Source organism: Frankia sp. BMG5.23 (assembly GCF_000685765.2).
Classification (GTDB): Bacteria; Actinomycetota; Actinomycetes; order Frankiales; family Frankiaceae; genus Frankia; species Frankia casuarinae.
The window spans coordinates 57672-114183 of the sequence record NZ_JDWE01000005.1 but is presented as its reverse complement, the minus strand read 5'-3'; the positions used below and the strand labels follow the sequence as shown (position 1 = coordinate 114183).

The following is a 56512-nucleotide window of genomic DNA, read 5'->3' as shown; positions in this document are numbered from 1 at the left end:
CCGCCAGCGCGATCAGGCCGACGGCCGCGGGAAGCCGCGCCGGCCCAACCAGCCTGGCTGTCTGGGCCGTGCGGGCCAGGTCGGCGACGCCGACCGCGACGATGATGGCGAGCAACGGAACCAGAAACAGGTTGGTCCGACAGGCCCCGAAGGGCCAGTAGCGTCCGGCGCTGGCCGCGAGTTGGAGCAGTTCGGCGCCGACCAAGGCGACGATAAGGATCATCCCGTCGGGGCGCCGGCGCAGTACCCGGACTCCGAGCGCCAGCGCAACCGCCGTGGCCGTCCCGACGAGCAGCGTCGGGAGGCGATGCCCCTCGAGGAGGGAGTGCACCAGATTGGGGTCATAACGGTCGATCCCGGGCGGGACGCCACCGAGAATCGCGCCGGTCTGTTCGAGCGTGAACCGCAGGCCGCCAAGGATCCCTCGACCGGCGAGGAAGTGATCGTCCCAGAAATGGCTCGCCCGTTGGCTGGACTGGTGCGCCACAAAGATCATCATGTGGGTGCCGGTCAGGAGGAGGGCGGGGCCCACCCGTCCGGCGGTGCGCACCACGGTGCGTCGGGGCACCGCGCGGACCAGGTCGTAGCCAGCGAGGGGAACCAGCAGAAACACCGCTGGCAGCGACAGCAGCGCCAGCGCCCCGGCCGCGGTCCGGCGTGGGAGCGTGGCCTGTCCCGTCCACAGCGCGACCACCGCGAGGGTGACCACCGCATCGAGGACGTAGGGCTTGAGCTGCGTGCCGGTGTCGACGACGGTGCCGGCGAGGGCGGTCGTCACCGTGGCGGCCACGGCCGGTACCCGGCCGGTGAACCGCCGCGCGAGCAGGAAGCCGCCCGTAGCGAGAAGCGGTAGCCAGATTCCCGCTCCGACGAGCCGGAGCGACCAGCTGTGCCAGCCGAGGATGGTCCCGGTCAGCCGGGTCAGTGCCAGTGAGCCGACCGAGGACGGGGTGTTGGCCGCCGTCAGCTCCGACCAGAACGTCGGCCACGGTTCCCCCGCGAAGTGCGGGCGCCACAGCTCGTCGTACCAGAGCGGACGATCGATCCGGGCTCGCAGCGCGATCTGCACCCCGATCGTGGCGGCGACCAGTAGACCCACGAGCAGGACGTCGCCATGCCGTTTTTCCACAGGTTGTCCACAGGACACTGGCGTCCTGTGGACAACCTCCCCGATGGTGTCGATTGCTCCGTCAGTTCCGTCGTTGGGAGGGGCACTGTTGTTGGGAGGGGCGTTTGTAGGAGGCCAGGAAGCGATCGATCCGGCCGATGGCGTCCGTGAGATCGTCCACCGCGGGCAGGGTCACGATCCGGACATGGTCGGGATGCGGCCAGTTGAAGCCGCTGCCCTGGACGAGCAGGATCTTCTCGGCCAACAGCAGATCGAGGACGAAGCGCTCGTCGTCCCGGATCGGGTAGACGGCGGGGTCCAGCCGGGGGAAGGCGTACAGCGCCCCCCGCGGCGGGACGCACGACACCCCGGGGATGTCGTTGAGGAGCTTCACGACCGTGTCTCGTTGTTCGCGCAGCCGGCCGCCGGGCAGGACGAGGTCCCCTGCGCCGCCGTCCTCCGTGAGGGCGGCGACCGTGGCGAACTGCCCGGGCGCGTTGGCGCACAGGCGCATGTTCGCGAGGATGTTCACTCCCTCGATGTAGCTCGAGGCGTGGCCGCGCGGACCGGACATCACCATCCACCCGGCCCGGAACCCGGCCAGCCGATAGGACTTCGACAGCCCGTTGAAGGTCATGCAGACCAGGTCCGGCGCGAGCGCTGCGGTCGCGATGTGCTCGGCGTCCTCGTAGAGGATCCGGTCGTAGATCTCATCGGACAGCAGCATCAGGTGGTGGCGGCGGGCGACCTCGACGATGTTCTCCAGCACCTGCCGGTCGTAGACGGCACCAGTCGGGTTGTTCGGGTTGATGACGACGATCGCTCGTGTCCGGGGGGTGACCTTGGCGGCGATGTCGTCGAGGTCGGGCGCCCAGCCGGCGGACTCGTCGCAGAGGTAGTGCACGGGCCGGCCACCGCACAGGCTGACCACGGCCGTCCACAGTGGATAGTCGGGCGCGGGGAGCAGCACCTCGTCGCCGTTGTTGAGCAACGCCTGCAACGACATCATGATCAGTTCGGAGACGCCGTTGCCGAGGTAGACCCCGCCGGGGTCGATGCCGGTGACCCCCTTGCGGAGGTGATAGCGCACGACCGCTTCCCGGGCGGCGAGTAGTCCCTTGGAGTCGCTGTAACCCTGTGCATCCGCAAGGTTTGCCACGACGGCCTCGAGTACCTCCGGCGGTGCGGAGAAGCCGAACGGCGCGGGATTGCCGATGTTCAGCTTGAGGATGCGCGACCCCGCAGCTTCCAGCCGGGTCGCTTCGTCGAGGACAGGCCCACGGACGTCGTAGCAGACGTCGGCGAGCTTGTCGGACTGGGTGAACTCCATCTGCCCAGGGTAGGTGGGCTGTCCAGCGGATTTTCGACCGGTCGGCGGCGTGCCGGCGAGTTCACCCCGAGGGAGTGACTCCGAACTCGACGGTTGCGTGCTCGTCCGGCCTGATCGGCTGATCCCTGTCCGGTCACCGAGAGCCGTGCCGCTCCTTGGCACGAAGATTGACGATATTCGCCTTGAGATCGATCGTATCGATGAGACCGATCTTGACCTGTGATGGAGCTGGAGTCACCTGCACTCCGGTCACCTGCACTCCGGCAATCTTGTCACCGGTCGCCGCAGGTTTCCCGTGCCGGGCAAGCTGCGGCATCTGGTGAGATCAGGTGAATACGCACTGATCAGATCCGGTTCGGCAAGCGCACACGTGGAGAGGTCGATGCGTCGACCGGCGTCTGGAGGCGGGCAGAGCACGACGTCGTCCATGGAATCTCCTTGGCATCAGGTTAAGCTTACTTAAGTCATGCCTGGCTGTGAGATCGGGAGAAGGGGTGCCAGCTGGGGGCATCTGACCTGCAGCCGTGGTCCGGGTGTCCACGCGGCTCGATGCTGCGGGGCCACCGGGGTCTTATAGGAGGGGCGGGGATTCTAGGCTGTCGTGGTCGGAGAATGTCTCGCCCTCGAGGAGGAGGTGCCGGTGATCTTCAGATTGGTCGGAGACGGTCGCCCGTACCCCGAGCACGGCCTTGGCCAGCGGGACTGGGCGGCCATTCCCCCTCGCCAGGTTCGGCTTGACCAGCTCGTCACCACCAAGCGAGTGCTCGCACTCGATGTTCTCCTCGATGAGGACTCGACCTTCTACGGTGACCTCTTCCCTCACGTCGTCGAGTGGGACGGAGCCCTCTACCTGGAGGATGGCCTGCACCGTGCTGTACGGGCCGCGCTGCAGCAGCGCACGTCCATACACGCCCGCGTCTACGTTCTGACCGGCCCGGCCCTGACCGGTCCGGCTCAGTCGTCGGCGGCGCGGTAGATGACGAAGACGTCCTTGCCGACCCTGGCGAAGAGGTAGCGCGGACAGTCTGATGTCGGACGGTACGCCATGATCGGGCGGAACACCGGTGACCGCCTGACCTCCTTGAGGCTGCCACCTGCCATCTGGCGTGCACGGCTTCCTGCGATGTCCAGCTCGTCTGAACGCTTGTACCATCCGCCGCAGTAGCGGATCTCGTCCGGTCGTGATGTCCACGCGGGGGTGCGGAAGAACCACATCAGATACACCGTCCGCATCAGCAGCACAAGCAGCAGGATGATGAACAGGGCTCGGATGAAGTTCCCAGCTCGTCCGGGCGCGAGGATGGGGCTCACAAGGTTGGGAGCCTACGGGCATCCCGTTCGTAGCTGAGCATCGGCTCTCGTGTCCCCCCCCCATCGGGTCGCGGTACGCCGAGGCAGACATTTGGATCATGTCCATACCCCCTGGGGGTAATTCAGGCTACTCGTCTTGTCGGGACGGTCTCAGCTGGCGCGGCTGAGGTGTTATCGCTGAGGAGCTCCAACAGATCCGGACCCAGATGCAGCCGTGGCGCCTGCTGCATCAGCGTTCCGTCACGATGGCGGGCGACAATCGAACCGTCGCGTCCGCGCTGCAGAACAATCCGCCTTTCATGAATAGTCCGATGATGAAGGGAGCAGATCAGAACGAGATTATCAAGATCTGTATTTCCGCCTCCGGATGCCCATTCCTTCATATGATGTACCTGGAGCCAGCGGGTATGATGGCAGCCCGGATACTGGCATACCCCTCGGTCGCGTGCATAAATTGCTAGCCGCAATCTCGTGGTTGGGTTTCGGCGGGTGCGACCCAGCATGAGAGGGTTTCCCTTGGAGTCTATAATAAGTGTCCGAAGGAGGCTGTCGCAGGACAGTCTTCGAACGACGTTCGGTAGAACGGGGATATGGTCCTTCATATCACACCTTCGGGTATTCAGTCCATTCCCTTCATGTCGCTGGAGGGGGGATCCATGGTTCTCTCGGCTTGAACCGATAAGTGTATCAATATCTATGTGTACATTTATCGTGTGAGATGTGGAGCTCATCAGCGTGGGAGCGCCGGTGGAGAGGAAAGATTCGGACATAGCCGTCAAGGCATCGGCTTTCATCTCAGGACCTGCGTGTGTTATCGAGGTGTCATTGATCGAGCCCTCGGCATCGGATGTCGTGGAAGAATCTTCCCGGTTAGAGTCTCGGGAGTCGTGCAGGCTTGACATGGCCATGACGAGAGCGCTCTCAATGATCGCACCACGGGCTGGATCGAGGCGGACGGACAGTGAAAATGTTCCATCTTCGTTCCACCGCCAAGAGCACCGCGTATTGTTCGGGCCATCTTCGTCGCGCCCCCCGTTCTCATCTTTTTGATCATGATTGATTTTGGCATGCAAGGACACGAGTCTCTCGAGCTTCTGCGCTGTGCACTGTGCGGCCTGCTCAACCCACCTTGCTTCCGTCTCCGGCTCGGCGACACGTGTTATAGCCCGAACCTTTGAATAGGAGATCTCTCCTTTGGAGAAGGACTCGCGAATGAGGGGAAGGAGTTCTAGTGCTCGGGCGACTCGAAGGTAGTCGTAGCTGGCGCGAAGTCCGAGTCCGCACCGCCAGGACAACCAGTGCGCGCAGGTCGGCATGCCGCTGGCGGACCAACCTTTGCGGCGATCGAAGGCAGCGAGCAGAATCAGCCAACGGCAGGTGGCGGCAGCCAGTCGACCCGCCCAGCTGCAGAGTTCCGTCTCGAGGGCAGGGAGGGGAACCGTCTCCAGATCTTTACCGAACATGTGTTCGATTATGGCGCGCGATGGGACCATCGTCAACCGCGTCTGGTGGGCGAACCATCTCAGCGTAGATCGCGTTATAGATCGTCAGCGGGGGCGACATCGAGAATTCTGTTTGCTTGAGGATGCGGTCGCCACAGCCGCAAGTCATGCGCTGTTCCGCGGTGCGGTCTTCCTCGACGGGCGTAGGGGTTGACGCCGTGGCGAGTGTGACGCAGAATCGACCATGTGTTCGGTTGGCTCCTGTCATCCTTTCAAGTGCGCGGGATTTCAAGTACGCGAGCACAGCCAGAACACGGTGATGATCTTCCGTGAGAGGTAGCCAATTATGCCAGCTCATCGGCGAGAAACTCTGCGGCATATTTCTTTTCGACATACTGGCGGAGAACGGGGCCGGGGACCCTGCGTGGGCAATGCGTGATTATGGCGCCGACGGGTCCGGGACCGAACCGCAGTCCCTTCTAGGCCGAGTATCGGCACTCGGCGGATCTCGGGCCTTTTAACGTCTCTCGACCTGGCAGCTTTTGAGTATGCCCGTACCCACATTGTTGTGCAATGTGTACTAGAGAGAGAAGACTAGATGAAAATGGGCAGCGGTATTGTGATCGTACTGGTGATCCAGCCGCCCGTGCTGGGTGAACTTGTCCCTCCGGTGGAGAAACTGCTGGGGGCAGGTCCGGTACTTGGGCTCCCGGGGTTGCCACTCGGCGGGGACGTCGGCGTCGGAGCGTCCACCCCGGTCGGTGTCGTCGAGGGTGGGGTGCTGGTGGGTGCCGTCGTGGGTCTGCTGGCTGGCGATGGAGCCGTGGTTGGCGGCTGTGTAGGAGTCGTGGTCGGTGGCTCCGTCGTCGGCGTGCGTGGCGCCGGGGCGGTGGATGGCGAGGACGGAGGCGATGTCGCAGGCGTCTTGACAAAAGCAGGGTCGGGACGGTGGGTGGCGGAGGGCGAGGGCTTGCTGACCTGTCGCGCGATGGGCTCCATGAGGTGTGGTTCCAAGCCTCCGGGCGATGCAGCCCGGCTGGTAAACGCTCCGGCAACCGTCGGGACGACTGTCGAGGACGTCGCGGCCGCATTGCTGGGTGCGGCCGCAGGCATGGGCGGACGTATCGCGTCCGGGGTCGGTGCCTGCGTCACCTGCCCCTGCGTCACCTGCGTGATATTCGGCTCGTCCTCCGACAGCAGCTGGGCATCGGAGGTGGGCCAGTTCATGGCCGCCGTGAGGCCGGCGACGGCGATGGCCGTCACCGCGGCGACTGCCACCGCCGACCGCCTGCGCCATCCCGCGCTGCCGCGGCCAGCATGAGTCTGCGGTGCGTCGGTGAGGTCGTTGTCGGAGTCCATGCGCATGAGCGGGAGTACACGCACGGAGTGCGTGGTGGCGGCGATGATGGTTTTCTCGGCGTCGGCGTACCTGTCACCGCTGGGTGGAGCCGTCGGTACCTTGACGAGATTGACCTTCGGTGTCTCCTTGGTGGTCTCGCCGACTTCGCTCTCAGTATCGGCTGCCGCTGCCGCTGCCGCTGCCGCTGCCCGCCGACTGGCGGCTGAGGCTGCGGCTACAGCCGCGACAGCGGCGCGATCGAAGGTGCGCGCGAGGCCGACCCGCAGACTCGCTGGCGCCGGAACCACGGCACCGGCGAGGAGCTCTTCGGGCGAGACTCCATGGGGTACCGGGATGCTGCGCGCCTGGGGCGATCCAGACCAGGCCAGAGCGCTTCCTCGAGCAAGCTCGAGTAGCCAGGACCGCAGCCGGGTGGGATCGCTCAGAGGATTTAGACGAGTGCGGGCGACGAGGGCGAACGCCGTCCCGGCCGCTGCGCGGGCCACGGTGGGATCGCCCAGAATCAGCAGGCACATCGAGAAGACATCATCGGCGTACAGATCGTAGAGATCGTCGAACGCCTGTCGGTCACCACGTCGGACACGGGCCACCAGGTCCGCGTCGTCGTCCATACTCAGCTTCTCCCCGGGGACTAGCGGCGGCCCCGGAACGGGCCGGCATCGCCCCATCGGTAGCCCGGTGAGGCAGTCCCAATGCTAGAAGTTCGTCCCCCGCAGCGGGTGAACGTCGTGAAGATTTTGTTGTCGCCGATTCGACAGTCGATAACGCTTGACTACTGATGCCGTCGCACTTTGATCCTCATCGACTACGGCTGGTTACTTTGCCTGGTAGGTCCCACGGCAGGGTGGCCATGTCCCGTCGGAGACGGGACCAATCCGCCATGGACGAATCTGCCTTCAATGAGTATAAGTCGAAATCTGTCACCAATTCGGCGGAACCGGCGTTCGGAACCGGACCGGCCATTCGCGGCCTTCCGCCGGATGGCACCATGCTTCTTGCGGGTCGGGACATAGCTCAGGATGCCGGTGGTTGTTGGGCGAGCCGGGCCTTGACGGTGCCGCTCTGTCCATCACGGGTATAGGTCACTTCCACCTCGTCGCCGATGGCGTGGGACCGGACCGCCGCGATGAGGGAGTCGACGTCGTTGACGGCACGGTTGCCGACCTTCGTGATGACGTCGCCGGTGCGAAGGCCGGCCCTTTCGGCGGGTCCACCCGGAACCATGGAGCGGATCTGTGCACCGTTGCCGCTGGAGGCGGTGGAGCGGGTGTTCTCCTCCGCGGTGGAGGCGCTGACGCCCAGGTACGGGTGCCGGGCGCTTCCCGTGGAGATCAACTGGGTGGCCACCGACTCGGCATAGTTGCCCGGAATAGCGAAACCGACGCCGATGTTGCCGGACTGCTGGCCACCACCGAAGGGACTTCCACCACCCACGGTCGCGATCGCGCTGTTCACGCCGATGATCTCGCCGCGACTGTTGACCAGCGGACCACCGGAGTTACCGGGGTTGATCGATGCGTCGGTCTGGATTGCGTCGAGCACGGTGTTCTGCTGATCCCGCACGGTTGAATCCCCGGTGCGCACCGGGCGATGCACGGCACTGACGATGCCGGACGTGACCGTACCGTTCAGCCCGAGCGGACTGCCGACCGCTACCACCAGTTCCCCGATGTTCAGCGTGTCGGAATTGCCGAACGTGGCCGCAGTGAGACCGGTGGCATTGATTTTGATCATCGCGAGGTCCGAGCTCGGATCCGTGCCTACGACCTGCGCATCGAAGGTACGACCGTCCTGCAGGGTGACCGTCAGCGAACCGCCGTTCGCGGCACCCGAGACCACATGGTTGTTCGTCAGGATATGCCCGTCCGAACGGATGATGGTGCCGGAGCCGGTGCCCGACTCGCTGCTCGATTCCTCGGAGATTGTCACGACACTCGGCAGGATCTTCTGCGCCGCGGCCGACACGGTGTTCGCGGCTGCCGGCGACGTTCCACCGGAACTGTCCACGGTGTTGTGCAGACCGGCGGATGTGACGATGGTCTGCCCCCCGTTGTTATCGGCGACCAGCGCTCCGACACCGCCACCTACACCAGCTGAGACCAGGGCAATGGCGAGTCCGGCGGCGACGAGCCGCCGTCGGCGCCAAGGCGGCGAGGCGGCCATGGTTGTCCCGTTGCCGTAGAGGTCCTGGGCGGGTGGCGAGCCGGCGTCGCTCGGGGAACTCCACGGCGGTCCCCAGGAATGCCCTCCGGTCGGGGGTCCCGCGGGGGGGCCCGCGGGGCCGGCCGCGCCGTTCAGAGCTCTCGGGGCAGCGGGACCACTGGGTGGCGGGCCTGAAGGTGGTCCCCACGGGCCGCCGGGCGGCGCCGCCGGAGGTGGGCTTCCCGCGGAGAACGCGGCCTGCTGCTGGCTGGCCTGGGACGGCCCGGCCGGGTACGGAGAATCCGGATACGGACGAGGATCCCCATGCGGGGGATGGGGATTCGGATACTGAGGATGCTGGCCGGAGGATGGCCCCAGCGCCGGCGGTTGGCTGTACGGCGAGCCGGGCGGACGGGAAGGCGGGCCCGCCGGGAGGTCGGGTTCGGAGCTGGCGGGACCAGCCGGGTGAGCTTGGCCGGCTGGTGTCCCGGCCGCGCTGCCGATGGGCGGAGCCCAGGGGGAGGGGGAGTCATGCCCGGCGCCGGACCCCTCCCTGCCGCCGCCCCCGGGGGCGGCCTCGGCGCTACTGCTGAAGGGGAGACGCGGTGTCATGGTAGGCACTTTCCCTTGAAAGCCTGAGCGATTCCTGAATGCCGACCAACGTTCGGGTAAGCGATCCGGCGTGGAGCCGCGCCGCGCCGGGTCGGCCCGACCCGGGCCGACCCGGCCCGGGTCGGCTGGGTCAGCTGGGTCAGCCGGTGGGACGGTGTTCCGCCAGTAGATCACGAATTTCCGTGAGCAGGCGTGCCTCGTCGGTGAGTGCCGGGTCCTCCTCCGGCGGGACCTGCCCCCGCGTCCGCCGCTCGTTGATGGTGTTCAGGGGGAGTACTACCACGAAGTAGATCACTGTAGCGACTGAGAGGAATGCGATGACGCTGTTGATGAACTCGCCGTACCGAAACACGCTGCCGTTGATGGTGAAGGTGAGGGCCGAGAAGTCGGGTTTGCCGAAGATCGCGGCGATCAGCGGGGTGAAGATGGTCTTCACCAGCGACGTCACCACTGCGGTGAAGGCGGTGCCGACCATGACCGCGACCGCCAGGTCGACGACGTTCCCTCGCATCAGGAACTGCCTGAAGCCCTTCATGTGGCGTCCCCCCTGAAATATGTGCCTGATGACATGGGAGGATATCGACGCAGATCAGTGGGTGACCGGCGAGGTGCCTGGCCGATCCCTTTACGCCTTCGGGGGGCTACTGTCAACTAAGCTCGCGCAACGTCGACGCAACGCCGTGGTACACCGGTGGCACGGGTGGACGCAAGCGGAGCTCGGGATCGGAGGTCGTCTGGTGACGGACGGTGTGCGACGGACCGAGTGGGACGACGACGACCGGCAGTCTCCCTACTATCAGGGGAGCGGCAGGGGTCCCTCGATGGAGCCGTACCAACCAGCGGGGCCGGATCCGCGGCCTAGCGGCTACGGCCCTCCGACCGGGCCATATGACGCCGCGGGCCCGGTGACCGGGCCCTACCACCCGGTACCGGCGAGCCATGGCGATCCCGGCCATGGCGATCCCGGCCATGGCAGTCCACGTCAGGGCAGTTCGATACAGCCCGAGGATATCGATTCCCCGTCCACCGGCACCTCGATGCGCCGGGCGCTCGTCCCGCCCGCTCGGACCGCTCGGACCGCTCGGGCTGAGAGCCCGCGGTCCCGAGCCGTTCCTGGTTCCACTCCCACTCCCGCACCCGCACCCGGTTCCACTCCCGGGCGTCGACCACCCGGATGGGCTACCGATGGAAGGTCGGCTCCACGAGGTGGACCGGATCGGCAGAATGAGGTCGGTCTGCCGCGGGCCAGAACGGCGATGCCGACACGTCGGGCCGACGGTGCCTCCACAGGCGGTCCGCCGACCGGCGGCGCCGGGATGAGAGACGGTGGAACAGGCCCGCGGATGCCCTACGGCAGGGATGCCGGCGACGACCTCGGACTCGACCGACGCCATGCCGACCGCACCGATCCTGATCGGCCCGGTCGGCCCGGTCGGCCCGGTCGGCCCGGTCGGCCCGGTCGGCCCGAGGCTTACCCGCCGGGCGCGGGGCGGAGCCGGCCGAGTCCGGCGCGGTTCGGAGCCGATCAGCGGGTCGCGGCGCGTCGCTCGGGGAGCCTGGCCTCCGCCGCGGGCACAGCCGATTTCCCCGACGATGACGACGCTCGCGATTCCCGACAGGGAGATCGTGATTCCGACACCATGCCTTTCCTGCATCGGGTCGGGGTGGCCCTGGTGGTGCTGGCCGTGGCACTCGGGGTGGGCGTCGGGGCCGGTGCCGTCTGGGAAAAGGTCCGGCCCAGCGGCCGGACCGCCAATGCGGCCCCGGCGCCGACGGCAGCATCGTCCGGCGGCCCCGCAGCGGCCGCGCCCAGCCCAAGCACAGGGGCGGCTGGCGGTCAGGCAGCTGGCGGTCAGGCGGCTGCGGGCCAGATCGCGGTGCCGGCGGACTGGACCTCGTTCACCGACACTGTGCAGAAGGCCACCTTCTCCCACCCGCCCGTGTGGAAGCAGCGGCGCGACAACACCGGCATCTTCTACGGCGAGCCCGGCACCGTCTCGGAGTACGGACCGCAGATGATCGGGGTGGCCCGGGTCGCGGTGCAGGATCCGGTGGCAGCGCTCACGCAGGTCCAGTCCGCCGAGTTCAACACGGTCCCCGGTCTGACCAGGGACCATTCCGGTCCGGCGACGGACACCAGCGATCAGCCCACCCAGGAACTTGCCGGCTCGTACGACCGGGAGGGGCAGCGGGTCTCCTACCTCATGCGCACGGTGTCGGTGGCCGGTGCCGTGTACGTGCTCATCGCGCGAGTGTCGACCAACGTCCTGGCGTCGCTCAACACGCTGATGGGCGCACTGCGGTCGTCGTTCGCGCCGGCCTGATCCGTCCCCGCCGGCTGGCCGTCATGGGTCACATCCGTGGGCCGGGCCGCGCGGAACGGGCCGGAGCCAGCAGATTCCAGATCACCCTGCCCGTGGCGAAGGCGGCCGGTCCGGAGACGGCCGGCCAGCCGTGGGCCAAGGCGGGCAGCAGGAACTGCACGACCCGGGCCGAGGAGGCACAGGGGGTCTCCTTGCGCAGGGCGACGGCCGGTGACGTCACTGCGGTCGAATTCGCGGGCACACCCGGGACGGCACTCGGCATCAGGACCCGCGGGGCGGCGTTCACCGGCGCGCTTGCCGGGTTCACCGGCGCGCTTGCCGGGTGCACTGGGGGCACGGCGACGGGCGCGGCCACGTCCGCATCCGTTCCAACGCTCAGCGCGGACGGTGATGCCACCGGAGCGTGCCATGGCACGCCGGCCGAATCCGTGAGGACAGTGTCCGTAGGCCGGCTCGGGACGGGGCAGCGATCCACCGACCGGAACGGGATCATGCTCTCCTCGACCGACGTGATCGCGGTCCGTAGCACCGGCGACCAGGGGGTCCCCTGGTAGGGGATATGGCCGTCCGCCCCGCCGTGGACGTCCACGACGGTCAATGGGGCGCCCGGATGGCAGTCCGACACCTGACGGCTGGCCGCCACGACGGCGATGCCCGCGAGTTCGTCTCCGTGTTCGCAGGCGTACCGGTAGGCCAGCATGCCACCGTTGGACAGACCGATCAGGCTGACCCTGTTCCGGTCGATCGGGTAGTGCTCGCTGAGATGCGCGATCAACGCGCGTAGCCAGCCGACGTCATCGGTATGGTTGGTCACGGCGGGTTCGCAGCAGGTTCCAGCGTTCCATGCCCTGTTGAGGCCGTCCGGGTACACGACGGCGAGGCCGGCGGTACGGGCGAGGCCGTCCAGGTCCCAGTGCTGCTCGGGATCCGTGCCGTCGTAGTACAGGCTGTGCAGCGCCACGAGCAGGGGATAGGGCTTCGGGGCGTCGGACGGGGGCAGGGTCACCCGGATGTGGGCGCCCCGTCCGGAGCGTTCGAATGCATCGGGACCCGTGGTCGGCGCGGGGGTGGCGGCCAGGACCACATGACCACGTCGGGGACCCTCCAGCACGCCGCAGCCGGACGTCGTCAGCAGAAGGGGAACCAGGAGGGCGAGGAGCCAGGCCGCGGCGACGCGGCGGCGACGGACGGCTGGCACGAGGGCCATTCTGACGCGCGTCCAGCGCCCCGGGCGTCACCGGTGTCGGTGATTGCTCTTCGTGTTCGATCTACTACGAGCGAGATCGCCTTCGGGGGCGCGGACCACATTGAGTCTGGGACGATCCGCGTCGGAAGGTACCCAGCGGCCCGATGACCGTGCCTCCGTGTTCTCCGCGGCCGTGCGGTAACGGTCGAACGCCTCCTGGGCGCGGCTTTCCAGATCGTCCACGAGAGCGAGTGACTCGCGTACCCGCCGCTCCCCGGCGGGACCGGCGGCGAGCAGGTCCGACAGACAGTTGTCCACGGCACGCCGCGCCGCCAGCCAGCCGAGGAGCAGTCGGGAGCGCTCCATATCCGAGAGCTCGTCCACCGAGATGTCCCTCCGCTCGCCACTCGTGACGTTGATGAGGTTTCCGCCGTGAGGATCGGCCACATGCGGACCGATCCGGCGGGGTCCCCTGGCTGGGTCAGGTGTCCGGGTCAGGGCGATATGCGTGGTCGAGGTCAGTGACCGACTTTTACCGTCCGTCCTCTTCCAGAGTGCCCCACCTGGGGCCCGAACGCGCCGCAGTTCGCCGAACGCACATCCACCGGTCGACGCGACCGGGACGTGGGGGACGGACCACACGTTACGTGGGTCCCCCCGGAAGCGGTCGGTCGGCGGTCGGCGGGGGCTCGTCCACCGCGGACGGTGGAGGTCGTTCGGAGGAGCCGGTTTTGGACAGTGGTCCCTCACCCGGTGGCGGGATCGGGGGTCGGGGCGAGGCGACGGCCGGCGGTGGCAGCGGCTGTTTCGGCGCGTGTGCCGAGGAGTCTGTGTGTCCCGGGGAGTCTGCGTGCCTCGGGGAGTCTGTGTGCCTCGGGGAGTCTGTGTGTCCCGGGGAGTCTGCGTGTCCCCGGGAGGTGTGTGGGCTCGGGGGACCGGTGGGACCGGCGGGACCCGGGAAGCCGTGGGGTGTGGACGGGCGGTGAGAGACCGACGATACCTGGGGCACCGTGGTGGGGCGGCGATCGTGCCACTTCGCCCGAGCCTCGGCGGCGGTGTCCTCGACATGATCGAGGATCTCCTCCCATCGGATCTGCATGGGTCGAATGAGGCCGCCTCCCACGCCGACGACGATCACACCGGTGAGGGAGGCCAGGATCGCCCAGAGGAGCGGTGTGGTGACCGACGTCGCGAGTCCCACCTCGTCCAACGCCGCCTTGCCGAAGGCGACTACGAGCACGGTGGCCACGATGTTGCCGGCCGCCCGTCCGTACGCGAGGTCGCGTAGTGCCTCCGTGACGAAGGTCCGGACGACCCGGCCGAGGCCGACCCCGATCATGATGACCAGCGTCGCGAGCAGGGTGTGGAGCAGCAGAGCGAGTAGATCGGTCACGGTGTCCTCGGCCGCGTTCGGTCCGAAGACCCCCAGCGCGATCCGCAGCACGCCGAGCAGGCCGATGCCCATGAGCACCCGCAGCCCGCCCGCACGCACGCTCGGGGCCGGCTGGTGCAGTAGCCGCGGCAGGCCGGCGCGATCGATGATCCGATCCAGGCCGGCGCGTTCGGTCAACCGGGTGACGAGGCGCGTACCCGCCCGAACCAACAGCCAACCGAGCAGACAGATCGCGAGGAAAAGGCCAATTTTCGGGGCTGTCGCGGCGATTTGCGACCAGGCGTCGGAGAAGCCCCGATCCCACTCCACGGCAAGCGTCACCCGTACAGCACAACAGCAAACGCTGTGTAGTTGAATGATGACACGCCGCTATTTTGTGGGGGTGGTCCCGTGGTTTGCCCCGACCGCCGGGGGCCAGATATCCGGCCCCGGCACCCCCGGCACCCCCGGCACCGGGTTCCCGGCACACCGGGTCTCCCAGGGCTCGTGCGGACGGGCGAGGGCCCGTCCGGTTGAATCGGTGGATGAGCATGCAGCCCGTACACATACCACCACGGGCGGACCTGCCGACCCTGGCGGCGGCCGCCGCCGACTGCCAGGGATGCGACCTCGCACAACTGCCCGGCACCCGCACGGTCTTCGGGGTCGGCCCCGCGCATAGCTGGCTCGCCCTCGTCGGCGAGCAGCCGGGCGACATCGAGGACCGGCGGGGTGTGCCGTTCGTGGGCCCCGCCGGCAAGCTGCTCGACCGGGCCCTCGGCGAGGTGGGACTCGACCGTGCCGAGGTGTACACGACGAACGCCGTCAAGCACTTCCGGTATCGCACCGGCAACGGTCCGCGGCGGATCCATCAGACCCCGGACCTGCGGCATGTCACCGCGTGTCGTCCCTGGCTATCCGCGGAGCTCAACCTCGTTCGGCCGGCGATCGTCGTGATCCTGGGGGCTACGGCCGGCATGTCGCTGCTCGGACCGTCGTTCCGGGTGACGAAGATGCGTGGCCGGCTGCTCCCCGGGCCGGCAGGCTCCGGGGCTCAGCTGCTCGCCACGCTGCATCCCAGTGCGGTGCTACGGGCGGATCCCGCCCGCCGTGACGAGGTCTACGCCGGCTTCGTCAACGATCTGCGGATCGCCGTGGCGGCCCGTCCCACCATGGACCCGTCCGCCTCGGTGGACGCATAGTCCGTCCGGGCCCCGGCGATCCTCCACCGGGAAGGGCCTCGTTACCGATCTTCGTCTAGGTGACGATCTTCGTCTAGGCGACGATGTCGATCGGCGTGCCGAGGGGAACGGTCTGGGCGAGTCTGGTGATCGCGTCGTTGCTCAGGCGGATGCATCCGTGGCTGACGTCCTTGCCGATGAGCTTTGGTTCGTTCGTCCCGTGCACGCCGATGACCGGCTTGTGGCCGCCGAACGAGCTGAGTGATGTCGAGAAGCCGTTGAGCCCGAAGGCATACGGCCCGTACGGACCGTTCGGATCACGCGGCTTGAGCAGCTCCATGAGATAGAAACGCCCGCCCGGCGTCGGGGTGTCGGCGGTGCCGATCCCCACCGGCTCCTCGGCGATCTGCGTCCCGTTGCTGAACACCTGGAGTCGGTGCCTGCTGCGGGAGACAACCAGCCGGTACGGCGTCTCGGACGCGGTGACCTGGTCCGCCTTCAACCATCCGGTGCTGCCGTTCGGCTGCACCGGCAGCAGTACCTGCCACCATCCCGACAGCTTGGCCTGGACGAGGAAGACCCGCTTGACGCCGTTCTCATTCGGACTGGCCAGAGTGGAGGAGGGTTGGGTGTCGGTCGGGGCGCTGTAGACGTCGACGCTGGCACCCACGGCCGTGACCACGGTGCTCTTTCCCTGGCCGAGTCCGGCGGCGGCGGCGAGCTGGTTGCGCACCTGCGGGGAGAGATCGGTGGATGCGTTCCTGGCGCCGTCGCCGCAGCCGGTCAGCACGACGCCACCCAGGATGGCCGCGAGGGCGCCCGCGGCCATCCTGGGACCAGGTCCGGAGCTCATCGCGTGTAGTGCGGATCGGCCGGGACGGCGCTCGTGGCGGCGGGCACCGCGACGGGTAGCGGAGCGGGCGGTGCGAGCGGCGGCGGGGCCGATCCGCCCGTGCAGTTGGAGACACCGACCGTCGGCACGGTCACGAGCAGAACCTTGGTCTTGGCGTCCCAGGGGGAGCCGATTACCGCGAGTGCCTTCGAGGGGAGGTCAACGGTCTGCTTCGGCCCGATGTCCAGAATCCCGCCGTGCAGGCTGGTGTCGAACCAGCCGAATCCAAAGGCCTTGTCCGCGGTGTTCTTCAGTTTCCAGGAGGGGACGGAGCCGTCGCAGGTGAAGGTGAGGAACAACGGGTTGACGTCCATGTCGTCGATGCTGTTGATCTGCTTGTCCAGCGGGACCTTGAAGGGCAGCAGGTCGAGGAAACCATCGAGTGTCGGCTTGCCGGTGCCGTTGGTCGGGGTCGCGGAGGACGCCGCGCTCGCCGTCGCGTCCAGAATCAGAGCCGCGGCGTCGGTGGGCGTGGCGCTCGGCGTGGCGCTCGGATCGAGGCTCGCAGTGGCGGTCGGGCCGGCCGACCCGGTCGGCTTGCCCGCCGAGTCCAGGCCGGCCAACGGCCCTGTCTTCGGGGTCGCCGTCGGGGTGTCGGAGACGAGGGGGGACGGACTCGACTGGGTGACGGCGGCCGTGGCCGTCGCGATGGCGGTGGGCGACGGTTCCGGAGTTTCGGCGAGCGCCGGGGAGGCCAGTGCGATGGTCGCCATGCCGAGAACGCCGGCCACCGCGGCACGCATTCTGGTGATACGCATAAATCCGTCTCCTCGACGTGTGCCGAGCACGTTGATTGCGGGCAGGAGCGATTGCAGCCAAGAAGGTAGCAACGCGCCGTTCGTCCCCGGCGGGCCGGGTCCGGCGTAGCGGAACTGTTGGGTCGAAGAGGGACGGAGGACGGGCGCGACCCCTTTGTCGATCATGGAGTTCTCGACACTTCATGTTCGACAGGGAAGGGGAATGGGCCCGGGACGCCCGCACCGGGCGGCGTTGGAAAGAGCTGCCGAAGCCTGGATCCAGGCTCACTGGCGGCCCTCGACGCCGCCCCACACCGCCCGACATGGCGGGCGGGCCGGGTACGGCGCGTGCTCACGGTAGATGGAACGACGATGCGCCCCCAGCACGGCAGCCGCCACGTGCACCTGCCCGAAGGCCTCGCCCACGCCTGCGGCGTGCTCCTGACACAGGTCGACGTCGACGAGAAGACCAACGAAAATCCCTTTGTTCTCCGCGGTTTAGGCCAGATTCCTGACCTGACCGGCGTCCTGATCACTGCTTTCCCGGCCCCGCCCTCACACGCCCAGGCGGCAGGATCAAACGGCCACCAGCTCAACACACTGGAGCCCGGGGAACCGTGCCCGCAGAGCCTGGCAGATCTGCTCCGGCCTCCACCGTATGGCGAGGTGGTCCTGGATGAGGTCCCGCAGCTACGAGTTACGGATGATCTTGCTGGTGTCCGAGAAACGGGCCGCACCTCAGTTCACTCGCGTCAGCATTTCGTTGTCCGGTGCCGTGGACCAGTAGCACGGGAACGAGAACAGTAGTCACAGCTACAACGGAGAGCGCCCAGAAGGCAGGGTCTTCTCGATGCGAGGACGGGGCCCAGCCAGAGCCACCGGAGCCGGCACCTGTGGATTTGTGTACGCGCCCTCAGCCAAAGTTCTCCCAAGATCGGCGAGACTTCAAGGGGCGAGGCGTTCGACGACCCAGAGATCTTCGGCCGCGGTCGGGACGCCGCCGCCCGCATCGCCGCCGCCCGCATCGCCGACCCGGACACCGGTGGCGTCCGGGTCGGCGACGGCGAGGGAGTCCGTGCCGCCGCCGTCGGCCGGTACCGACACCCGCCGGTACCGCAGCCGGTCGTGCAGCCGGTCCGCGCGGCCCTGCCAGAACTCCACGGTGTCCGGCACGATGCGTAGCCCACCCCAGAACTCCGGTGTCGGCACCCGGGTGCCCTCAGGCCAACGGGCCGCGAGCTCGGCGGCGCGGTCGTCGAGCACCGTACGGGACTCGATGATCGTCGACTGGTGGCTGGCCCAGGCGCCGAGCTGCGAACCATGCGGACGCGACTGGAAGTAGCGTTCCGTCTCGGCCCGGCTCACGCGCTCGATCGATCCGATGACGACGACTTGGCGCTCGAGGGCGTACCAGGGGAAGACCAGCGAGCCGAAGGGGTTCTCGGTGGCCTCACGGCCCTTGCGCGAGGCGTAGTTCGTGTAGATCACGAAGCCCCGCTGGTCGAACCCCTTGAGCAGCACGGTCCTGGCACTGGGCCGCCCAGCGGCGGATGCCGTCGCGAACACGGCCGCGTTGGCCTCCGGAACGCCTACCCCGGGGGTGGCCGCGTCGATGAACCAGGCGGCGAACTGTTCGACCCAGGTCGGCGCGAGATGCTCCGGCTCCAGACGACCGGCGCGGTAGCCCTGGCGGAGCAGGGCGGGATCGGGGACGTCCAGATCGGGGACGTCCGGGTCCGGACCGCCCACCGGCGGCTCGTCGGCAGCGGAGGCTGGGGCCACGCCCCGATCCTGCCAGGCAGGCCGCGCACCCCAGCGGGACGGCCCCGAGAGTGATCCCGCCGGGCCAGGGTCCGTCGTCCCGGTCAGGAGAGCTCGGCCAGGATCTCGCGGACGCCGAGGTCCCAGCGAACCGTGAGGTCGGTGCACCGTCGGCCGGCCAGCCGATATGGCGCGTCGCCGCCCGACGACCCCGACAACAATGCTGGTAGCAGGGTGATACCGCGAGCGGCGAGATCATCGGCCAGCGCGGGCAGCCATTCCTGGACGATCCACGGCGTGTGGATTCCCAACGTTGAGTATCCGAGCACGAGAAAGTCGGCGACGGCGAGCGTCTCATTCATGAACATGGACACGGTGTCGCCGATGCGTATCTCCCAACGGTCCAGGTGCACCGCGTGCCCCGCCGCGCCGATCGCCCGGCCCAACCGTTCGGCGGGTGCGATGTCCGCTGCGCGATGACTGATGAAGACGAACGCCATGATCCTCCCGTCGTGTTCGCGCTGCGTGACTGCCGCCGGTCAGGCGTTCCAGGCACGAGGCCCGACCGTAGCGCGGAATGATCTCAGTTGACCAAACTTTCCATTCACGACTTTCGGCATATTCGTATAAATAGTAATATGATAGATAAAACTGCTGTGACTTACGTCATATTTTATGGGTTTCGCGTTGCCCGGTGCGTCGGTCTGTGCGCGGTCGGCCCCAGATAAGGGTTGGATGGAGCATCGCGGGGCACCTGCGCCCTGGCGCGCTGGGAGGCCTCACGGCAGGATCGGACGGAGCAGCACCGACGAAGCAGGCAGCACCGACGAAGCAGCACCGACGAAGCAGGACGCGGACGGGCCGCCGGCGGGACCATAGAGACAGAACCGGTGGGACCAAGAGACAGAAGCGGAGATCCGGACTCGATGGCCGAGAAAACAAGCGATTTCAAGCCCGGTCTGGAAGGTGTGATCGCCTTCGAGACGGAGATCGCCGAGCCGGACAGGGAAGGTAGCGCGCTGCGTTACCGCGGCGTCGACATCGAAGACCTTGTTGGCAAGGTCGACTACGGCCACGTCTGGGGGCTGCTGGTCGACGGGGCGTTCGAGCCCGGACTGCCGCCGGCCGAGCCCTTTCCGGTCCCGGTGCACTCCGGTGACATCCGGGTGGACGTGCAGAGCGCGCTCGCGATGCTCGCGCCCTACTGGGGCCTGGGCCAGCTGATCGACATCACCCCGGAGCAGGCACGGGACGATCTTGCCCGGGCATCGGTCGTGGCGTTGTCGTTCGTCGCCCAGTCCGCGCGGGGCCTTGGTCAGCCGGCGGTGCCGCAGAAGGAGGTTGACCGGGCCCGGACGATAACCGAGCGGTTCATGATCCGTTGGCGTGGTGAACCGGATCCCAGGCACGTCCAGGCCGTGGACGCCTACTGGGTCTCGGCCGCCGAGCACGGCATGAACGCCTCGACGTTCACCGCCCGGGTGGTCGCCTCGACCGGCGCGGACGCCTCGGCGGCGCTGTCGGCTGCCGTCGGTGCGCTGTCCGGTCCGCTGCACGGCGGTGCTCCGTCCCGGGTGCTCGCGATGCTCGACGAGGTCGAGCGCACCGGCGACCCCCTCGGCTACGTCCGCCGCGCCCTGGACCGCAAGGAGCGCCTGATGGGCTTCGGGCACCGGGTGTACCGCGCCGAGGACCCGCGGGCCCGGGTGCTGCGCCGGACCGCTCGTGACCTGGGCTCGACCCGCTACGAGGTGGCGGAGGCGCTGGAGGCCGCCGCGATCGAGGAGCTGACCAATCGGTTCCCGGATCGCCCGCTGCGGACCAACGTCGAGTTCTGGTCGGCGGTGGTGCTGGACTTCGCCGAGGTGCCGGCCCATATGTTCACGTCCATGTTCACCTGTGCCCGCACCGCCGGCTGGAGTGCCCACATCCTGGAACAACAACGCACCGGGCGGCTGATCCGCCCGTCCGCGCGGTACGTGGGCCCCGCTCCGCGCCCGCTCGGTGACGTTCTGCCGGGGGTCAGCCGTGGCTGACGCTCCCGCGATCGTGCTGCCCGACCGGCTGCGTCCCCGGGACGGCCGGTTCGGCTGTGGCCCGTCGAAGATCCGTCCCGAGGCGGTCGAGGCCCTCGCCACGAGCGGGGCGACCTACCTCGGCACCTCACACCGGCAGAAGCCGGTCAAGAGCCTGGTCGGCCGGGTGCGGGCAGGCCTGTCCGAGCTGTTCTCCCTGCCCGAGGGCTACGAGGTCGTGCTCGGGATCGGCGGCGCCACCGCCTTCTGGGACGCGGCAGCCTTCAACCTCGTCCGGACCCGCTCCCAGCACCTCGTCTTCGGCGAGTTCGGGGGCAAGTTCGCCGACACGACGAAGGGCGCGCCGTTCCTGGCCGCGCCGTCGGTGATCTCCTCGCCGCCCGGTACGCATCCGGACTGGGCGCCGGAGGCGGGCATCGACGTCTACGCCACTCCGCACAACGAGACCTCGACCGGTGTCGCCCGTCCGGTCCGCCGGCCGGTGGGTGCGGACGACGGCGCCCTGCACCTGGTCGACGCCACCTCGGGGGCCGGCGGGCTGCCGGTCGACGTGCGCGAGGTGGACGTCTACTACTTCGCGCCGCAGAAGAGCTTTGCCTCCGACGGCGGCCTGTGGACGGCGCTCGTGTCCCCGGTGGCGATCGACCGGCTCGCCGAGATCGCCGCGACGGACCGGTGGATCCCGCCGTTCCTCGATCTCACCACAGCCCGGGACAACAGCTCCAAGGACCAGACCTACAACACCCCGGCGGTCGCGACTCTGTTCCTGTTCGCCGACCAGATCGAGTGGATGCTCGCCCAGGGCGGGCTGGACTGGTGCGTGCGGAGGACCGCGGAATCGTCGTCCATCCTCTACACCTGGGCCGAGAAGACCTCCTACGCGACACCGTTCGTCGCCGACCCGGCCGCGCGTTCGCAGGTCGTCGTGACGGTCGACTTCGAGGGGGTGGACGCCGCCGCCGTGGCCAAGGTGCTGCGCGCGAACGGTGTCGTCGACGTCGAGCCCTACCGCAAGCTCGGCCGCAACCAGCTGCGGGTGGCCTGCTTCCCGGCGGTCGAGCCGGCCGACGTCGAGGCGCTCACCACGAGCATCGACTACGTGGTCGAGCACCTGTAGGCGGTTGAGCACCTGTAGGCGCCGGGAACCGGCGGGAGCCGCCAGCCAACCACAAGGGCCGGGGCCGCGGGAGGCGCCGCGGCCCCGGTGGGGCGCATCCGGTCAGCGCAGCGGGCGCTCCGGTGCCGCCTGGGCCGCCTGGGCCGCGATCGGGTCGATCCCGCTGTCCCCGACCCCGCTACGGTCGTCGATCGGGACATACGACCGCTGATCGTAGCCGATGTACAGCTGGCGCGGTCGGGCGATCTTCTGCTCGGGGTCGAGTAGACCCTCCTCCCACTGCGCCAGCCATCCCGGCATCCGGCCGATGGCGAACAGCACCGGGAACATCTCTACCGGGAAGCCCATCGCCTGGTAGATGATGCCGGTGTAGAAGTCGACGTTTGGGTAGAGCTTGCGCGCGACGAAGTACTCGTCCTCCAGCGCGATCCGCTCCAGCTCCATGGCCAGGTCGAGGAACGGGTTCGTGCCGGTGACCTTGAAGACCTCGTCGGCGACCTGCCGGATCACCCGGGCCCGCGGGTCGTAGTTCTTGTAGACCCGGTGGCCGAAGCCCATCAGCTTCTTCTTGCCGTCCTTCACCTGGGCGATGAAGGCGGGGATGTTCTCGACCGACCCGATCTCCGAGAGCATCCGCAGCACCTGCTCGTTGGCGCCACCGTGCAGCGGACCGTAGAGCGCGGAGATCGCGGCGGCGGCCGCCGAGAACGGGTCCGCCTGCGAGCTGCCGACCGCGCGCATCGCGTTGGCCGAGCAGTTCTGCTCGTGGTCGGCGTGCAGGATGAACAGCACGTCGAGGGCGTGCTCCAGGTTGGGGTCCGGCTCGTACTTGAGCTCGGTGGCCTTCCACATCATGTTGAGGAAGTTGCCGGCGTAGGACAGGTCGTTGTCCGGGTAGACGTACGGGAAACCGACCGAGTGTCGGTAGGAGAACGCCGCCAATGTCGTGATCTTGGCGATCAGGCGGACGATCTGCAGCCGGCGCAGCCCCGGGTCGTCGATCGTCTTGGCGTCCGGGTAGAAGGTCGACAGCGCACCCACCGTGGAGACCAGCATGCCCATCGGGTGCGCGTCGTGGTGGAAGCCGTCGATGAACTTCTTGATTGATTCATGGACCAGGGTGTGATGGGTGATCTCGTCTTCCCAGGTCGACAGCTCCTCGGCGGAGGGAAGCTCGCCGGCGAGGAGCAGGTAGGCGACCTCGAGGAAGCTGCTCTTCTCCGCCAGCTCCTGGATCGGATAACCGCGGTAGCGCAGGATGCCGGCGTCACCGTCGATGTAGGTGATCGCACTCCTACAGCTCGCCGTGTTCGTGAAGGCGGGGTCGTACGTCATCAGCCCGAAGTCGTCGTCGCTCGTTTTGATCGAGCGAAACGCACTCGCACGTACCGCGCCGTCCGTAACCGGTATCTCATACGTTTTTCCGGTGCGGTTGTCGGTGACGGTCAGTGTGCTGACCTGCTCGGACACGCCGGGCTCCTCTCGCTGTGGCGGTGCCGCAATGACGGCACTAGCCCAAGTCGGGGCGCGCGTCCGGGTACGGAGCGCTCACGCCGGTTCGCTGGCTCACATGGTTGTTCCCAAGTTTGGCCGTTCGTGCCTGCACATGCCCGTGATCGGTGAGCTCCGTCCCACGTGTGCTACACCACCCCCGGTGGGACAGAGTCTCCCGTGGCTGCGCTCGGGGTTGGAATCACGCTTCGATGGTCACCGCGGCTCGCCCAACCGGGTGGACCGCTCCTCGCAGAGCGAGGAGCGGTCCTCGCCGCCGGCCTCGCCGCCGGTGGCTCGGAGCCAGGCGAGCACGGCCAGCACCCGACGGTTGTCGTCCGCGGAGGCCGGCATCCGCAGCTTTGTGAAGACGTTGGCTACGTGGTTCTCGACGGTCTTCGGCGCCAGATGGAGTTTGGCGCCGATGCCCTGGTTCGATCGTCCCTCGGCCATGTGCCGGAGCACGGCCCGCTCCCTGGCGGTGAGGAGTTCCAGTTCGTCGGCCCGTCGGCGATGGGCCAACAGGCCGGCGATGACCTCCTCGTCGACGACGAGCCGGCCGCTGACCACCCTGCGTAACGCGTCGTGCAGCGCGGTGATGTCGTCCACCCGGTCCTTGAGTAGATATCCGATGCCGCCGCCCCCGTCGCCCAGCAGCCGCAGCGCGTACGGCGTCTCGGCGTACGTGGACAGCACCAGGACGCCCATCGCGGGATGAGCCGCACGTATCGTCTCGGCCGCTATCAGCCCCTCGTCGGTGAACGTCGGAGGCATCCGGATGTCCAGGATGACGGCGTCGGGCCGGCTGCCGGCGAGCTGGTCGATGATCTCGTCCGCAGTCCCGGCCTGCGCGACGACCTCGACTCCCGCGGCGGCCAGCAGCATGGCCAGCCCCTCGCGGAACAGGGCCGAGTCGTCCGCGACGGCTACCCGCACGGGATGCTCGCAGTCAGCCGGGTGCCGCCGCCGGACGGGCTGACGATGCTCAGGTCGCCGCCGAGCGCACGTACCCGATCCGCGAGACCCGCGAGCCCGCCACCCTCGACCACGACGGCACCGCCCTTACCGTCATCGGTGACTTCGATCAGGATGCCGCCGTCCACACACCGGACCGTCACCCGGACCTGGGCCGCCCCGGCGTGTTTGACCGTGTTCGTCAGCGCCTCGCAGATCGTGTAGTAGGCGCAGGCCTCCAGGATCGGCTCGAACCGGACGGTCGGGATGTCGAACTCGACCTTGACGGGGAGGGGCTCGATCACCACCTCCAGGGCTGGGCGCAGCCCACCCTGACTCAGCATGGCCGGGTGGATTCCCCGGGCCAGACTGCGCAGGTCCTGGAGAGCATGATGCAGATCCTCGCGAGCGGCTTCGATGGCAGAGATCGTATCGGGGTCGGAGGTCTTTGTCCGGGCGAGTCCCAGTCTGGTGGCGAGGGCCAGCAGCCGTTGCTGGACGCCGTCGTGCAGATCGCGCTCGAGGCGGCGCCGTTCGATCAGGCCGGCCTCCACGATGCGGGCCCGGGAGGCGCGTACGGCGTCCAGCTGCGCGGCCACGGCGGCGTGCAGCCGGGCGTTCTCCAGCGCCATGGCGCTGGCCTGCAGGGCGACCGTGACCAGGTCGCGGTTGCGCTCCTGGGCGGCGGTGGCGGAGATCAGCGCCAGTGGCGCGCCCGACGAGGTCGTCACCGGCACGAGCAGCCGGCCGGCTCCGGGGCGGGGCGGGGTGGCCGTGGCGCCGTCGGCGTCGACGTGCCGCCGCTCCTGCGGCATCCATAGGAAGAGCTCGGCGGAGTCGTCGTGCAGAGCCGTACGCAGGATGTCCCGTACGGCCGGGACCGTCGGCGGCATCGGCAGCGTCGCCAGGATCTGTGCGATGCGGGCGCGGGCGAGCTGGCGGCGTACGCCCGCTGCGGCGAAGGCCAAGGGGATGGTCAGCAGCGCGAGCGCGATGAGGATGAAGGCCGGCGGGACGTAGGCTCCGCTGGGCTTGCAGACGAAGATGTTGACCGTGGCGGCGAGGGTGAACGCGATCAGCAGCGCGATGGCGACCGGTCCGAAGATCCGGCGGTCGAGCGCGGAGTAGCGGCGCAGCCGCACGCGGACGACCCAAAAAAAGGCCGCGGCCAGCACGAGGGTCAGGCTGTCGAGGACCCAGATGATCTCCTCGAAGGCATCCCGGTCGATCGGCGAGCCATACCACCAGACATTTCGGGAATATCCGAACCAGGTCGGGTCGGAAATGCCGACCAGTCCCAGGTTCGCCACCGGGATGAGGAGGACGGCGCCCGCCAGCAGGGCGCGCTCGCGGTTGCTCTGCAGTCGCCCGACCGGATATCGCAGCGCGCCCCAGCCGAGACAGACCCAGAAATGCGTGTAGGCGAACGTGGAGATGAAAGCCGACGGACCCTCGTCCCACGCCACGGTCCAGGTCAGTGCCCACAGCAGACCACTGAAGATCATGGCTCCGGTGGCGCTGCCCAACGCGTCCTCGCCGTTCAGCAGCACTCCGGTGAGGACGAAGGCGAGCGCCACCGAGACGTTGATGCCCGCCGTCACCGGGTTGTCGGAGAATGCCGGCCACTGGCAGGCGACCGTTCCGGCCGTGGTGGCCACGCCCCCGATGCCGAAGCACCATGAGCGGTGGCGGGCGGCGCAGGCGGCCAGCCTGCGGGGTACACGCGGATGAGGCACCTCAATCCACCGTATGTAGCCGGAATCTCACCGAACAAGCGTCGCACATGGCGACCACGGGTTTTGAGGGTTCCCCCCTAATCTCCCGGCGGCAACCCCCCGAAGAACTCTGGAGCTGCCCCCGAAGCCAGCGGTGGCATCGAAGGTGGAGGCTGGAGAAACGGGTCGGTGTCCCTCGGCGACCGGGCCTTCGGGGTCGGGCCTTCGGGGGCCGGAGCTCGCGAGAGGCCGCCTGTGGTGGTGGGTCGGCTGCCGCTGGGGGGTGGCCGACCCGCCTCCTGCTGTTTTCGGCGGTTCACCAGAATGTCATTCGTTTCTGAGTGTCGCTAACGAGTACCGTCGTGAGATGGAGACCGAGACGGCACGTGAGGCCGAACTCGCGTCCGCGCTGCGCCTGTCGGTGATGCGGCTTTCCCGGCGCATGCGCCAGGAGCGGTCGAGCCGGCTCACCCCCACGCAGACCTCCGCGCTTGCCACGCTGGAGCGGCACGGCCCCATGACGCTCGGGGAGATCGCCGCCCACGAGCGCGTCCAGCCGCCGTCGATGACCCGGGTGATCGCGCATCTGGCCGTCACCGGGCTCGTCGAGCGCCGGCCGCATCCCACCGACGGCCGTCAGGTGATCGCCGAGGTGACCGAGGCGGGTCGAGCCCTGCTCGAGGACGACCGTCGGCGCCGGGACGAATGGCTGACCGATCGGCTGGCCGAGCTCTCACTCGAGGAGATCGCCGCGCTGAACCGCGCCGCACCGATCCTGGACGCGCTTGCCGGCTCGTAGGCTGCCCGCCGATCCGAGCATCGTTCCGACCGCCGTTCAGAGCTCCACCCAACCGCCCTGCTGATGGGAGGTCTGCGCGGCGGCCATCAGGTGGTTCGCGGTGAGCAGGTCGTGGAAGGTGGCGCCGCGGACCAGCCGGGCGTCGTCGAGTTCGGTGGCACGCACCACGTCGTAGGTGGCCTCCATCAGCCCCGGCCGGGAGGTCGGCACGGTCGGCATCATCAGATCCCGGATGCCGCTGCCGTCCTGGCGGCGGACCAGACGGCCCCGGACGACGATGCGTCCGGAGTCGCCGCATACCGTGAGGGTGGCTGTGCCGAGGTTCCCGCCCATCTGCTCGTTGATCAGGACCGTCGCGCCGCTCGCCGCCAGCAGGGCCAGCGTCACCGGTGCGTCCGGGGTGAGCGCCGGGGCGGGCATCGCGGCCGGATCGGCGCAGACCGCGAGGATCTCGCCGCACCAGCGCATCGCCAGATCGATGATCTCGACTCGCCCGGCGGGCCCGTTCGGCGCGCCCACCACGGTCATCTGGGTGAGCCGGCCCAGGGAGGGAACGGTCGCCGCGACGTGGGTGGCAGCCGGCCAGGCCCGCCCGTCGAGCGCGACCACGTGGGCGAGATCACCCTCCTCGGCGAGGTCGGCGACCGCGCGCAGGGCCTCGGCCTCGACGGTCGCCGGCCCGGCCAGGAGCACGTGCAGGCCGATCTCGGCCGCTTGCCGGGCGACGATGTCGGAGGCGGGCGGCGGCATCTCCACGCAGACCGCCTCGATGTCGTCCGAGAGCAAGGTGAGCAGATCGGCGTACGCCCGTCGGACACCCGCCTCGGCGGCCCAGGCCAGGGACTCCAGCGGCTCCGGGGCGAGGAGACCGACGACGTCGACCCCGGCATCGCGCAGCACCTCGGCGGTAGTGCTGTCCGAGCCGTCGGTGACCAGGGCCATCGCGAGGGGCAGGTCCGGCTGCCGCCGACGCACGACGCGCCGCAGCTCCCGCCAGGCCTGAGAAAGGGCGGGATCGCGCGGCGGCACCAGATCGGGGAGCGTCGTCACAGCATTGATAGTGCTCCCCGTCCGGTGGCGAGGGTCGCCGGTCAACCCGATTGTCGCCGAGAACCGATCGGAGGCCGAGCGCTCGCCATCCGAGCCCGGAGCAGGTCCGTGCCGCACTGTTCGTCTCGTCCCAGGGAGACTGTCGTCTCGTCCCAGGGAGAGGGAGCCTGTCGTTCCAGGGAGGTTGAGCTGGCAACCAGACTGTTCGTGGCGGCCGTCCCACCCCCCGAGGTCGCCGAGGCGCTGCTCGCGGCCGTGCGCAGGACGCGCGCCGCGGCGGCGGATCTGCGCTGGACCACGCCGGACCAGTGGCACGTCACGTTCGCCTTCCTCGGGCCGGTGCCGGACGACCGGCGCGCCGAGCTCGGCGTGAGACTGGCGCGGGTGGCACGCCGGCACGGCCCGTTCGCCGTCGAGACGGTCGGCGGCGGACGGTTCGGCGATCGGGTGCTGTGGACCGCGGTGCGGCAGCCACCGCCGGTGACCGCGGACGCATCCGTCGACGGCATTGCCGCGGCCGCCGCCGCGGCCGCCGGTGACGTGGCAGGCTCGCGAGCCAGCCCACGCCTGACGGCGCTGGCGGTCGGGGTCCGGCGGGCCGCCGAGCGTGCCGGGGCGGCCCGCCGGAACACCCGTCCGTTGCGCGCACATCTGACACTCGCCCGGGTGCCGAACGGACGCGGGCGAGCACTGGAACCGCTCGTCGAGCTGTTGCGTGCCGATGTCCCACCGCTGCCCTGGAGCGTCGAGCGGCTCATCCTGATGAGCAGCTCGGGCGGCGGCGAGTCCGGATCATCCCCCACCTACCGGGCGGAGACGGTCTGGGACCTCGTCGGCGGTCAACCGTCGGTCGAGGGATCCGCCGGGCGGTAGCGGTAGCCCACGCGGCGGATGGTCTCGATGCGGTCCCGGTGCTCCGGGCCGAGCTTGCGCCGCAGCCGCGTCACCAGGACATCCACCGTGCGGATGTCGGGAGCCGACTCGTCGTCGACCTGATGGCCCCAGACCGAGCAGAGCAGTGCCTCCCGGCTGTACGCCTGCCCGGGATGGCGGACGAAGAAGTCCAGTACCTCGAACTCCAGGTAGGTCAGCTGCAGGGTCCGGCCGTCAACGGTGGCGAGCCAGGCGGTGCGGTCGACCCACACCCCGCGCTGGGGCGGCGGCGCGATCTCCCACTGGCCGGTCCGGAGGCCGGCGTCGGGCGTGTGCGTGGGCGCCGTCGCGGGCAGGGACGGTCTCGGCAGGGACGGTCTCGGCCGGGACGGTCGTGGAAGGGACGCCGCCGGAACGGACGCCGCACGGGAGGGCGCGGTGTGGGGCGTCCGGTACGGGAGGACGGTCGTCTGCGGGGGCATTGCTGGCCTTTCGGTCAGGTTTCTCTCGGTCACCGAAGATCGGGTGGGCGGCGAGATGCCGTCGACGTGTCAGCGTTCTGGCCGGTGGGTCCGCCGGGTACGCGGCGCGGTGGCGCGAAGATGGTGGCGGTGTCTCTCACCGGCGGCGGCGGGGGAGGGCGGGGCCGATGTTGTTCGGGGGAGGTCGGCATGTGCAGCTACCAGCGATGACGCTGCCCGGTGGGGCTTTCCTGGCGATGCTTGCCGGTTCGCGCGAGACGAGGCAACGTCGGTTGACAGACGGTGGCGTGCCCTGGTGCGGCGTCCGGACCGACTGACGCTTCGTGAAGCGCCGTGCGGGAGGTAGGCGGCTGCCCGTCAGGCCGCCGGACAGGCGGCCGAGGCAACGCGGAGCAGATCAATGTGGCCCCGGGTGACCAGGATCAGCCGCTTCAACACAAGAGCAACGGAAGCACACTGCTCCGGTGGTCGCCAAGCATTGAAAAGTATGACTTATCTCACCTCTTGGTCTTTCGGTGGAATCCGTGGTGCATGACGCCGGCCGTGGAGGTCCCGGGATATCCATCTTCCCGATGGAGAAGCGTGAATATACTCACGGACTGTTCCAGGAACCGCGGCCGGGGACGTCAGGAACAGGAGATGCCGTGGCTCTGCCTGATTTCTTCGTGATCGGTGCTCCCGACGCGGGTACGGAGGTCCTGCACGAGGAACTCGGCCGCCATCGATCCGTCTTCATGTCCGAGATCCCGCAACCGGGGTACTTCCTGGCCGGGCGCATCCTGGAAAGCGGGCTCGACGTCACCACGGCAGGCCGGGCCGGCGTCGTCTGTTCCGTTTGGGACAAAGCCGGCGGGAGTGCCGGTCGTCCGGGCTGTGTGGCTCGCGCCGGGCCGGGCGAGCGATCACCTGTCCGTCGGCGATCCGACTACGAGGCGCTGTTCGACGCGGCTCCGGCGGGTGCGGTGCGCGGCGAGAGCACCCCGTACTATCTCGCCGACTTCACGGCGCTGCGGCATATTCACGAACTGCTTCCCTACGCGAAGCTCATCGTCGTTCTTCGTGATCCGGTGGAGCGGGCCTATGCGAACTGGGTCCGGATGCGGCTGGCCGGTCTTGAGGACCTCGACGATTTCGAACGTGCCGTGGCCGCCGAGGCCGCCCGGACGGCCGCGTGCTGGCCATGGCCGTGGCGCTACCTGGCCCTGGGCAGGTACGGCACGCAGCTGCAGCGGCTGTTCACGCTGTTCCCCCGCGAGCAGGTACTCCTGACGGCGCACCGCGATCTGATCGGGGATCCCGCCGCCGTCATTCGACGGGCCCACGGTTTCCTGGGGGTCAAGCTGGGGGTCAAGCTGGGGGTCGAGCGCCGAGGCCGTCCCGGGCCACCCGGGACGTCCGTGCCGGCCTTCCCGGCCCCCCGGCTGGATCCGGCGATCGGGGCCCGGCTGCGGGACGGGTTCCGTTCCGATATCGCCCTGCTGAGCGACGTGACGAGACGCCGGTTCGACGAGTGGCTCGTCGAACCGGCGGACGACTCCTGACTATCATCCCGGCCGCGAGCAGCCCGGCCGCGAGCCGAGAGGGTAGCGTCGAGCGGGATGAGCGTCTCAGCAAGCAGCGATTCCACGGGTGGTGCGCACGCCCCCGAGGTACCGCCCGTCCCGGAGGGCGGCGAGCCCGCCGCGACAACCCGCCCGTCCGCGCCCGAACCGTTGCCCTACGACGGGGTCGCCTCCGTCGCGGTGGGAACCGTGCTGTGGGCCATCGCCGCGCTGGTCATGGTGTTCTTCCTCGACGACCTGCGGGGCGATGGCCGGCTCTGGTGGTTCGCGACGGCGATCTGCGGCTTCGTCCTCGGGCTCGCCGGCCTGTGGATCGTGATCCGCCGCCGCAACCGGCTGCGGGCGCGGGGAAACCCTGACCACGCGGATCGATAGTCCGGCGACCGGAACCCACCGGCGCGGCTCAGGTCTCGTCGAGGTCGTCCTCCGCGGCTCGGAAGGCGGCACCGTCGGGGTCGCGCAGCGCCGCGGCCAGCGCATGCCGCCGGTCCCACTGCCCGCCGCGCCAGGCCAGGGCCCGCGCGAGCGCGTCCGAGCCGGCCTCGGCATCCACGTGGATCTCGCCGCCGATCCCGCCGAGTACCCGCCAGGGCACCCGGGTTGGCCGGCCGGCGAGATCCTCGACCAGCAGCGGGTCGTGAACCCGGTACGGTGTGCCGTCCGGTGCCTGCCGGGCCTCGCCGGGGCCCGCCGAGGCGATCTCGCAGGTGCCCGCCTCGGCGGTGAGGCGCACGCCGAGGACGTGGGCCACCTCGGCCGCCCGGTCCAGCGGGAGACGCAGCCCGAAGCGGTCCGCGCCGAGCAGCCCCAGCATGTCCGGTGCGTCCACCACGACGACGTCGGCGCAGGCCCGGACGCCGTCCGGGGTGCGGACGGTCAGCGGCGGGTCGAACCGCCCGTCGTGGGCGGAACCGTCCGGCGCCGTCAGGACCCGGGCCACCGCGTCGACCGCGGCGATGTACAGCGTGCGAGCCGCGGGCCACGGCACGTCCCGGTCAACGTCGCCCAGCCGGTCGAGCAGGTCCATCACCGCGCCCAGGTCGCCGAGGACGTCCTCCAGCGTCAGCCGGCAGCCGAGGTGGCGCAGGAACTCGTCGTCGACCCCCGGGAGCGGTGCCGCCGGCGCGAACAGCCCGGTGAGCAGGGGGTCCGCGTCGGATAGGACGAGCTCGCCCGGAGGCAGAACCCTGCTGTCCCGGTGCGCCGGGTGTTCCGCGGAGCGCTCCGCCGGGTGTTCCGCGGAGCGGGGCACCCGGCCGTCGCCACCGACGGGCAGCACCGCGTGCCGCGCCAGCCACCAGCGCGTATAGGACGGCTCGGGGGCGAACACGATGTCCCGCAACGGTGGTCGGGCGAGCTCGGCGAGCGCCTCGGGCCAGGCGGCCCGGTCGACGAGTTCGAGATCGCGTACCGCCGCGAACACCCCGATCATGGCGGGTGCCGGTGGCCCGCCGGGAGGCGGCCGACGCAGGTTCGCCGAGCCGCCCGGCGCGCCGTGGTCGTCCGCCGCGACGTCGTCAACCCAGGTGTCGCTGTCGTCGAGGTCAAGCAGGATCTGCTCGTCGGGATCCAACGGCAGGTCGTGGGCGTGCAACACCCCGAAGGTGCGCAGCACACCGACCTTCGCCAGTACCTCGGCGGGCCAGGCCCGCGCGACCTCGGCGCTCAGGGTGCCGAAGGGCGCGTCCTCGGCGAGCACCCGATCCAGGGGGCCTCCCTGGATCAGCAGCTCGCCGGCCGGGGTGAAGTCACCGTCGCCGTCCGGCAGCAGCAGCTCGTCGAGCCAGCTCAGGTCGGCCGCGGACTCCTCGCCCGCGTCCCGGACCAGCGCCAGCACCGCGTTCGCCAGGGCGGTGAGATCATCGGGATCGTCCTCCGGATCGGCGTCCAGGACCGCCTCGCGTACCGCCGCATCCCTTAGGACACCCGCTGGAGTGCCCTCAAGCGCGCCGAGGGTGCGCAGGGCATCCCGCGCCGCGTCCTGGGCGCAGGCGTCGGGATGCACGACCCGCAGCGGCAGCCCCGATCGGGCCAGCGCGACGATGTCGAGGTCGGCGGTGGGCAGCAGGGTCCCACGCGGACCGGTGACCATCCGCGTCCGCAAGGCGCCGGACCCGGCTGCCCCGCGCGGCTCGGTGTCCTCCCAGGGCGCGGGAACCTCCGTGACCGGTACCGGAAGCGCGCCGAGCGCATCCCGGTCCGGCGCCCCGACCAGGAGCGGATAGAGACGTCCCCACCAGTGTGGCGGGCGGGGCACCCCGGAGAGCAGCTCGACTAGGGCGGCGCTGTCCACCCGTCGAACGCCCAGGGCGGAGAGTGCGGTACGCCACCGGCGGGCCGCATAGGCCGCCGGGAGCAGGCCGGGAACCTGCCCATCGACCTTCGCCGCGACGGTGTCGTCGCCATCCGGACCCGCCCCGTCCGTGCCGGCGATCTCGGCCGGGTCGGCCTCGGTCCAGGTCTCGGCCGGGTCGGCCCCGCAGGAGCGCAGCAGCTCGGTGACCGCATCGGTCGCGGGGCCGAGATCGCAGACGGAACAGTCCCGGCCACGCAGACCGCCGGGCAGCATCGCCGCGTCCGGGAGAAGTCGGATCAGCACGTCCCGTAGCCTGCCGTCGACCTCGCCCACCGGCAGCCCCGTCGGCACGAGGGCCAGCGCGGCCAGCGGGTCGCCGGGTGTCTCGTCTGGGTTCCTGCCGGCGTCTGGGTTCCTGCCGGCGTCTGGGTTCCTGCCGGCGCCCAGGTATTCGGCCAGCGCCACGGTGGCCGCGCTCAGCTGATCGGTGAGCCAGTCTCGTAACGGACCCGATACCGTGTGTCGACGCGAGGGATCCAGTGGCAGCTCGACGCTCGCCAGGATCGGCAGCGAGATCGGTTCGTCCGTCGGCTGAGGTGCCCGCACGACCCGGGCGACGCCCTCGGGCCATCCGCCGTCGCGGACCATGACCCGGGCGGTGAAGCGGTTCCGGCCGCGCTCCTCTACCGGGCGGTCGGCCAGCAGGTTGGCCGGGATCACGCCGCTACGGGCGATGCCGCGCCAGCGCTCGCCGTCGAGATCGGCGATCTCCACGCGGGTCGGCGTCGCGCCCGGCGCGGGCTGGGATGAGCCGCCCCCGCGGATCCATCGACAGGTGATCGTCCGAACGGCCCCGTCGACGTCAACCACGATCTCGCTGGGACCGCCGAGGACGAGCGGCAGGGTCGGATCGAGCCCCGCCAGCAGATCCCGGGCTGCCGTGGCCGCCGCGACGTCCCGCAGCGGGAGGCGGATCACGGTGTCGTACCCGTCCGGCGGTGCGGGCGGCGCGGGAAGATCGAATGGCAGCCGGAGGATGGGTACCGCCCCGTCGCGCCGGGCCAGTTCTTCGGTCAGGCCCGGCGCCGGCGCCGTGGTGCCGGCGCCGCCCACCCCCGCGGCCGTCACGGCCTTGATCACCCTGCTCTTCGACCAGGTGACTCCGGACGCCCCCCCGCCCGGGCGGGACCGGGAGACGATCGAGGGATCGTCGCTCACCGCGAGCACTGCGGCGAATCCGGCGCCGAACCGCCCTACCGACGTGGTGTCCCGTTTCGCCGAGGCACGCAGGGTCGACAGCGCCTCCACCCCCGCCGGGCTCAGCGGTGCCCCCGTATTGGCGATCTCCAACAGGCCCCCGGGACCGGCGCCGGTCTTCGAAGCATCCGGTGCATCCGGTGCATCCGGTGCATCCGGAGTGTCCGGAGTGTCCGACTCCGAAGCGGAGGTGCGCAGCCGCAGGTACACCCGGGCCGGGACGCCGGCCTCACGCGCGGCGTCGACCGCGTTCTGCACAAGTTCGACGACGAGGCGGTCGCGGTAGGCGCCGAGAGCCGCGTCCTCCTCGGCATTGGCGTCTTCCCGGAAGCGGGCCGGGGAGGCGGCCCAGGCGTCAAGAACCCGCTGCCGGATCGCGGCGGTTGCGTACTCGTCGGCGGGAGCGCGCGGGATCGTCACTGGCACCCGTCCATACTCGTCTTCCTGCCCGGCAGGGCGGGGGATCGGGTCCGGCACACCGGCGCGCGCGGACAGCCGGATATAACCGCGTACCGGTTTGTACCGGTTTGTACCGGTTTGTACTAGATGTTATCGGGTGGTGCCTGGTGGTATCTGGCAGGTAGGCTATCCGGCCGGGACGCGGCGCCGGGCAGGATGGAGGGGTGCCACCCCGCGGACGCCGCCAGGATCCCAGGGCGACCGGTACCGAGCTGGCCGCGACGTTGGCGGACCAGTGGCAGCGGATCGTCGATGCGGTGAGTGTCCTGCCCGACGGGGCCCTCGGGGTGCCGAGTCCGCTGCCCGGCTGGACGGTCGGCGACCTCGTCCTGCACGTCTCCCGCTCCGCGTCCGCGCTCACCGAGGCCCTGGCCCCCGCGGTCCCGGCGTCCCGGCGCACGACGGATCTCGTCACGGCGAGGGATCTCGTCACCGCGAGCGGCTACCTGACGGGCGCCGGAACCCGGACGGAGGCCGTCGCGGACACCGCCCGCTCGCTGGCGGCGAACCGTGGGCCGGCCGAGATCAGAGGCCGGCTGGCCGGCGAGGTGTCGGCCGCGGTGGCCGCCATGGCCGCGGTGACTCAGGAAGCGGTGGTCCCGACGCCGGGCGGCCCAATGCGACTGGCGGAGTTCCTGCGCACCCGAGCGGTCGAGGCGGTGGTGCACGGCCTCGATCTAGGCGTCACGCCGGTCCGGGATGCGCTCAGGGCGGCGACGAAGGTGTTCGCGGAGATGTTCGCCGAGCGGGCACCCGGACGCTCGGTGGAACTGCGGGTGCCGCCGTTCACAGCCGTGCAGATCGTCGAGGGTCCACGCCATACCCGGGGCACACCGCCGAATGTCGTCGAGGCCGAACCCGTCGCCTTCGTCCTGCTGTGCGCGGGCCGCCTGCCGTGGGCCGAGGCGGTGGCCGACGGCCGGGTCGCGGCCAGCGGCGAGCGCGCCGACCTCAGTTCCTACCTGCCCCTCCTGTAGATGCGGGTTGGCTGGTCCGGATGATCTACCAGGGACGATCTGGTCCGTCCGGGCATGCGCGCACAACGGCCGATGCGCGTCCTCACTGCTAGCGTGGTGGAAGGTAGCTGCCGGGGTGAGGCGGTGGTCGGAGTGGTCGGCGCGTCTCGGCGAGTCTCGGCACGTCAGCGGACGAGCCCGGCACCTCTGTGGTCCCGCATGGTCCCGCGCGAGATCGTCCGCATTCTTCGGTGTCCCTGACCTGTCGAGGAGTCCTGGTGCCAGACGTCGCACCCCGCTTCGGCGCCACCCCCGGATGGGAATCAGACCTCTCCGACGAGCCGGGGCCGCGTGACGCCTGCGGTGTGTTCGGGGTGTGGGCGCCCGGTGAGGACGTGGCGAACCTGGCCTACTACGGTCTGTACGCGCTGCAGCACCGCGGGCAGGAGGCTGCCGGCATCGCGGTCGGGGACGGTCGGACCGTGGTGGTCTTCAAGGAACTGGGGCTTGTCGCTCAGGTCTTCGACGAGGTCACCCTGTCCAGCCTGAGCGGCCATGTGGCGGTCGGTCACACCCGGTACTCGACGACGGGCTCCTCCACCTGGGAGAACGCCCAGCCGTCGTACCGCACCGCCCGCTTCGGCGGCCCCATCGCGCTCGGGCACAACGGCAACCTCACCAACATCGTCGAGCTCGCGCGGACGCTCGGCGCGGAGCGGGACCGCCTGCGGGCGACCACCGACTCGGACCTCATCACCGCCATGCTCGCCGACCATCCCGGCCCGACCCTCGTCGACGCGGCGATGGACGTGCTGCCCCGCCTGACCGGGGCCTTCTCGCTGGTCTTCTCGGACGCCTCGACGCTGTATGCCGCCCGGGACGCGCACGGGATCCACCCGCTCGTGCTCGGCCGGCTCGACGGCCATCCCGACGGCGCGTGGATCATCGCCAGCGAGACGGCCGCCCTCGACATCGTCGGCGCCACCCTCGTACGGGAGATCGTTCCCGGCGAGCTGGTCGTCATCGACGCCGAGGGGGTGCGTTCGCGCACGTTCGCCCGGCCCGATCCGCACGGCTGCCTGTTCGAGTACGTCTATCTCGCCCGCCCGGACACGTCGATCGCCGGACGTTCCGTGCACGCCACCCGGGTCGATGTTGGCCGGCAGCTGGCCCGCGAGGCGCCGGTGGAGGCCGACCTGGTCATCCCCGTGCCGCAGTCCGGGGTACCCGCCGCGGTCGGCTACGCGGAGGAGTCGGGTATCCCGTTCGGTGAGGGCCTGGTCAAGAACTCCTACGTCGGGCGCACCTTCATCCAGCCCTCGCAGACGATTCGGCAGCGCGGGATCCGGCTCAAGCTGAACCCCCTGCGGGATGTGATCGAGGGGCGTCGCCTCGTCGTGGTGGACGACTCGATCGTCCGCGGCAACACGCAGCGCGCGCTGGTGCGCATGCTGCGGGAGGCCGGCGCCGCCGAGGTCCACATCCGGATCTCCTCGCCGCCGGTACGGTGGCCCTGCTTCTACGGCATCGACTTCGCGACCCGCGCCGAGCTGATCGCCAGTGAGGCGGGCATCGAGGAGATCAGAGCCTCTCTCGGGGCCGACTCGCTGGCCTACGTCTCGTTGGAGGGCCTCGTCGAGGCCTCCCGCCAACCGGCCGGCACGCTCTGCCGGGCCTGCTTCGACGGCGTGTACCCGGTTCCGCTGAACGATTCCGACAAGCTCGGCAAGCATCGGCTGGAGGCGACGGGCGGCGCGGAGACCACCGAGGACATGATCGCCGAGGCGTTGCGGCGCGGCGTGACGCTGGGCATGAACGGTGCCGATCCCTCCTCGGACAACCACGACGCCGAGCCTGAGCCCGAGCCCGATCTTGAGTCCGAGCCCGAGCCGGCCGGGGTGAGGCCCGCATGAGCGGTGGATTGAACTCGTACCGGGCGGCCGGGGTCAACGTGGCCGCGGGCGAGCGTGCCGTCGAGCTGATGCGCGGTCACGTCGCGCGCGCGATCCGGCCCGAGGTCGTCGGTTCGCTCGGCGGATTCGCCGGCCTGTTCGCGCTGGATACGGCGCGGTACCGTCGGCCGCTGCTCGCCTCGTCGACCGACGGTGTGGGCACCAAGATTGCCGTTGCCCGGGCCCTGGACACGCACGACACCGTGGGCATTGATCTGGTCGCCATGGTTGTCGACGACCTCGTGGTGTGCGGCGCGGAGCCGCTGTTCCTGCTCGACTACATCGCGTGCGGCTCCCTGGTCCCCGCGCGCGTGGCCGAGATCGTCTCCGGCATCGCAACCGGCTGCGAGCAGGCGGGGGCGGCGCTGGTCGGCGGGGAGACCGCCGAGCACCCCGGGCTCATGGGTAGCGACGACTACGACCTGGCCGCGACGGGGGTCGGGGTCGTGGAGGCCGACGACGTGCTCGGGCCGGAGCGAGTCCGGCCCGGGGACGTGGTGGTCGCGATGGCATCATCCGGCATCCACTCCAACGGCTTCTCGCTCGTACGGCATATCTTGTTCGGTCCTGTCGATTCTGGCCAGCCCGGTGGGATTCCCGAGACCGCGCGGGAGGATCTGGAGGCATACGTCCCGTCCCTGGGGGGCACGCTGGGCACGTCCCTGCTGGTTCCGACCCGCATCTATGCTCGGGACTGCCTGGCGCTGGCCGCGGCTGTCGAGGTGCACACCTTCGCCCACATCACCGGCGGCGGTCTCGCGGCGAACCTCGCCCGGGTCATCCCGCCGGGCCTGCTGGCCACGGTGGACCGGGCGTCGTGGTCAGTGCCCCCGATCTTCGGTCTGCTCGCCGAGCGCGGCGAGGTGACCCAGGCGGACATGGAAGCCACCTTCAACCAGGGAGTCGGCATGGTGGCGGTCTTGCCGGCCACCGCGGTCGCCGACGCTCTCGCGCTGCTCGCCGCGCGGGACGTGCCGGCCTGGGTGGCAGGGGAGGTCGGCACGGCGGACGCTCCGGAGCCAGCCGGCGTGGCCAGGGCCCGGCTCGCCGGCCGGCATCCACGCTGAGGCGGCCCGTCCGGGACAGCACGTCCGGGACAGCACGTCCGGGACAGCCCGTCCGGGACAGCCCGTCCGGGCAGGGCAGCCCCTCCGGGCAGGTTGGGCAACCTGTCCGGGCAGCCTGGGCTGATCAGGAGTGAACTGGCGAAGAAGCATGCAGCGCGGCCAACATCACGGCAGCACGTTATGGCGGTGGGAGCCCGGGCCTGAGCCCGGACGACCACCGTCGGCGACGACCACCGCGGTGAGCCTGCCGCGGTGAGCGACTACCGAAGCGACGCTGTCAGCGGGAGGAACGTCGATCGTCCTCGTCGTCTGCGTAGGCGTCGTATCCGTAGTCGTCATCTACGTACGAGTCGTCGTTGTTGTTCTCGCGCGTCGAGCCCGCGCCCAGATCCGCCTTCAATCGGTCGAGATCCATAGTGGGCGAGTTGTACTTGAGCTCGCGGGCGACTTTCGTCTGCTTGGCCTTAGCTCGGCCGCGCCCCATGGCTCGACCCCCTCGAACATGACGACGGGGACCCGCCCCGGTGCTCTCACTGTCTCGTGCTTCCCGAGACTACAGGGACCGGAGGCTTCTCGGCACGCCAACCCGACAGTTGCCTGTCCCCGGACAAGGTGTCCGCGATCGGAAACGGTGTATGAACCCGCTTGTCCGGTGGGTTCGATCGGGGATATCCGCTCGTCCCCGCCGTCGGCGGCCCGTTTGACGGGGCCTGGATGTGATCACCGTCACCTGTTCCCATTGACGTTCAGGCCTCCGCCGGGCGGGTGATCGTGCCTCGCCTCACGGTGTGCCTCGCCTCACGGTGTGCCTCGCCTCACGGTGTGCCTCGCCTCACGGTGTGCCTCGCCTCACGGTGCGTCTCGCCCCATCCGCGGTCGGCGTCAGGGCAGCAGGATCCCCCGCAGGCGTCCCACGTCGGTCATGCGGCGTTCGGCGAGCCGCTCCGCGGCCTCGGTCGGGGTCACCTCCTCGGCCTCGGCGAGGCGGAACACCTCCGAGGTGGTGTCGAAGATCTGCGCGGCCCTGGCCCGGGCCCGCTCCGGCGAGTAGCCCTCGATCTCGTCCGCGACCTGGATCAGGCCGCCGGCGTTGACCACGAAGTCGGGGGCGTACAGGACTCCGGCGTCGGCGAGCTGCCGCCCGACCTCGGGCTGCGCGAGCTGGTTGTTGGCGCCGCCGCAGACGACGCCGGCTCGCAGCCGGCGGACGGTCTCCGCGCTCAGCGCTCCGCCCAGCGCGCAGGGGGCGTACACGTCGATGTCGAGGTCGAGCAGATCGTCCGGGTCCGGCACGGTCTCGGCCGCCGGGAACTCCACCCGCAGCCGGGCCAGGGCCACCGGGTCCACGTCGCCCGCGACCACCGAGGCGCCGCTGTCGAGGAGATGCCCGACGAGCCGCCGCCCGACCTTGCCGACTCCCGAGACCGCGACGCGGCGCCCCGCCAGGCTCGGCGTTCCCCACCGGTGCCGGGCGGCGGCGCGCATGCCCTCGAAGACCCCGTAGGCGGTCAGCACGCCGGAGTCGCCCGAACCGCCGTGCGCCGGTGACCGTCCGGTTACCCACCGGGTTTCCCGGGCGATGACGTCCATGTCCGCCACATAGGTACCGACGTCGCAAGCGGTGATGTATCGGCCGCCCAGTGATGCGACATGGCGGCCGAAGGCGCGCAGCAGTGGCTCCGACTTCGCGACGGCCGGATCACCGATGATGACGGCCTTGCCGCCGCCGAGGTCCAGCCCGGCGCAGGCGGCCTTGTAGGCCATCGCCCGGGACAGGGCGAGGGCGTCCGCCAACGCGACTTCCTCGTCGGCGTAGGGGTGGAAGCGGGTACCGCCCAGCGACGGCCCCAGCGCCGTCGAGTAGATGGCGATGATCGCGTGAAGACCCGAGGGACGGTCCGAGCACAACAGCACCTGCTCATGGTCACAAACGGCGCTGAACAGGGACGACATGGCGCACCTCTCTCCTCGGGGCCTTCTGGGGGCCTTCTGGGGGCCTCCGTGGGGCCCGTGGCCCCCACCGCCCTGATCCCGCGCGCGGGCCAACCACCCCGCGCCGCGCCCAGGGCCCGCAGATCGTGTCCTGGCGAACCCTACGGCGCCGGTAGGCCGGACGGCTTGTGTGTGGACGTGCCAGGATCGAGGCATGCCAGGATCCAGGGCATCCGCGTGGGTGTCGTCGGTCGGATCGCGCGCGGTAAGTGGGTCCTGAGGTGCCCGTCGTCTCCCCCGCGGCGTATCTGCGGGTGTACGAACCGCTCGCTGCCTTTCCCGCGGCCGAACGTGGCCGCTGGCAGCGTTACGCCGCCGCGGGGCCGCCTTCGCGCCGGGCCGGGACCCGCCGGGAGCGGGTCCTGGCGCTGGTCGCGACCGTCCATCCCACCCTTGACGTCGCCGACGAGTCGGCCTTCGTCCAGTGGATCGACGGTCTGATGTTCGTCTGTCCGTGGTCGACCCAGCTGCGGGTGTGGCAGGCGGCGCTCGAGTTCCGCGGCCTGATGCCCGACCGCGTCGCGGAGGCGTTCCTGCCACGGCGGATCATCGAGCCGGCCGAGGTCGAGCTGGACCGGTGGAAGGCCCGCCGCCCCGCGCTCAAGGTCCACGTGCAGACCTGTACCTGGATGGTGCCACCGCCGTGGTTCCTGCTCTTCGACCCGGCCGAACGGTCCCTGGTCACGGGGGACACTGCCGAGCGGTCCATGATCTACCGCACCACGATGAGCCTCGCCAGACGGCGGGCGGGCCGGGCGGTGGAGGCGGTGGAGGCGCTGCGGGCGAGCTCTCCGGACGCCCCAGGAGTCGAGGGCGTCGGCGAGCTGGCCCGTTGGCTGGGGTCCTTCCATCCGCAGAGCAGGGTCGAACTGGACTACGACGGGCTAGTTGACCTGCTGGACGATGACATGCTTCGGCGCGACAACTCTGTAGAGGACATCGTCGAGGCTGTCAGTGCGTTACGCCGTGGGCGAACAGACCTAGCGGTCGAAGCCTACGAACGAGTCCTGATGAGGTGGAGGCCCTTGCAGGCACGGGAATCCGCGAGCTGATCGGCGCATTCTGTTAACTGAGAGTTGCCGCCCGCGTCGGACGAGCTGTGACTAGTCAGTAGATGGTCCTGACGTGCCATGTCCGAAATGCCCCCGAAGGATGCACGATCTGTATGGGACGGAGCGACGCTCTGTGACGGGAGGCCAACGCAATGACGACACGAACGCCAGACGCTGAGCCGCTGCTGACGCCCGCCGAGGTTGCCACGATGTTTCGGGTAGACCCGAAGACCGTGACCCGGTGGGCGAAGGCCGGAAAGCTGACGTCGATTCGGACTCTGGGCGGTCACCGCCGGTACCGAGAGGCGGAGGTGCGTGCCCTGTTGAAGGGAGTTCCGAGCATCGGAAGTGACATCTAGGTTCGCGCCAACCTGGCGCGTTGCACGAGCCCCCTCCTCTCCTCGGGTGCGGGCCGCACGGCTGACAGTGCGAGGGTGTCGGTCGTGAGTCCCGCGGAATAGGGCCGAAGGTCTCGAGAGCGGTTGATCGTCCCGTATCGGACGACGGCCGGAGGCTGCGGTATCACCATCGGGCCGCTGATGGAGGGGTAGATAGATCCAGGCGTCGGGTCGTCCGGCATGTGGGTGAGCCCATGCGTCGGGATCCTGTCCCGCCGACGTCCCGCGTCAAGGACCACCTCCGCACCGGGAGGGCGCTGGGTGGACCTGCTGGGGAACCGGCGGACGGCCGTTACGGCTGTCCGCCGGTCTCGTCGCGCTGGGCCAAGGCACTGGACGGACGGCCGAGGCCCTGGACAGCCGAGAGGCTGGACAGAGATCGCTGGACAGAGATCCGAGCTGCCCGGAGGTTGATCATCGTTGGACCGCCGCCTGGCGCCGTAACCCGCCCGGCACCGTGACGTCGGGCGGCGCCGATAACCAGGGCTGGGGGCGGGAGTCGACTGTGCCCGGTTTCCGGCCCAGTACCAGCGCGTTCCGGTTCACGAACAGCTTCGCTCCGCAACCGTTGTTGGCCGTTTCGGCGCCATGGTCGACTCGGCGGCTGGGCCTCGGCGACGCCAGCCGGGGCCTGTGCGGCGGGATGATCTACGCTGTGCGTGATCTGTTCGAGGCCGGAATCGGGCCGCCGCCTGACGTCGTGGCGCCGGCAGTCGGTTCCCCGCTGTACGCGTACCTCGTCCGCCGCCTGCTGGAGAGCTTCGACATCCCGCGGGGGGTGGCCCGCTACTACCGGCTCATGCAGGGCGCCGATGCCGACGTCAACCGGGGGATCCGGGTCCGGCCGGGAGTCGCGCGGACGAGCCTGGCGGATGAGTGGCCACGGATCCGGCTCGATCTGGACGAGGGGTTGCTGTCCCCGATCGGGATCATCACGGTGCGCTCCCCCGATCCGCGGCTGCTCGGCCTGAACCATCAGGTGCTCGCCTACGCCTACGTCCAGGCCGGAACGTCGATCACGCTCCGTGTCTATGATCCGAACACTCCCGGGGACCGGGCCGACGAGGTCACGCTGAGTTTCGATCTCGCCGGGCCGGCGCGGATCGAGCACTCGATCGCGATCGGGGGGCGGCCGGTCCGAGCCTTCTTCCGTTCCCGCTACCGATGGGTCGACCCGCGCCGCGCCATCGCGCCCGCGGCAGGCCGCCCCGCGGGGCAGGAGGCGCCGGGCCGTTCACGCCTGGAGAAGGGCCGGTGACGCGGCAGCCGGGCAGCCGGGTGGCCGGGTGGCCGGGCAGTCGTTGGGCAGCCGGGTGGTTGGCCGGCCAGGGGAGCGTTCCCACGGGGATGCCGAGCGGTCGGGATCGGCCCGGGAAGGGTTTGTCGTCCGACCGGGCCATCCCCTATGCTTGCGGTGTTTCAGACGATCGACGTCGCGGTTGGGCGGATGCGCAGCCTCGCTGAGGGTCGTCGCCGCGCCCCCATCGTCTAGCGGCCCAGGACGTCGCCCTTTCAAGGCGGTAGCACGGGTTCGAATCCCGTTGGGGGCACCAGAGGGTAGCCGATCGGCCACTAAATGCTAACATCTAGAGCGCCGGTCAGGTAGTCAGGCTGCTTGCTGATCGTTTCTTTGGCGGGCGATGACGTGGAGGTTGTGGACGACGGCGGTGCGGCGGAGGTAGAACAGGTTCTTGCGCTGCCCGTGGTAGCGGGCGCGGCGGCCCTGCCAGTGGCCGACGTGGGCGAGGGTGTGCTCGACCGCGGTGCGTTCCCGCAGGCGGGCGCGGCCGGCCGGGGTCGCCTGGCGTTCACGGAGTTCGGCGAGCAGAGTCTCGTCGGGATGGATGCTCACGCTGCGCCCGCGGGTGCTGGTGGTGCACTGTTCCCGCAGGGGACAGGCCGCGCAGGTCGCTGCTGGGAAACGGACGGTGCGGCCCGGGGTGAAGGGCATGACCACCCCGGCCGGGCAGGTGAGCTGGCCGTGGTCGAAGTTCAGGGTGAAAGCGGTCTCGTCATACCGGCCGGTGGTGTTGCGGACTCGCCACGCCTTACAGAACACCTGCAGGTTCTCGTCGCGGTCGCGGACCAGAGTGGAGGGCAGGTAGGCCCGGTCGATGTGCAGCTCGGTCAGGTTTTTCGCTACCCCGCGGCGCAGCCGGGCCACACCGGCCGGGGTGGTCTCGACGTCCTGGTCACGGACCTGGCGGGCCACCGCGACAGCCGCCCCGACCGGGGCGGGCTGGGCAGCGATGAAGGTCTCCACCGCCTCCAGGGCGGCCAGCACCACCGCCAGAGCGTGGTCCCGCTCGCCGGGGTCGTCCCAGTCGGCGTCCAACGCGGCTTTCAGGCTGGATCCGGCCAGCACCGGGGCCCCAGCCCGGCGGGCCAGGACGGCGGTTCCTTCGTCCAGCCCCCACCCCTGCCCGGCCGCGATCACACCCAGAGCCTTGCGCAGGGCGTGTCCCATGTTCGGGGTGTCCTCGACCCGGCCGGCGCCCCACAACGGACTGGAGTCCAACGCCGCCCGTAACGCCCGCGGCCCGAACCCCCCGCTCACCATGGCGATCTCGATGGTGCGTGCGATCAGCCGCCGATCCCACCCAGCGTTGATCAGCCGGGTACGGAATCCCACCAGGGTGCCCTTGGCAAACGGGGGACGGTCGGTGTCCAGGCAGTCCAGCACCAGCTGCCAGCGCCGGTCCATCACCGTCGCCTCGATCACCTCGTCGTCGGAGATACCCGTGTAGGCCTGCAGGATCAGCGCCAACGCCAGCTGCGCCGGCGGCACCGGCGGCTGGCCCTTCGGACTGTCGCGGTAGACCTCGGCCAGCTCGGTCTGGAACGCCTCGTCGAACAGCTCATGCCGATACCGGCGCAGGAACACGAACAGCTTCGCCCGCCGCACCAGCCTGATCACTGTTTGTTCCGCAGCCGAGGGCTCCACCGGTGGACGCCACACCCCAGGACGCATCAGGCAGCACCTTCCGATCAGAGGCTGGCACCCGGCACCCACCCACCGGTGCTGCCTACCACAGATCACACACGGCTACTTGACCGGCGCACTAGCCGCCCGTCCGTCCCGAGCCCACTGAAATCCGCCGCGGAGCGTGCGCGCCGACCGCGGCTCGATTACCTGGGCGGTAATCGACCATCCCGGCGACTGTGGCACACGCTGTACGTGGCACAGCACCCTGCGGCCTGTGCCACGCACGATCACGTTGAGGAGGCTGATGTCAATGACCACGAGCCAACCCTCGGTCCGTGCCGGGGCCGAGGTCAGGACGGACGGGGCCACCTGGCTACAGCGTTTCCTCGCCCTCGACGCCGTCGTCACCACGGTGAACGGAATCGCCTATCTGGTGGCGTCGGGGCCGTTGGGGCGGCTGTTCGACGTCAGCGGCGATCTGCTGCTCGCTCTGGGCGCTTTCCTGCTCCTCTACGGCCTGGCTGTCGGTTGGCTCGCCAGCAGGCCGCGGCCATCGGTACTGGCCGTCAACGCGGTGATCGAGGCCAATCTCGCCTGGGCGGTGCTCAGCATCGTCGCGTTGTTGTTCTGGTTCGACGATCCCAGCATCGCCGGGCAGGTCTGGATTCCGCTGCAGGCGGCGACGGTCGGCGGTCTCGCCGTGCTGCAGTTCGCCGCCCTGCGTCGCAGTCGGGTGTGACTCCGAACACCATCCAGCACGATTTTGAAAGGGTACTGAGTTGACTTCGTACAACGACGCTGTCCAGCGGTACTTCGCCGCCTGGAACGCCGCCACTCCCGAGGACTTGAAGGACGCGGTCGCCGCCGCGTTCACAGAAGAAGGCACCTACACCGACCCGCTGGCCGACGTCAGCGGGCACGACGGCATCGCCGCCGCGATCAGCGGAGCGCACGAGCAGTTCCCCGGTTTCGAGTTCAGGCTCGCCGGCTCCCCTGACGGGCACCACAACATCGCTCGTTTCTCCTGGGAACTGGTCTCGAAGGCCGATGGCTCGGCTCCGGCGGCCGGCTTTGATGTGATCACTCTCGCCGAGGACGGACGAATCAGCTCGGTGAGCGGCTTCCTGGACCGGCTTCCGGGAGCCTGACCCCGGAGGTCCGGGCACGGCCCGGTGGAGACGTGCCGACCGGACATCCGTGCCACGGATGCCCGGCCGGCACGCACTTTCGCCTGGGTCTTTCTCCGGGCCTGGGGGCTCATACCACGGGTGCGCCTTTCATGGCGACCTGAAGCGCCTGTGCCGTCTCCGGATCGGCTGGCAGGAAAGTCTCTACCGCCAGTTCGGAGACGGTCACGTCCATAGGCGTGTTGAACGTGGTGACCGTCGAGATGAGAGACAGGATCGTTTCGCCTGCCTGGATCTGCAGTGGCAGCGCGAGCGGGTAATGCTCCGCGCCGAGGGAGGCGTGCGCCTGGCCGTCTCCGTCCGAACCAGGCGCCGGGTACGCCGAGACCTCGTTGAACAATTCCTTGAGTTCACTCGATGGCCGTAGCGTGACCTGTCGGTCGATACGCTCCAGCAAGTGTGCGCGCCACTCGGAAAGGTTACGGATCCGGGGAGCTAGCCCTTCCGGGTGAAGGGTGATCCTTATGGCATTCATCGGCGGTTCGAGCAGGAATTTTGGAAGGTCCCCGAGCAGTGCCTGGACACCGCGGTTGGCGGTCAGGATGTCGTACCTGCCATCCATGATCAACGCGGGATTGGGCTCGTAGGCGGCCAGCAGCCGCTCCAGCCCCGTCCGGAGCACGTACATCTGCGGGTCCTGGAGGCTAGAGTTTCGCAGTTTTCTTGATCGTCTCGCGGTGGTTAGCGAGGCGAGTTGATTTAACCTATTGATGGGACGAGTTGTGTCCGGGTGTGGCACGGCTGCGGCGTGCCGGTAGAGGAAGCAGGCTTCCCGACGGGCTGATGGCGGGAGCATCGACGCTTCCTAAACCAGCTCGAATGAGTGGACGCCGATGCTCCCGGATGTCACTGTACCGTTTTCCCTGGCCGTTCTCCTGGCTGATTTCCGACCGTGCTTCACCGTGCCGACCTTCCGGGTTTTCCGCGCCCTGGTGGCCGGGATGCTCGCGGCCACGGGCCGGCGCACGGTGTGCGGGATGCTCGTCGGCGCCGGGCTGTCGCGGGTGTGGCCGCACGACCGGGCGCACCGGTTCTTCTCCGCCGCGGTCTGGTCCGCCGACGAGCTCGGGGTGACCCTGGCCCGGCTGGCGGTGCGCCTCCTGATCCCCGCCGGGGCACCGGTGACCGTGGCGGTCGACGACACGCTGTTCCACCGCAGAGGCACCAAGGTCTGGGCCGCGAGCTGGTTCCACGACGGCTCGGCCGTCGACACCCGCCAGATCGGCTACGGCAACAACTGGGTCCTCGCCGGAATCATCGTCACCCTACCCTGCCTCGACCGGCAGATCTGTCTGCCGGTGATGGCCCGACTGGTCCGCAAGGACACCACATCGGCCTCCCGGCTGTGGCTGGCCGCCCGCATGGTCGAGAAACTGGCCACCGCACTGCCCGGACATACGATCCACACCGTCGCCGACGCCGCCTACGCCGGCGACGAGCTACGCACCCTACCCGCCCCGGTGACCTGGACCACCCGACTACGCAAGAACGCCGCCCTCGACGGTGGACTCGCGCAGGAACCTGCGGCGCCAGTACCGGTCGGCGCAGATCAGCCAGGGGTCGGTGACGAAGTCCGCCGATGAGACCCGGAAGGGAGGTTCGATGTTCGCGTCGATCAGTTCGGCGGCGACGTCCTCGCAGACCCGGTCCAACTCGCGGGAGTCGGCTGAGGCTGCCTGACCGAGCCGCGCATTGATCGATGCGACGTCCATGTGCCCCCTCCGTCAGATCTTCTCCGGATATGTACCACACGGCTGCGGGGCGGATCGGTACATACTGCGAACATGCGGGTCGATGTGGTCACCGCGGTACACGCCGAGTACGCGGGTTACCTGCCCGCGGCGTGGGACTCGCTGCACCGGCAGAGCCATCCCCACTGGACATGGCGGGTTCACCTCGACGGGTCGCCCGACGAGGTCCTCGACGTGCTGACCGCCTGCGGAGCGGCGGACGACGGCCGGGTCCGGATCGCCGCGCACGGCACCCAGGAAGGCCTCGGGGTCGCCCGCAACATCGCCCTCGGCGCGTGCACCGCGCCGCTGGTCCAGAACCTCGACGCCGACGATGAGCTCGAACCCGGCGCGCTCGCCGACCTCAGCGGCGCGCTCGCCGCCCATCCCGCGGCAGGCTACGCGGTCGGCCATGCCCGCGACCTGCACGCTGACGGCACCCTGCGCACCGCGCCGCTGGCAGTGCCCGCCGGGCCGCTGGCCCGCGGTGCGCTGGCCGTCGCGTGGGCGTCCGCCTTACCCGACCGCACCCTGCCACCCGTGCATCCGGCCGGGGTGATGTGGCGCCGAAACCTGCTCCTCGTCGTCGGGGGATGGGCGGCGCTGCGCGGTGTCGAGGACACCGCGACCCTCATTGCCGGCTCCGCCCTCGCCACCGGAATACTGCTCGACGTCCCCACATTGCGCTACCGACGCCACGACGCACAGCGTTCCCGCCAGAACGGCAATTTTTCGGAGGGCAATATTTGCTCATCTGGCGGTGTGCCGCCCTACTCGCCGGCGGACCCCCCTGGGAAGAGCGGTAACCAGCAGGGCCGTGTGGGATGATCGGCTGAATAGCATTCGTGGTCCACGAGCAAAGAGGCTGAGTTCACCAGAGTTCGGTTTTTACCAGAGTTCGGTGAGCGCGGCGAACAGCTGGAGCCGGTGCTGTAGCCAGCCGAGGGTGCGGAAGTCGCCGCCGAGGCTGGCGGGCGGGTTGCTGACCAGGGTGTCCCGACGCAGGAGATCAGCAAAGTCGATGGTGGCGCCCACGGCTCCGGGTACGTTCGCGCGGGCCAGGATCGCGAGCATTTCGCTGGCCATGATGCCGTAGCCGATGCTGGTGGGATGGACGCCGTCGAGCGCGATAAGACCTCCCTGGGTACGACCCCGGGCGTCGGAGAGGAAGAATCGGGTGTCGGGCCGGGGGTGCAGCTCGCGGAGTGCCTGGGGTAGCGGATAGGGGCCGTACCGGTTCCACCAGCTCGGTCGGGTGGTCGGGTCGTCGAGATAGCGGCGGTAGGCGAGCCGGTCCAGCAGGGCGCACAGGTCGAAGACCCGCCAGTCGTCACCGGCCTGCCGGTGCGCCCTGACGTGTTCGATGATGACCTGGTTGTACATGTCGATGGCGCTGTCGATCTGCCGGCACTGCGTCCCGGTGAGGCAGGGGTCGGCGGTGTCGAACTGGTCGTCGCTGATCCAGGCGTAGGTGTAGCGGGCGAAGTATCGCGAGCCTTCCGGCTTGTCGCCGACCCCGCGGGCGAGCGGTGCGACGGTGACGTGGGGGACGGTGACCAGCACGACATGCCGGGCTCCCACCTTTTCGATTTCGGTGACGAGCTGGTCGTACTCCTGCTGGAAGTGGGCGGGGCGCCATACCGTGTAGGCCTTCTTCCCGTTCAGGTCGGCGAAGTTGTCTCCGCTCCAGACCAGCCGCAGCCGCAGAACGCTGGACAGCGCGTTGTTGGCCCCGAGAGCGACCACGAGCGTGCCGACGCCCTCGGCACCGAGCTGCCGCGCCGCCGTCAGCTGGGTGGTACCCGGGTCGCCGGGGCCGGCCAGGGCACGCAGGGCAGCGATCGGCCCGTCGTTCTGGACCAGGAGCCTGCGCGGATTCCAGGACCGGCGGGCGGGGCGCTCGGCCAGCTGTTCCTGGCACCAGCCGACGTTCTTCGAGAGTGCGTCGCGGACATCCCAACCGTAGATTGCGAGATTGTGGTTGAATTCCGCCTGCTCGACGGGGAGCCGGCCCGGGCCGAAGCCCCAGTAGCGTTGCACCCCCCGCGCCTGGGTGTACAGCGCGACTATCAGGCGTAGCGCGTGCGCCGGTAGCGGCCGGCCCTTGGTAATGGTGTCCGCGTGGCGCAGCAACTCCTCCATGTTGAGGGGGAGGCCGGCGCAGCCATCCGGCCCGGGATAGACCGGATAGCGAAACGGCGTCACCCCCATCGCCTCGGCCAGCAGAGCCGGCCACGACCGGTCGGTGTTGCGGACCGCCAGATTCTGGAAGCCATGGGTGAGCGAATCACCGATCGTCACGAGCGGATGGGCGACATCCACGTCGGACTCGATGGTGAACTCTAGGCCGAGGTCGTCCCGAACGGGCTCCGGAGCCTCCACGCTAATCACCAGCTCGTCCGGCGCTGGCACCTCCGGTACGGACATCGCGGCTCTCCTTCCCCCAACCCACGATTTCCCCGACCTATGATTTCCCCCAACCCGCGATGCGTGAGTCGCCCCCGAGGTCGAGAGCGCCATTGTGCACCCACGCACCTGTCCAGCCCCCCGAGTCCCCAGCCCCCGAGTCCCCCGAGTCCCCGGAGACCTCTCGACCACCGGGATCGTCGAGTTCGACTCCGTGAACCGGAGGGGGTTGGCCGTGACGACGGGGTGTCCTCCCGATGCGTCGTGTGGGTCAGCTCGGCGCACCCGGCGGCCGCCCGCCGGGCCCGCCGGACGGTGGCTGGCCGCCGGGCGCACCGGCGGGCTGGCCGCTGGACGGGGTGGTCGTGGTGTCGACGCCGACGGCGAGGGAGACCGTGTAGCCGCTGGTGACGTTGCCGGTCACGGTGGCGAGCTGGCGGGCGCCACCGTCGTCCCCGAAGACGTTGTCGCTGTCGAGACTGGCCTGAGACAGGTTCGCGATCGACGCCTTGTAGCCCTGCTGCGCGTAGACTTGGTCGCAGACGTTCTTCGGCAGGGCGACCTGGGACGTGGCGATCGCTTTGGTGGCGTCGGTGATGCTGGCCTGGTCGGGGTAGACCTCGAAGTGGATGTGTGGCCAGCGTCCGCTGTAGCAGGCCGGGAAGATGCTGGTGAAGCGTACCTTCCCGGCCTTGTCGGCGATCTGGACGCCGCGCAGGTAGTTCTGGTCGGTGATGCCGTTGGTGTACATCGAGTAGCGGCCTTCGCGGTCACAGTGCCACACGTAGACGGCCACTCCCGCGAAGGGGACGCCGTCGGCGAGATCGGTGATGGTCAGCTCCAGCGTCATGGGAACGCCCTCGGCGGTGCCGGTCGCTCCGCCGAAGCTGGACCGGATGTCGCTGCGGACCACGCCGCTCTGCTCGAGCACGTCCGGCCCGTTGGAACCGTCGCCCGGGTAGGGGCCAGCCGTCTCCTGGGGGATCTCCCCGGACGCCCCGCTGGTCGAGGCGGATGACGACGTGCTGGGCGACGCGGTGGAGCCGGACGATCCCGAGGCTTCGGCCCCGCCTGTTCCGCAGGCAGTCAGGCCCGCCGTCGCGGCACCGAGGCCGAGAAAGGTCAGCATCCGCCGCCGGCTCAGCAGCGTGCCGAGGTCGAAGCCCAGTCCCTGGTCGACGGCCTCCTCCTCGGGCCGGGGCAGGGGACGCCCCTCGTACGTCGGCCTCCGGCCGTCCCGCTGGTAGTCCGCCATGCGCTCTCCCTGAAATCGACTGATCTTGCGCCTTCACCATGGCGGGACAGTTTTTGCCCGCGCTGTGCGTCCGCTGTGCCTCGGCTGTGCGCGCCAGGTCCCCGTCACGGCGGCGGCGGGAAGACCGGCAGGCACGAGCCGGCCGGCACGAGCCGGCCGGCACGGGCCGGCCGGCACGGATCGGGCCGCATGACGGTACCGGTGGGGCTGAGGCTGACTACGGGATGGTCCACTCGCGCACGGTGACGATGTCCAGCCGTCGTTCCACGACGGCGCCTGCCGGCCAGCCGTTGACGAGCCGGGTCAGCTCGTCGGCCAGCGATTCGGAGCCGACGGCGTGCCACCTCTGCGCGGCTAGGCCTGCCCGTAGCGCCTCGGCGTAGGAGCTCCGGCTCATCTCGGCGATGTCGCGAACCATCGCCGTCGTCGTCGCGAGGCGCGAGGACAGTCCCGTGAACGACCGCCCACAGCCACATCCGCCGTCGGGGTCCGCCCGGTCGATCGCGCAGACCAGACCGAGCCATACCAGTTCCCCTTCGGCACAGTGGTTGAAGTCGTTGTCGCGTTGGCCCTGGGTGGCCGCGGTCGCGGTCAGGATCTTCATGTCGGCTCCTCGGAGCAGGGAGGTGTCGGGTGCACGGGCAAGCGAGCGGTCACAACCGCGGGCCGTTGAGTCGTGACCGCGGGCTGTTGAACGGACGGGCCCCGAACGCAGTCGGGCCCCGAACGCAGTCGGACCCGCGCATCGAAGCACCCGGGAGCTCAATCGACGAGGAGTAAATCCGGCTGTGGGCGCCCTCGACGGACGTCACCGCAGGTCAGGTGCCCTATATCGAGCGTGCGCCGCCGAACGCCGAGAAGCCGAACGCCGAGAAAACGCGCTCATCCGGGCTGTCATTTGCCGTCGTCTGCCGGCTCGACTCAGCACGACCGCCGGATGCAATGCGCAATCCAAGATGACCACTCGGTAAGATCTGCCGGTTACGCCTACCTGCGCCGGTCGATGTTGGGGGACACGATCATGACGCCTGCCCTCCAGCCGTCCGACCCGCGGAAGGCCGGTCCCTACACGCTGGTCGAGTGCCTGGGCGCCGGTGGAATGGGACAGGTCTACCTTGGCGTCTCCCCGGCCGCCGAGAAGGTCGCCGTCAAGATCGTCCGACCGGACGTCTTACCCGACCAGGCGACTCGTCAGCGTTTCGGGGACGAGGTCGACAACCTTCGGATGGTGTTCGGGTCGCGGGTCGCCCGCTTCGAGGATGCCGATCTGGAGGGCGATCCGCCCTGGCTGGCAGTTGAGTACGTACCGGGCCGCACACTCGCCCAACATGTTGAGCTTCATGGGCCGTTGGGACCAGATCTGGTGGCCATCCTCGCCGCGATGCTGTGTGAGGGGCTCTCGAAGGTGCACCGAGTCGGGCTGCTGCATCGCGACCTGAAGCCGCAGAACATTATGCTCGGCCCGGACGGTGCGAAGATTCTCGACTTCGGCCTCGCCGTGCTTGCGAACCGCCGAGCGCATCTCACCGACCCGGGCAGCATCGTCGGCACGATCGCCTACATGCCTCCCGAACAGGCCCGGGACGGACGGGACCTCACTGTCGCGGCCGACGTCTACGCGCTGGGGGCCACCCTCGCCTTCGCGGCGACCGGGCGGCTGCTTTATCCGTCGGTCCCCGTGGTAGCGGTCCTGAACGCCGTCATGGACCCGGATACACTCCCCGATCTGAGTGCCGTCCCCGCCGAGCTCGCGCCACTCGTCGCCGGCATGGTGGCGTTCGACCCGGTGGCGCGGCCCGAGCTCATGGCGGTGGCAGCGGCGATGCTCGCGACGACCGCCGTACCCGCGGCCGTGCTGCGCCAGCGTTTCGTCCAGACGACGTACCCGGCTACATCGCCAGTCTCGCTTCCTGCCCTCTCGCTTCCTGACTCGCTGGCCGACCCGGTCGTCGACGGCGAGGGGGTTTACCACGGTGGCAGTGACCGCGACCGTGCCGGCGACGACCGTGCCGGCGACGACCGTGCCGGCGACGACCGTGCCGGCGACGACCGTGCCGGCGACGACCGTGCCGGGGGTGACCGTGCCGGGGGTGACCGTGCCGGGGGTGACGTAACGGTGGGCCCGGCGGACCCCGCAGGCAACGGCCCGACAGTCCACGGGCCAGAATCGAAACGCCGCCCGAGGCCGGGTCGCCCGAGTCCGGGTGTAGAGCCCACGGTGGACGTGTCGTGGCTGGTCCGCGAGTTGCGAGCCGACTACGCGCGGGACGCCCGGTTCTGAATACTGGCGCGTCGGGCACACGGTCGAGCGTGACGGCGTCTCACGGCGAAGACGAGGCGACGCTTCACAGCGGAGAGCTCACGGTGGAGAAAGGTGCAGGGGTGGTCGCGGCAGCAGAACCCGGGGCACGGTACGCGGCGGGGGCGCGAGTCCTGGTCCGGGACGAAGAGTGGCTGGTCCGCCGGGTGACCCTGACCGACCACGACGGGTACCTGCTGCGAGTGGTCGGGGCGTCCGAGTTCGTCCAGGACGAGGAGGCCGTCTTCCTCGACGGGCTGGAGCACATCGAGGTGCTGCGCCCCGAGGGCACGAAGCTGGTGCGTGACACCACGCCGACGTTCCGGCGAAGCCGGCTCTACCTGGAGGCGGTCCTGCGCCGTACCCCGCTTCCCCGCACCGAGAAGGGACTGGCACTGGCCGAGGGGTTCCTCCTGGACTCCCACGACTACCAGCAGCGCCCGGCTGAGAAGGCGCTGGCCGGGCTGCGGCCACGCATCCTGATCGGGGACGTCGTCGGTCTCGGCAAGACTCTTGAGATCGGACTGATCCTGGCCGAGCTGGTGCGGCGAGGGCGCGGCGACCGCATCCTCGTCGTCACCCCGCAGCACGTGCTCGAGCAGTTCCAGCACGAGTTGTGGACGCGCTTCGCGTTGCCGCTGGTCCGGCTGGACTCGCTCGGTATCCAGCGCATCCAGCAGGAGATCCCGGCGGGCCGTAATCCGTTCACGTACTTCAAGCGAGTGATCGTCTCGATCGACACGCTGAAGGACGTGGGAATGTACGAGCACCACCTCAGGAACACGACGTGGGACGCCGTGGTGATTGACGAGTCCCACAACCTGATCGGCGAGACGAGTCTACGCAACCGTCTCGCGAAGCTGCTCGCCGTTCGGACGGACGCGCTTGTGCTGGCCAGCGCCACCCCGCACAACGGTGACAAGCAGTCGTTCGCCGAACTCGTCCGGCTGCTGGAGCCGACGGCGGTCACCGACATCAAGGACTACACCCGCGACGAGATCGACCCTTACTACATCCGCCGCACGAAGGCGGACCGGGAGGTGACCGACAAGATCGCGGACGAGTGGGCGCCCCGGGCGCCGTCGATTTCCTGCCGGTGCCCGGCGACACCCGCGGAGGAGAAGGTCTTCGCCGAGCTGGCGGCCGTCTGGCTGCCCGCTTCGGGCGAGCCGGACCCGGCCGTCGTTGGCAAGGAACGGCGGCTGTTTCCCTACACCCTGGTGAAGGCGTTTCTGTCCTCCCACCTGGCGCTCATCGAGACGGTCGACAACCGGTTGGCGTCGAAGAGCTGCACGAGCCCCGCCGAGCGGGCGGCACTCGAACGGCTACGCGAGCTGGCGGGCGCCATCCCGGCCAACCCTGGCGGTCCGGGGGCTGGCGCGGACACCGCTCCGGCCAAGCTCACCCGGCTTCTCCGGGAGCTCCGTGAGATCGGCGCCGGCCCGGCGTCGAACACCCGCGTCGTGGTGTTCTCGGAACGAATCAGGACACTGCGTTGGCTGTCCGTAGTCGTTCCCGCGGCGCTCGGGTTCTCCGCGAAGGCGACCGAAACCGCGGTGAAGGTCCTGCACGGTGGGCTGACGGACACCGCGCAGCAGGAGATCGTCGAGCAGTTCTCCCTCGGGGGAAACCCGCTGCGCCTGCTGTTCACCGGCGACATCGCGTCCGAGGGCGTGAACCTGCACCGCGAATGTCACCACCTTGTCCACTACGATCTGCCGTGGAGCCTGATTCGGATCGAGCAGCGCAACGGCCGCATCGACCGGTACGGGCAGAAGCACGAGCCGCAGTTCCGGGCCATCGTGCTGACATCAGCGGTCGACGGGGCGAAGGACGACACCGCCGTCGCCGAGAAACTCCTCCGGCGGGAGGACGAGGCGCATCGCACCCTGGGCACCGCGGAAGCGGTGACCGGCGAGTTCCGCGCCGAGCTGGAAGAACAGCGCATGGTGCGCAACCTCGTCGCCGGCCGCCCGGTGGAGGAGGCCCTCGTGCCACGGACCGCAGCGTCGGTCATGGCGAACCTGCTCAGCGGGTCCGGCCCCCAGGTCGCACCGCCGCCGGCGCGCGCGAAGCTGCCGACGCTGTTCGGCGCCACCGAGCAGTTCGTGGACGAGGCGCTGCGCGAGGTGTTCGCCGACGACCCGGAGACCGCGTTGGCGCTGCGGCGCGAGCCCGGCCTGCTGTCCTTCGACGCCCCCGAGGACCTTGAGCACCGGCTGTCGGACCTGCCCCGCTCGTACCTGGCGGACCAACGCTCGGCCGACGGAGTGCTCCGGCTGAGACTGACGTTCGACCGGGACTTCGCCGACGCCAAGCTCACTGAGGCCCGTCGGCGTACCAGGACCTCCTGGCCGGATGTGGGCTTCGTCAGCGAGATCCACCCGGTTGTCGACTGGCTGGTCGACAAGGTGCTCGTTCGGCTCGGCCGCCAGCAGGCACC

General features: G+C 69.5%; 51 protein-coding genes and 1 tRNA gene (2 of these 52 only partly in view). 23 read left to right on the top strand and 29 right to left on the bottom strand.

Features of this window, described 5'->3' with window-relative positions; translation table 11 throughout:
• From BMG523DRAFT_RS03905 to BMG523DRAFT_RS03895, 3 genes are all read right to left on the bottom strand, one after another.
• A protein-coding gene (locus BMG523DRAFT_RS03905; protein WP_232234804.1) for a hypothetical protein crosses the window boundary here: on the bottom strand, positions 1 to 1129 show its 5' portion. Its footprint begins 503 nt before the window's first position; 1129 of the gene's 1632 nt are visible here — the first part of the coding sequence; it begins with the start codon at positions 1127 to 1129; its stop codon lies beyond the left edge, outside the window.
• A gap of 61 nt (positions 1130 to 1190) precedes the next feature.
• Positions 1191 to 2438: a pyridoxal phosphate-dependent aminotransferase gene (locus BMG523DRAFT_RS03900; protein WP_011434540.1), complete on the bottom strand. Its 1248-nt coding sequence runs from the start codon at positions 2436 to 2438 to the stop codon at positions 1191 to 1193.
• A gap of 133 nt (positions 2439 to 2571) precedes the next feature.
• Positions 2572 to 2754: a hypothetical protein gene (locus BMG523DRAFT_RS03895; RefSeq protein WP_035910939.1), complete on the bottom strand. Its 183-nt coding sequence runs from the start codon at positions 2752 to 2754 to the stop codon at positions 2572 to 2574.
• A gap of 324 nt (positions 2755 to 3078) precedes the next feature.
• On the opposite strand from BMG523DRAFT_RS03895, the gene BMG523DRAFT_RS03890 reads away from it, so the two are divergent.
• Entirely contained in the window at positions 3079 to 3414 is a 336-nt protein-coding gene (locus BMG523DRAFT_RS03890; protein WP_035729259.1) for a type II toxin-antitoxin system VapB family antitoxin, read from the top strand.
• On the opposite strand, the gene BMG523DRAFT_RS03885 is transcribed toward BMG523DRAFT_RS03890, so the two are convergent.
• Both BMG523DRAFT_RS03885 and BMG523DRAFT_RS22635 read right to left on the bottom strand, forming a co-directional pair.
• Entirely contained in the window at positions 3393 to 3749 is a 357-nt protein-coding gene (locus BMG523DRAFT_RS03885) for a hypothetical protein (protein WP_023840606.1), read from the bottom strand. The genes BMG523DRAFT_RS03890 and BMG523DRAFT_RS03885 overlap by 22 nt on opposite strands.
• Before the next feature lie 122 nt (positions 3750 to 3871).
• Complete coding sequence (locus tag BMG523DRAFT_RS22635; protein WP_255353844.1) at positions 3872 to 5212, bottom strand: HNH endonuclease signature motif containing protein; 1341 nt, start codon at positions 5210 to 5212, stop codon at positions 3872 to 3874.
• A 577-nt stretch (positions 5213 to 5789) separates the two neighbouring features.
• On the opposite strand from BMG523DRAFT_RS22635, the gene BMG523DRAFT_RS25180 reads away from it, so the two are divergent.
• Positions 5790 to 6512 (top strand): hypothetical protein, encoded by a 723-nt coding sequence (locus BMG523DRAFT_RS25180; protein WP_023840608.1) that lies wholly within the window; start codon positions 5790 to 5792, stop codon positions 6510 to 6512.
• 1053 nt (positions 6513 to 7565) lie between these two features.
• Here the strand turns inward: BMG523DRAFT_RS25180 and BMG523DRAFT_RS03875 are convergent.
• Together BMG523DRAFT_RS03875 and mscL are read right to left on the bottom strand one after the other, a co-directional pair.
• Positions 7566 to 9305: a S1C family serine protease gene (locus tag BMG523DRAFT_RS03875; RefSeq protein WP_043590403.1), complete on the bottom strand. Its 1740-nt coding sequence runs from the start codon at positions 9303 to 9305 to the stop codon at positions 7566 to 7568.
• Between the two features lie 139 nt (positions 9306 to 9444).
• Positions 9445 to 9840, bottom strand: a complete 396-nt coding sequence (mscL, locus tag BMG523DRAFT_RS03870) for a large conductance mechanosensitive channel protein MscL (protein WP_011434546.1) — start codon at positions 9838 to 9840, stop codon at positions 9445 to 9447.
• A 1105-nt stretch (positions 9841 to 10945) separates the two neighbouring features.
• On the opposite strand from mscL, the gene BMG523DRAFT_RS03865 reads away from it, so the two are divergent.
• Entirely contained in the window at positions 10946 to 11629 is a 684-nt protein-coding gene (locus BMG523DRAFT_RS03865) for a hypothetical protein (protein ID WP_083494738.1), read from the top strand.
• Positions 11630 to 11657: 28 nt separating this feature from the next.
• Here BMG523DRAFT_RS03865 and BMG523DRAFT_RS03860 read toward each other — a convergent pair whose 3' ends face one another.
• The 3 genes from BMG523DRAFT_RS03860 to BMG523DRAFT_RS03850 form a co-directional block, all read right to left on the bottom strand.
• The gene (locus BMG523DRAFT_RS03860) at positions 11658 to 12836 is read right to left on the bottom strand and encodes a PHB depolymerase family esterase (protein WP_011434548.1); all 1179 of its coding nucleotides are present in this window, start codon (positions 12834 to 12836) and stop codon (positions 11658 to 11660) included.
• A gap of 27 nt (positions 12837 to 12863) precedes the next feature.
• Positions 12864 to 13199: a hypothetical protein gene (locus BMG523DRAFT_RS03855; protein ID WP_023840611.1), complete on the bottom strand. Its 336-nt coding sequence runs from the start codon at positions 13197 to 13199 to the stop codon at positions 12864 to 12866.
• Positions 13200 to 13458: 259 nt separating this feature from the next.
• Entirely contained in the window at positions 13459 to 14529 is a 1071-nt protein-coding gene (locus BMG523DRAFT_RS03850) for a hypothetical protein (RefSeq protein ID WP_023840612.1), read from the bottom strand.
• A gap of 209 nt (positions 14530 to 14738) precedes the next feature.
• On the opposite strand from BMG523DRAFT_RS03850, the gene BMG523DRAFT_RS03845 reads away from it, so the two are divergent.
• Complete coding sequence (locus BMG523DRAFT_RS03845; RefSeq protein ID WP_011434551.1) at positions 14739 to 15389, top strand: UdgX family uracil-DNA binding protein; 651 nt, start codon at positions 14739 to 14741, stop codon at positions 15387 to 15389.
• A gap of 73 nt (positions 15390 to 15462) precedes the next feature.
• Here BMG523DRAFT_RS03845 and BMG523DRAFT_RS03840 read toward each other — a convergent pair whose 3' ends face one another.
• The 5 genes from BMG523DRAFT_RS03840 to BMG523DRAFT_RS03825 all read right to left on the bottom strand — a co-directional run bounded on the left by BMG523DRAFT_RS03840 (position 15463) and on the right by BMG523DRAFT_RS03825 (position 19258).
• Entirely contained in the window at positions 15463 to 16197 is a 735-nt protein-coding gene (locus tag BMG523DRAFT_RS03840) for a L,D-transpeptidase (RefSeq protein ID WP_023840613.1), read from the bottom strand.
• 20 nt (positions 16198 to 16217) lie between these two features.
• Positions 16218 to 17018: a hypothetical protein gene (locus tag BMG523DRAFT_RS03835; protein ID WP_011434553.1), complete on the bottom strand. Its 801-nt coding sequence runs from the start codon at positions 17016 to 17018 to the stop codon at positions 16218 to 16220.
• A 264-nt stretch (positions 17019 to 17282) separates the two neighbouring features.
• Positions 17283 to 17423, bottom strand: a complete 141-nt coding sequence (locus tag BMG523DRAFT_RS25175; protein WP_023840614.1) for a hypothetical protein — start codon at positions 17421 to 17423, stop codon at positions 17283 to 17285.
• 519 nt (positions 17424 to 17942) lie between these two features.
• Positions 17943 to 18746: a pyridoxamine 5'-phosphate oxidase gene (pdxH, locus tag BMG523DRAFT_RS03830; RefSeq protein ID WP_035729252.1), complete on the bottom strand. Its 804-nt coding sequence runs from the start codon at positions 18744 to 18746 to the stop codon at positions 17943 to 17945.
• Between the two features lie 116 nt (positions 18747 to 18862).
• Positions 18863 to 19258 (bottom strand): toll/interleukin-1 receptor domain-containing protein, encoded by a 396-nt coding sequence (locus BMG523DRAFT_RS03825; RefSeq protein WP_011434556.1) that lies wholly within the window; start codon positions 19256 to 19258, stop codon positions 18863 to 18865.
• A 426-nt stretch (positions 19259 to 19684) separates the two neighbouring features.
• Between BMG523DRAFT_RS03825 and BMG523DRAFT_RS03820 the strand changes: the two genes are divergently transcribed.
• Together BMG523DRAFT_RS03820 and serC are read left to right on the top strand one after the other, a co-directional pair.
• Complete coding sequence (locus BMG523DRAFT_RS03820; protein WP_011434557.1) at positions 19685 to 20794, top strand: citrate synthase 2; 1110 nt, start codon at positions 19685 to 19687, stop codon at positions 20792 to 20794.
• On the top strand, positions 20787 to 21911 hold the full coding sequence (gene serC, locus BMG523DRAFT_RS03815; protein ID WP_043590400.1) for a phosphoserine transaminase: 1125 nt from the start codon (positions 20787 to 20789) through the stop codon (positions 21909 to 21911). The genes BMG523DRAFT_RS03820 and serC overlap by 8 nt, the downstream gene beginning before the upstream one ends.
• A gap of 102 nt (positions 21912 to 22013) precedes the next feature.
• Here the strand turns inward: serC and BMG523DRAFT_RS03810 are convergent, their stop codons facing one another.
• The 3 genes from BMG523DRAFT_RS03810 to BMG523DRAFT_RS03800 all read right to left on the bottom strand — a co-directional run bounded on the left by BMG523DRAFT_RS03810 (position 22014) and on the right by BMG523DRAFT_RS03800 (position 26092).
• Positions 22014 to 23381, bottom strand: a complete 1368-nt coding sequence (locus tag BMG523DRAFT_RS03810; RefSeq protein ID WP_011434559.1) for a citrate synthase — start codon at positions 23379 to 23381, stop codon at positions 22014 to 22016.
• A gap of 237 nt (positions 23382 to 23618) precedes the next feature.
• Entirely contained in the window at positions 23619 to 24338 is a 720-nt protein-coding gene (locus tag BMG523DRAFT_RS03805; RefSeq protein ID WP_043590399.1) for a response regulator transcription factor, read from the bottom strand.
• Positions 24329 to 26092 carry a histidine kinase gene (locus BMG523DRAFT_RS03800; RefSeq protein WP_043590397.1) on the bottom strand — a complete coding sequence of 588 codons (1764 nt, stop codon included), beginning with the start codon at positions 26090 to 26092 and terminating at the stop codon, positions 24329 to 24331. The genes BMG523DRAFT_RS03805 and BMG523DRAFT_RS03800 overlap by 10 nt, the downstream gene beginning before the upstream one ends.
• A 346-nt stretch (positions 26093 to 26438) precedes the next feature.
• On the opposite strand from BMG523DRAFT_RS03800, the gene BMG523DRAFT_RS03795 reads away from it, so the two are divergent.
• Positions 26439 to 26870, top strand: coding sequence for a MarR family winged helix-turn-helix transcriptional regulator (locus BMG523DRAFT_RS03795; protein ID WP_011434562.1), 432 nt, complete (start codon positions 26439 to 26441; stop codon positions 26868 to 26870).
• Positions 26871 to 26906: 36 nt separating this feature from the next.
• On the opposite strand, the gene BMG523DRAFT_RS03790 is transcribed toward BMG523DRAFT_RS03795, so the two are convergent.
• Entirely contained in the window at positions 26907 to 27920 is a 1014-nt protein-coding gene (locus tag BMG523DRAFT_RS03790) for a Gfo/Idh/MocA family oxidoreductase (protein WP_023840617.1), read from the bottom strand.
• Positions 27921 to 28127: 207 nt separating this feature from the next.
• On the opposite strand from BMG523DRAFT_RS03790, the gene BMG523DRAFT_RS03785 reads away from it, so the two are divergent.
• A complete protein-coding gene (locus BMG523DRAFT_RS03785; RefSeq protein WP_049760797.1) occupies positions 28128 to 28793 on the top strand; it encodes a 2'-5' RNA ligase family protein in 666 nt (221 codons plus the stop codon).
• Here the strand turns inward: BMG523DRAFT_RS03785 and BMG523DRAFT_RS03780 are convergent.
• Positions 28760 to 29275, bottom strand: coding sequence for a winged helix-turn-helix domain-containing protein (locus BMG523DRAFT_RS03780; RefSeq protein WP_011434565.1), 516 nt, complete (start codon positions 29273 to 29275; stop codon positions 28760 to 28762). The two genes, BMG523DRAFT_RS03785 and BMG523DRAFT_RS03780, sit on opposite strands and share 34 nt — an antisense overlap.
• Before the next feature lie 357 nt (positions 29276 to 29632).
• Entirely contained in the window at positions 29633 to 29713 is an 81-nt protein-coding gene (locus BMG523DRAFT_RS27210; RefSeq protein WP_347272474.1) for a putative leader peptide, read from the bottom strand.
• Between the two features lie 206 nt (positions 29714 to 29919).
• On the opposite strand from BMG523DRAFT_RS27210, the gene BMG523DRAFT_RS03775 reads away from it, so the two are divergent.
• Positions 29920 to 30816 (top strand): sulfotransferase, encoded by an 897-nt coding sequence (locus tag BMG523DRAFT_RS03775; protein WP_043590395.1) that lies wholly within the window; start codon positions 29920 to 29922, stop codon positions 30814 to 30816.
• A 57-nt stretch (positions 30817 to 30873) separates the two neighbouring features.
• Positions 30874 to 31212, top strand: a complete 339-nt coding sequence (locus BMG523DRAFT_RS03770) for a DUF2530 domain-containing protein (protein WP_035910971.1) — start codon at positions 30874 to 30876, stop codon at positions 31210 to 31212.
• Between the two features lie 28 nt (positions 31213 to 31240).
• On the opposite strand, the gene BMG523DRAFT_RS03765 is transcribed toward BMG523DRAFT_RS03770, so the two are convergent.
• Positions 31241 to 34816 (bottom strand): sacsin N-terminal ATP-binding-like domain-containing protein, encoded by a 3576-nt coding sequence (locus BMG523DRAFT_RS03765; RefSeq protein ID WP_051623760.1) that lies wholly within the window; start codon positions 34814 to 34816, stop codon positions 31241 to 31243.
• A 197-nt stretch (positions 34817 to 35013) separates the two neighbouring features.
• On the opposite strand from BMG523DRAFT_RS03765, the gene BMG523DRAFT_RS03760 reads away from it, so the two are divergent.
• The 3 genes from BMG523DRAFT_RS03760 to purM all read left to right on the top strand — a co-directional run bounded on the left by BMG523DRAFT_RS03760 (position 35014) and on the right by purM (position 38824).
• On the top strand, positions 35014 to 35826 hold the full coding sequence (locus BMG523DRAFT_RS03760) for a sterol carrier family protein (protein ID WP_011434569.1): 813 nt from the start codon (positions 35014 to 35016) through the stop codon (positions 35824 to 35826).
• A 257-nt stretch (positions 35827 to 36083) separates the two neighbouring features.
• Positions 36084 to 37718, top strand: coding sequence for an amidophosphoribosyltransferase (gene purF, locus BMG523DRAFT_RS03755; RefSeq protein WP_043590449.1), 1635 nt, complete (start codon positions 36084 to 36086; stop codon positions 37716 to 37718).
• Positions 37715 to 38824 (top strand): phosphoribosylformylglycinamidine cyclo-ligase, encoded by a 1110-nt coding sequence (purM, locus tag BMG523DRAFT_RS03750; RefSeq protein ID WP_011434571.1) that lies wholly within the window; start codon positions 37715 to 37717, stop codon positions 38822 to 38824. Before purF ends, purM begins: the two co-directional genes overlap by 4 nt.
• Before the next feature lie 277 nt (positions 38825 to 39101).
• On the opposite strand, the gene BMG523DRAFT_RS03745 is transcribed toward purM, so the two are convergent.
• Together BMG523DRAFT_RS03745 and BMG523DRAFT_RS03740 are read right to left on the bottom strand one after the other, a co-directional pair.
• On the bottom strand, positions 39102 to 39308 hold the full coding sequence (locus BMG523DRAFT_RS03745; protein WP_011434572.1) for a DUF3073 domain-containing protein: 207 nt from the start codon (positions 39306 to 39308) through the stop codon (positions 39102 to 39104).
• 398 nt (positions 39309 to 39706) lie between these two features.
• Positions 39707 to 40777, bottom strand: coding sequence for a Glu/Leu/Phe/Val dehydrogenase (locus tag BMG523DRAFT_RS03740; protein WP_011434573.1), 1071 nt, complete (start codon positions 40775 to 40777; stop codon positions 39707 to 39709).
• A gap of 260 nt (positions 40778 to 41037) precedes the next feature.
• Here BMG523DRAFT_RS03740 and BMG523DRAFT_RS03735 point away from each other — a divergent pair, with 260 nt between their 5' ends.
• The 4 genes from BMG523DRAFT_RS03735 (at position 41038) to BMG523DRAFT_RS03720 (ending at position 43819) form a co-directional block, all read left to right on the top strand.
• Positions 41038 to 41868 (top strand): hypothetical protein, encoded by an 831-nt coding sequence (locus BMG523DRAFT_RS03735; protein ID WP_011434574.1) that lies wholly within the window; start codon positions 41038 to 41040, stop codon positions 41866 to 41868.
• Between the two features lie 152 nt (positions 41869 to 42020).
• A complete protein-coding gene (bldC, locus tag BMG523DRAFT_RS03730; protein WP_006540950.1) occupies positions 42021 to 42227 on the top strand; it encodes a developmental transcriptional regulator BldC in 207 nt (68 codons plus the stop codon).
• A 544-nt stretch (positions 42228 to 42771) separates the two neighbouring features.
• Complete coding sequence (locus BMG523DRAFT_RS03725) at positions 42772 to 43524, top strand: hypothetical protein (protein WP_011434575.1); 753 nt, start codon at positions 42772 to 42774, stop codon at positions 43522 to 43524.
• A gap of 219 nt (positions 43525 to 43743) precedes the next feature.
• A tRNA-Glu gene (locus BMG523DRAFT_RS03720) sits at positions 43744 to 43819 on the top strand.
• Between the two features lie 53 nt (positions 43820 to 43872).
• Here BMG523DRAFT_RS03720 and BMG523DRAFT_RS03715 read toward each other — a convergent pair.
• The gene (locus BMG523DRAFT_RS03715) at positions 43873 to 45237 is read right to left on the bottom strand and encodes a transposase (protein WP_011434576.1); all 1365 of its coding nucleotides are present in this window, start codon (positions 45235 to 45237) and stop codon (positions 43873 to 43875) included.
• 265 nt (positions 45238 to 45502) lie between these two features.
• Here BMG523DRAFT_RS03715 and BMG523DRAFT_RS03710 point away from each other — a divergent pair, with 265 nt between their 5' ends.
• Both BMG523DRAFT_RS03710 and BMG523DRAFT_RS03705 read left to right on the top strand, forming a co-directional pair.
• Positions 45503 to 45931, top strand: coding sequence for a hypothetical protein (locus tag BMG523DRAFT_RS03710; protein ID WP_011434577.1), 429 nt, complete (start codon positions 45503 to 45505; stop codon positions 45929 to 45931).
• Positions 45932 to 45971: 40 nt separating this feature from the next.
• Positions 45972 to 46340, top strand: a complete 369-nt coding sequence (locus BMG523DRAFT_RS03705) for a nuclear transport factor 2 family protein (RefSeq protein WP_011434578.1) — start codon at positions 45972 to 45974, stop codon at positions 46338 to 46340.
• A gap of 109 nt (positions 46341 to 46449) precedes the next feature.
• Here BMG523DRAFT_RS03705 and BMG523DRAFT_RS03700 read toward each other — a convergent pair whose 3' ends face one another.
• On the bottom strand, positions 46450 to 47007 hold the full coding sequence (locus tag BMG523DRAFT_RS03700; protein WP_023840621.1) for a hypothetical protein: 558 nt from the start codon (positions 47005 to 47007) through the stop codon (positions 46450 to 46452).
• Positions 47008 to 47212: 205 nt separating this feature from the next.
• On the opposite strand from BMG523DRAFT_RS03700, the gene BMG523DRAFT_RS03695 reads away from it, so the two are divergent.
• Complete coding sequence (locus BMG523DRAFT_RS03695; protein WP_051623759.1) at positions 47213 to 47962, top strand: transposase; 750 nt, start codon at positions 47213 to 47215, stop codon at positions 47960 to 47962.
• Positions 47963 to 48163: 201 nt separating this feature from the next.
• Entirely contained in the window at positions 48164 to 48937 is a 774-nt protein-coding gene (locus BMG523DRAFT_RS03690; RefSeq protein WP_023840623.1) for a glycosyltransferase family 2 protein, read from the top strand.
• Between the two features lie 60 nt (positions 48938 to 48997).
• On the opposite strand, the gene BMG523DRAFT_RS03685 is transcribed toward BMG523DRAFT_RS03690, so the two are convergent.
• The 3 genes from BMG523DRAFT_RS03685 to BMG523DRAFT_RS03675 all read right to left on the bottom strand — a co-directional run bounded on the left by BMG523DRAFT_RS03685 (position 48998) and on the right by BMG523DRAFT_RS03675 (position 52374).
• On the bottom strand, positions 48998 to 50536 hold the full coding sequence (locus BMG523DRAFT_RS03685) for a hypothetical protein (protein WP_011434582.1): 1539 nt from the start codon (positions 50534 to 50536) through the stop codon (positions 48998 to 49000).
• Between the two features lie 250 nt (positions 50537 to 50786).
• Positions 50787 to 51770, bottom strand: a complete 984-nt coding sequence (locus BMG523DRAFT_RS03680; RefSeq protein ID WP_023840625.1) for an intradiol ring-cleavage dioxygenase — start codon at positions 51768 to 51770, stop codon at positions 50787 to 50789.
• Between the two features lie 217 nt (positions 51771 to 51987).
• Positions 51988 to 52374 (bottom strand): hypothetical protein, encoded by a 387-nt coding sequence (locus BMG523DRAFT_RS03675; protein WP_043590393.1) that lies wholly within the window; start codon positions 52372 to 52374, stop codon positions 51988 to 51990.
• 417 nt (positions 52375 to 52791) lie between these two features.
• Between BMG523DRAFT_RS03675 and BMG523DRAFT_RS03670 the strand changes: the two genes are divergently transcribed.
• Together BMG523DRAFT_RS03670 and BMG523DRAFT_RS03665 are read left to right on the top strand one after the other, a co-directional pair.
• The gene (locus tag BMG523DRAFT_RS03670) at positions 52792 to 54051 is read left to right on the top strand and encodes a serine/threonine-protein kinase (protein WP_043590446.1); all 1260 of its coding nucleotides are present in this window, start codon (positions 52792 to 52794) and stop codon (positions 54049 to 54051) included.
• A gap of 101 nt (positions 54052 to 54152) precedes the next feature.
• A protein-coding gene (locus BMG523DRAFT_RS03665; protein ID WP_043590444.1) for a DEAD/DEAH box helicase crosses the window boundary here: on the top strand, positions 54153 to 56512 show its 5' portion. 517 nt of this gene lie beyond the right edge of the window; the window shows 2360 of its 2877 coding nt (coding positions 1-2360); the start codon lies at positions 54153 to 54155; the stop codon falls past the right edge of the window.

Bases quoted from the DNA above. Each gene is read 5' to 3' on its own strand.
- BMG523DRAFT_RS03675 (WP_043590393.1), bottom strand. From the start codon at position 52,374: ATGAAGATCCTGACCGCGACCGCGGCCACCCAGGGCCAACGCGACAAC.
- BMG523DRAFT_RS03895 (WP_035910939.1), bottom strand. From the start codon at position 2,754: ATGCCGCAGCTTGCCCGGCACGGGAAACCTGCGGCGACCGGTGACAAG.
- BMG523DRAFT_RS25180 (WP_023840608.1), top strand. From the start codon at position 5,790: ATGAAAATGGGCAGCGGTATTGTGATCGTACTGGTGATCCAGCCGCCC.
- BMG523DRAFT_RS03690 (WP_023840623.1), top strand. From the start codon at position 48,164: ATGCGGGTCGATGTGGTCACCGCGGTACACGCCGAGTACGCGGGTTAC.
- BMG523DRAFT_RS03695 (WP_051623759.1), top strand. From the start codon at position 47,213: ATGCTCCCGGATGTCACTGTACCGTTTTCCCTGGCCGTTCTCCTGGCT.
- BMG523DRAFT_RS03835 (WP_011434553.1), bottom strand. From the start codon at position 17,018: ATGCGTATCACCAGAATGCGTGCCGCGGTGGCCGGCGTTCTCGGCATG.
- BMG523DRAFT_RS22635 (WP_255353844.1), bottom strand. From the start codon at position 5,212: ATGTTCGGTAAAGATCTGGAGACGGTTCCCCTCCCTGCCCTCGAGACG.
- BMG523DRAFT_RS03820 (WP_011434557.1), top strand. From the start codon at position 19,685: ATGGCCGAGAAAACAAGCGATTTCAAGCCCGGTCTGGAAGGTGTGATC.
- BMG523DRAFT_RS03680 (WP_023840625.1), bottom strand. From the start codon at position 51,770: ATGGCGGACTACCAGCGGGACGGCCGGAGGCCGACGTACGAGGGGCGT.
- BMG523DRAFT_RS03900 (WP_011434540.1), bottom strand. From the start codon at position 2,438: ATGGAGTTCACCCAGTCCGACAAGCTCGCCGACGTCTGCTACGACGTC.
- BMG523DRAFT_RS03700 (WP_023840621.1), bottom strand. From the start codon at position 47,007: ATGTACGTGCTCCGGACGGGGCTGGAGCGGCTGCTGGCCGCCTACGAG.
- BMG523DRAFT_RS03860 (WP_011434548.1), bottom strand. From the start codon at position 12,836: ATGGCCCTCGTGCCAGCCGTCCGTCGCCGCCGCGTCGCCGCGGCCTGG.
- BMG523DRAFT_RS03875 (WP_043590403.1), bottom strand. From the start codon at position 9,305: ATGACACCGCGTCTCCCCTTCAGCAGTAGCGCCGAGGCCGCCCCCGGG.
- BMG523DRAFT_RS03715 (WP_011434576.1), bottom strand. From the start codon at position 45,237: ATGCGTCCTGGGGTGTGGCGTCCACCGGTGGAGCCCTCGGCTGCGGAA.
- purM (WP_011434571.1), top strand. From the start codon at position 37,715: ATGAGCGGTGGATTGAACTCGTACCGGGCGGCCGGGGTCAACGTGGCC.
- mscL (WP_011434546.1), bottom strand. From the start codon at position 9,840: ATGAAGGGCTTCAGGCAGTTCCTGATGCGAGGGAACGTCGTCGACCTG.
- BMG523DRAFT_RS03865 (WP_083494738.1), top strand. From the start codon at position 10,946: ATGCCTTTCCTGCATCGGGTCGGGGTGGCCCTGGTGGTGCTGGCCGTG.
- BMG523DRAFT_RS03845 (WP_011434551.1), top strand. From the start codon at position 14,739: ATGCAGCCCGTACACATACCACCACGGGCGGACCTGCCGACCCTGGCG.
- BMG523DRAFT_RS03685 (WP_011434582.1), bottom strand. From the start codon at position 50,536: ATGTCCGTACCGGAGGTGCCAGCGCCGGACGAGCTGGTGATTAGCGTG.
- BMG523DRAFT_RS03840 (WP_023840613.1), bottom strand. From the start codon at position 16,197: ATGGCCGCGGGCGCCCTCGCGGCCATCCTGGGTGGCGTCGTGCTGACC.
- bldC (WP_006540950.1), top strand. From the start codon at position 42,021: ATGACGACACGAACGCCAGACGCTGAGCCGCTGCTGACGCCCGCCGAG.
- BMG523DRAFT_RS03710 (WP_011434577.1), top strand. From the start codon at position 45,503: ATGACCACGAGCCAACCCTCGGTCCGTGCCGGGGCCGAGGTCAGGACG.
- BMG523DRAFT_RS03825 (WP_011434556.1), bottom strand. From the start codon at position 19,258: ATGGCGTTCGTCTTCATCAGTCATCGCGCAGCGGACATCGCACCCGCC.
- BMG523DRAFT_RS03740 (WP_011434573.1), bottom strand. From the start codon at position 40,777: ATGTCGTCCCTGTTCAGCGCCGTTTGTGACCATGAGCAGGTGCTGTTG.
- BMG523DRAFT_RS03795 (WP_011434562.1), top strand. From the start codon at position 26,439: ATGGAGACCGAGACGGCACGTGAGGCCGAACTCGCGTCCGCGCTGCGC.
- BMG523DRAFT_RS03770 (WP_035910971.1), top strand. From the start codon at position 30,874: ATGAGCGTCTCAGCAAGCAGCGATTCCACGGGTGGTGCGCACGCCCCC.
- BMG523DRAFT_RS03745 (WP_011434572.1), bottom strand. From the start codon at position 39,308: ATGGGGCGCGGCCGAGCTAAGGCCAAGCAGACGAAAGTCGCCCGCGAG.
- BMG523DRAFT_RS03670 (WP_043590446.1), top strand. From the start codon at position 52,792: ATGACGCCTGCCCTCCAGCCGTCCGACCCGCGGAAGGCCGGTCCCTAC.
- BMG523DRAFT_RS03780 (WP_011434565.1), bottom strand. From the start codon at position 29,275: ATGCCCCCGCAGACGACCGTCCTCCCGTACCGGACGCCCCACACCGCG.